The organism is Pseudomonas sp. RG1, from assembly GCF_025910115.1.
In the GTDB taxonomy this organism is placed as follows: Bacteria; Pseudomonadota; Gammaproteobacteria; order Pseudomonadales; family Pseudomonadaceae; genus Aquipseudomonas; species Aquipseudomonas atacamensis.
In genome coordinates this window covers 1-55,081 of the sequence record NZ_JAPCIK010000028.1, presented here as the reverse complement: position 1 = coordinate 55,081, position 55,081 = coordinate 1, and the positions used below count along the sequence as shown (strand labels likewise).

Genomic DNA, 55,081 nt, shown 5'->3' with positions numbered 1-55,081 from the left:
CTCTCCCGCAGGAGAGGGCGCTGCGGCTTTTTCAGTCCTTGAGAATGTCGCGATCCTTGGTTTCCGGCAGGAAGAACGTGCCGAGTATCGCCGTCGCCACTGCAATCACGATCGGGTACCAGAGCCCGTAGTAGATGTCACCGGTGGCGGCAACCATGGCGAACGCCACGGTCGGCAGGAAGCCGCCGAACCAACCGTTACCGATGTGGTAGGGCAGCGACATCGAGGTGTAGCGGATGCGCGTCGGGAACAGTTCGACCAGCCACGCGGCGATCGGGCCATAAACCATGGTCACGTAGATCACCAGCACGGTGAGCAGGAGCAGCATCATCGGGTAGTTGATTTTCGCCGGATCGGCTTTTTCCGGGTAGCCGGCGTCTTTCAACGCTGCGCCGAGGCTGGCGGTGAAGGCGTCGTTGCGGGCCTTGAAGTCGGCGGCGGTGAGGGCGCTGCCTTCGAAGCTCTCGACAACGCGGTCACCGATGCGCACCTGCGCCACCGTGTTCGGTTCGGCGGCAACGTTCTCATAAGGGATCGCGCGTTTCGCCAGTAACGTTTTCGCCAAGTCACAGGAACTGGTGAATCTGGCCTTGCCCACCGGATCGAACTGGAACGAGCACTGATCAGGATTGGCGATTACCTTGACCGGATTTTTTTCCTGGGCGACGAACACGTCCGGATTGCCGTACTGGGTCAGCGCAGTAAAAATCGGAAAGTAGGTCAGCGCCGCCAGGATGCAGCCGGCCATGATGATCGGCTTGCGCCCGATGCGATCGGACAGGCTGCCGAAAATCACGAAGAACGGTGTGCCGATCAGCAGCGATCCGGCGATCAGCAGATTGGCGGTCTGCGCGTCGATCTTCAATGTTTGCAACAGGAAGAACAGCGCATAGAACTGCCCGGTGTACCAGACCACTGCTTGCCCGGCGGTGCCGCCGAGCAGCGACATGATCACCACTTTGAGATTGTCCCAGCGCGCAAAGGATTCAGTCAGCGGCGCTTTCGAGGCCTTGCCTTCGTCCTTCATTTTCTGAAATACCGGCGACTCGCTCAGTTGCAGGCGAATGTACACCGACACGGCCAGCAGAATGATCGACAGCAGAAACGGAATCCGCCAGCCCCACGCTTCGAACGCCTCGTTACCCAGCGCCGTGCGACAGGCGAGAATCACCAGCAACGACATGAACAGACCGAGGGTGGCGGTGGTTTGAATCCACGAAGTGAAAAAGCCACGCCGGTTGCGTGGCGCGTGCTCGGCCACGTAGGTTGCCGCGCCGCCGTATTCGCCGCCCAGCGCCAGACCTTGGAGCAGACGCAGGGTGATCAGAATCACCGGGGCGGCGACGCCGATGGTCGCGTAGCCGGGCAGGAGACCGACGATTGCTGTGGACACGCCCATGATCACGATGGTGATCAGAAACGTGTGCTTGCGCCCGATCATGTCACCCAGGCGCCCGAAGACGATGGCGCCGAACGGCCGCACCGCAAACCCGGCGGCAAACGCCAGCAGGGCAAAGATGAACGCGGTGGTTTCGTTGACGCCGGCGAAGAAGTGCTTGGCGATGATCGCCGCCAGTGAGCCGTAGAGGTAAAAGTCGTACCACTCGAAAACCGTGCCCAGCGAGGAGGCGAAGATGACCTTGCGCTCCTCCTTGGTGATGCCGCCGCTGCGCGGTGGCGTGCCGGTGGATGCTGTGTCGATTGTGGCCATGGGTGTTCTCCGTCGTGCTTATTGTTGTAGGCCGGAGTCCCCCGTTACTGCCTGTCGCACTCTGGCCCGTTGGCATCTGCCGCCGTTGCTCTCGCGTGAAGCTTGCACAGTCTGACCGCCTCGCAGGGCTGCAAGGTTTCCTGAAGCATAATCAGCTTTTGCCAGATATCCACTCGGCCTACGCTTTGACCCAACGCTGCCGGCTCCAGGCGCTCAACCAATCGACCAGAAACACCAGCAACAGCATCGCCAGAATCACCGTACTGGCCTGGGCTTCCTGGAACAGGCTGAGGCTGACATACAGCATCTGGCCCAGGCCGCCGGCGCCGACGAAACCGAGCACGCTGGCCATGCGGATGTTGTTTTCCCAGCGATACAGGCAGTAGGCGAGCAGTTGCGGGGCGAGGTTCGGCAGGGTGCCGTAGCAGAACGCGAGAATCGGATTGCCACCCTGCAAGCGAATCGCTTCGGCGGGTTGCGGCGGGGTGTTTTCCAGCGCTTCGGCGAACAGCCGACCGAGTACGCCGGTGGTGTGCAGAGCGAGGGCGAGGGTGCCGGCGTTCGGTCCGAGTCCGGCGGCGAGCACCATCAGCGCCGCCCAGACCAGCTCCGGAATCGCCCGCAAGCCGTTGAGCAGCAGACGCGCCGCGCTTTGCAGCGGCCAGCCGAAACGCCCGGCAGCGGGCAGCGCGAGGACGATGCCGAACAGCGCCGCAAGCAGGGTGCCGAGGGCCGACATGGCCAGTGTTTCCAGTGAGCCGTGAGCGATGGCTTTCAGATACCCGGCGCTCAAGTCGGGACTGAGGAAACGCTGCACATAACTGCCCATCTGCTTGAGGCTATTGGTGCTGCCGAGTTCGGCGAGATCCAGTTCCAGATAAGCGAAGGAAGCGAACACCGCAAATGCGATCACGACGATCAGCAGCAGGTTGATCAGGCGCCTCATGTCAGCCTCCAGCGCAGCAAGCGGCTGAGTTGATCGGCGCACAGCACCAGCAGCAGGAACGTCAGCAACATGCTGGCGACTTCACCGCCGGCGAACATGCGGATCGACAGGTCGATCTGTTGCCCCAGGCCACCGGCTCCGACAAAGCCCATCACCACCGAGGCACGAATCGCGCACTCCCAGCGATACACCGTGTAGGAGAGCAATTCGGCGGCGACATTCGGCAGCGTGCCGTAGGCAAACGCCGCCAGTCGACCGCTGCCGGCCTGCAACAATGCGTGCGCAGGGCGTTGGTCGGTGGATTCGAAAATTTCTGCGTAGACCTTGCCGAGCATGCCGCTGTAGGTAATGGCGATGGCCAGCACGCCCGCCGCCGGCCCGAGGCCGACCGCGCGCACAAACAACAGCGCCCAGACGATCTCTGGCACGCTGCGCAAAAAGATCAGCAATCCGCGTACCGGCCAGCGCAGCAAGCGCCCGGGCAGGCTCGGCACGCCGCCTCGGGACGCCGCTGAGAGCGACAACGCGCGACTGGCGATCAGACTTGCCGGTACCGCCAGCAGCAGCGCCAGGGCCATGCCCGCTGTGGCAATCGCCAGGGTTTGCAGGGTGGCTTTGAGCAGCAGTTGCAGAAACGCCTGATCGTGCGCCGGTGGCCAGAATGCCGAAACGAAACGGCCCATTTCGTTCTGGCTGTCGGCCTGAAACAACACGCCCAGGTCCAGTTCGCTGAGCTGAATGCCCGGCCACAGCAGGGCCAGCGCCAGCAATGTCAGCAACAATCGCGGCCACGCCGCCGGGTCCCGTGAATCGGCCTTCAGCATCGCGGAATCTGCACAATCAAAGGTGCGACCGCTGGCGCTGGCGATTGCAGTTGTTCATTGGCGTACAGCGCATCGAGCTTGTCGCGGCTGACTTGATCGGATGGGCAATCAAAAAGAATCTGCCCGTCGCGCAAGCCAATGATCCGTGGGAAGTGCGCCAAGGCCAGATCTACCGCGTGCAGGCTCGCCACCAGTGTGACGTTGTGCTCGCGGGCGTGACGCGAAAGGATCGACAGCGTATGGCCGGCAAGCACCGGGTCCATGGCCGATACAGGTTCGTCGGCAATCAATATTTCCGGCGCCTGATACAGCACCCGCGCAATGCCGACGCGCTGCAATTGCCCGCCGGACAACTGCTGGCAATGGGCGAACAGTTTGTCGCCCAGATCCAGTCGCGCCAACGCCGCGCGAGCGCCCGCCACATCCAGTGGATGCAGCAGGTTCAGCAGACTTTTGCCCAGACTCCACTGACCGAGCTTGCCGGCCAGCACCGCCGTAATCACCCGCTGACGCGGCGGAATCGGCGGCGCCTGATGCACCAGGCCGATGCGCGCACGCAGGCGCTGCCGCTGGTGCGCCGACAAGTGCCAGGCGCGTTCGCCGAGCACTTCGATCTCGCCTCTGCTGGGCTTGAGCGCAGTCGCCAGCAGATTGAGCAGGCTCGACTTGCCCGCGCCGGACGGGCCGATGATCGCCACCTGTTCGCCAGCGCCAATCTGCACGTTGATGTTGCGAAGGGCATCGACGCCATTGGCATGGCGCAGGCTGCCCTGGGTGAGGCGTAGGGTCATTTCAGCAGTTCGGCGGCGCGGGCGGCTTCCTCGATACCCTTGTAGTTCTCGGGCTTGGTCTCGATGAAACGGCTGGCGGCCTGCAGATCGAGGATCTTCTTCTGCTCAGGATTGGCCGGGTCGAGGTCGAGGAAGGCTTGCTTGATCTTCGCGGCCAGCTTCGGATCAAGGGTGCCGCGCACGGTCCAGTTGTAATCGAAGTAGGTCGGCGTGGTGGCAAAGACCTTGACCTTGTTGGTGTCGACCTTGCCGGCGTCGACCAGTTTCTGCCAGACGCTGGCGTTCAACACCCCGGCGTCGACCTTGCCGGCCTGCACCCAGGCAACGGTGGCGTCATGCGCGCCGGAGTAGGCGACGCGGCTGAAATAGCCTTCAGGCTTGATGCCGTCGTTTTTCAGCATGAAGTAACGCGGCATCAGGCTGCCCGAGGTGGACGACACCGAACCGAAGGCGAAAGTCTTGCCCTTGAGGTCGGCGAGGCTTTTCACGTTCGGGTCGGCGGTGATGAATTTGCTGGTGAACTGCGCGTCCTGCTCGCGCTGCACCAGCGGGATCACTGGCGTGGTGGCGTCGGTCTTCAAACGTGCCTGCACAAAAGTGAAACCGCCGAGCCAGGCCATGTCGAGGCGATCGGTGGCCAGCGCTTCAACCACGGCCGGGTAGTCGGCGACGGGGACAAACTGCACCTTCATGCCCAACTGCTGCTCAAGATAGGCACCCAGCGGTTCGAACTTGCGCAGCAGCTCGGTCGGGGCTTCGTCGGGAATCGCGCTGACGCGCAACACATCAGCGGCTTGCGTCATCAGGGCAGAAAAGGACAGCGCCAGACCGGCAGTGAGGGCGAGGGTACGCTTGAACATAGAATTCTCCGTTTCGTAAGCGTCAACATTCGAAGGGCCACCGGTAGTCAACGGCGCGCCACGTCAGGGTAGACGAAACGGCGAGGTTATACGCATTCGCGAGGAGATTGGCCAGCCTCCGTGCCGGCGCGTTGTGTCTGTTTGTGTGCCGTTCCGGTCAAGCCGCTTCGGGCAGTCTGGCAATCACCTTGATTTCAAAATCGAAACCCGCCAGCCAGGTCACGCCGACAGCGGTGATGGTCGGAAACGGCGCTTCGCCCCAGAACTCCGGTACCACAGTCCAGATCGTTTCGAACGTCGAGTGCGGATCGACCATGAACACGGTGACATCCACCGCATCATCGAAGCTGCAACCGGCCGCAGCGAGGATCGCGTTGAGGTTGTGGAAGGCGGTGCGCACCTGATCGCGCAGATCCGCCTCGGGCGAGCCATCCTCACGGCTGCCGACTTGTCCCGAGACAAACAGGAAACCGTTTGAGCGAATCGCCGGCGAGTAGCGGTGACGCTCATACAGGGCGTGACGGGCGGGTGGGAAAACTACATCGCGCTTGGACATGGGGCTGACTCCATCAGGGGGTTGATGAGAACGACTTTAGGTATTTGCAGTGCGCGGATAAACGCGCAAGCTTGGCGTTCACTGTTTGCAAATCCCAAACAATCGAGGGGCGCGGATGGACCGGTTCGATGCGATGCAGGCCTTTGCCCGGGTGGTCGAGGCGGGGAGTTTCACCAAAGCTGCCGAAACCCTGCACATGAGCAAGACCACGGTGACGCAACTGGTGCAGCAGCTGGAGGCGCGGCTGCGGGTCAAGCTGCTCAACCGCACCACACGCAAGGTCAACGTCACCGCTGATGGCGCGGCGTATTACGAGCGGGTGATCAAGCTGTTGGCCGACATGGACGACGCCGAAACCAGCCTGCCCGGTGCCGCCGCACGGCCGCGCGGGCGTTTGCGCATCGACGTGCCCAGCCCGTTCGCGCGGCATATTCTGGTGCCAGCCTTGCCGGATTTTCACGCGCGCTACCCGGACATCCAGATCGACATGGGCGTCAGCGACCGCATCGTCGACATCATCGATGAGAACGTCGATTGCGTGGTGCGCGGCGGCGAGCTGCTCGATCAATCGTTGATGGCGCGCAAGCTAGCAGATCTGCCCTTGGGTGTTTTCGCCGCGCCGGCTTATCTGGATCGCGAAGGGACGCCTGAGCACCCACTGGAACTGCAAGACTCCCATCACCGCGTCGTCGCTTTCCTCTGGGCTCGCACTGGTAAACCTCTTCCGTACACGTTGCACAATGGCACCGAGCGCCTGCAGATCAAGGGCCGGCATGTGCTTGCGGTGGATGACGGCAATGCTTATCTGGCGGCGGGGCTGGCGGGCATGGGGGTGCTGTGGTTGCCGACGTATATGGCCGATGCGCATGTCGCGCGCGGAGAGCTCGTGCCGTTGTTTGAGGGCTGGCGCCTGGAAAGCATGCCGCTTTACGTCGCGTATCCGCCGAACCGGCATGTCAGCTTGAAATTGCGGGTGTTTATCGACTGGATTGTGGCGTTAATGGCGTAGTGCTCTGGTGCGCTTATTGCTTTACGTGAAGGCGGGTCGTCAGAAAAACAACCAACCCGGCGACCCGAACGTGCTCGTGATGAGAGGTGCACGTTCGACCCAAGGAGCTATGCGCGTAATGAATATGTACATCGATATCGTCGGCGCCTGCAATCTGAGCTGCCCGTCATGCCCGATGGGTAATTCGGAAAATGCCAATTTCAAGAAAGCCATGCAGCTCGAGATGTTCACGCAGATTGTCGATAAGGCACGGCGTGAAGGGGTCAAGGCGATCTTTTTGTACAACTGGACCGAGCCGTTGATTCACCCGCGCATCGGTGAGTTCGTCGAAATCATTAACGCTGCAGGTCTGCAAAGCGGCATCAGCTCCAACTTGAACCTGGCCAAGAACATTGAAAGCGCGATGCTCGCCAATCCCTGGTTCTTCCGTGTCTCCCTGTCCGGGTTCCACCAGGACACCTACCGCCAAGGCCATGTCGGCGGCGACATCGAAGTGGTCAAGCAGAACATGATCAAGCTGCATGACCTCAAGCAGCGTCACGGCCTGAATACCCTTATCGAGGTCTATTACCACCGCTATCTGGATAACCTCGAAGAAGAGGGGCTGATGCGCGAGTTCAGCGAGCGCCTGGGTTTCAATTTCTCCACCGGCTACTCGGTGATGATGCCGCTGGAAAAAACCTTCGCCATCGTCGAAGACGATGCCTCGGTCACCGACACGGACCGGGAAACCCTCAAGCGCCTGGCGTTGCCACCGTATGCAGACCTGGTCAATCTGGTCAAGCAATACCCTAAACAGGCGTGCACCCTGAAAGATGATTGGCTGGTACTCGATTGCAATGGCAATACTGTGCTGTGCTGCACGATTTTCAATCAGTCCGAATACAGCGTCGGCAAGTATCTGGACATGCCGGTGCAGGAATTGATGAGTCGCAAATCCACGCAAAAGAACTGCGTGGACTTGTGCAACCGCTGCGCGAAGAACGGTCTCCACATCTACTCCGCATCGCCCAACAAGGGGCCGCTGGAAAGTCATGCCGTCAATCGCATCATCGACTTTCAACGACGCACGATTCTCGAGCAGCCGATTGATAGCGAACGTCTGGGCCGTACAGGTGAAGTCAGCGCCGAGCATTTCGATGAGGCTCAATATCTGCAACTCAACGCCGACGTAAAGACTGCAATCGCCACAGGCGCTTTCTCCAGTGGCTATCAACACTACGTACTGTTTGGGCGTCTCGAAGGGCGTCTCGGGGCGGGGTTGAGCACGGTCGTTTGACAGATCCGGGGCGACGGCCATGGGTTGTTTGAAGGTGCGGCCCGATGACGTGATTGACTCTTTGCCGGTTCCGGCCAACTATCGGCGCACAACAATGTGACCGATGGATTGAAACTTGACCGAACGACGCCAATTCAGCGGAGGCATGAAGGGGAAAAACCTCCGCTATCTGAATGAGCAAAGCGATGACGCGCGGTTGACGCGCACAGGTTTTCTGCTGCTCGAACACTTTTCGCTGCCGGCCTTTACGCAGACGCTGGACGCCGTGGTGACCACTAATCTGTTGCGCCCGGGGCTGTTTACCTCGCGCACCTTCGGTCTGGGTGAGGGCGAGGTCATCAGCGACCTGGGGTTGGTGATCCGCCCCGATGCGCGCTTGGACTCAGCAGCGCTCGAGGAATTGGATCTGCTGGTGGTCTGCGGCGGTTATCGCACCGAGTTGCGAGCGAGCGATGGGTTTGTGCATTTGCTCAAACTGGCGGCGGAGCGGGGCGTCAGTCTGGCCGGGTTGTGGAACGGTTCTTGGTTTCTCGGCCGCGCCGGGTTGCTCGACGGCTACCGTTGCGCGATTCACCCGGAACATCGCCCGGCACTGACCGAAATCGCCAAGAGCACCCACGTCAGTAGCGAACCCTTTGTGATCGACCGCGACCGGCTCACCGCGTCGAGCCCGTCGGGGGCTTTCCACATGGCGCTGGACTGGATCAAAAGCCTGCACGGCAAGGCGCTGGTCGAGGGTGTCGAGGACATTCTGGCGTTCGAGGAATCGCGCTACAGGCGGATCAAACCGGATGAAAACATCTGCGTCAGCGCGCCGTTGCGGGAAGTGATCAAGCTGATGGATGCCAACCTCGAAGAGCCGCTTGAGCTGGAACAACTGGCGGTCTACGCCGGCCGCTCACGGCGCCAGCTCGAGCGCTTGTTCAAGGAACAACTGGGCACCACGCCGCAGCGCTACTATCTGGAGCTGCGCATCACCGAAGCCCGCCGCCTGCTGCAACATACCGAGCTGTCGCAGGTGGAAGTATTGGTGGCTTGCGGTTTTGTCTCACCGAGCCATTTCAGCAAGTGCTACAGCTCGTACTTCGGTTATCGGCCTTCGAAGGAAAAACGGCTGGTTAAATAGATCGACCGGTGCAATCCCCAAAAACCCTCACCCCAGCCCTCTCCCAGAGGGAGAGGGAGCCGACCGAGGTATCTTGCGCTGTACATCGACCTGAAAGATGGACGTCGACTTTGGATTCAATACAGCGCTTTCAGGTCGGCGTAAATCTCGAATATCCCCCAATCAGTTCCCTCTCCCTCCGGGAGAGGGCTAGGGTGAGGGGTATTGAGGGCGGGTCTGTCAGAGACGATCAGCATCGATTACAGCTTGCGCAAACGCCGCCGGGCTTTCCTGGGGCAAATTGTGCCCAACCCCACCCTCAATCAATCTGAATTGATATTTCCCGGTAAAACGCTTGGCATAGTCCTCAGGCTTGGGATGTGGCGCTCCATTGGCATCGCCTTCCATGGTAATCGTCGGCACGCTGATCGACGGGGCAGTCGCAAGCCTCTCTTCCAGCGCGGCATATTTCGCCTCGCCCTGCACCAGGCCCAGGCGCCAGCGGTAGTTGAACACGGTGATCTCGACGTGATCGGGGTTCTGCAACGCTTTGGCACTGCGGTCGAAGGTTGCGTCGTCGAATTTCCATTGCGGTGAAGCCAGTTGCCAGATCAGTTTGGCGAAGTCGTGGGTGTTCTTTTCATAGCCAACGCGGCCGCGTTCGGTGGCGAAGTAGAACTGGTACCACCACTGCAATTCGGCTTTCGGCGGCAGTGGATTCTGCCCGGCGGCCTGGTTGCCGATCAGATAGCCGCTGACCGCCACCAGCGCTTTCACGCGCTCTGGCCACAAGGCCGCGACGATGCCCGCTGAACGCGCGCCCCAGTCGTAGCCGCCAAGCACTGCTTGTTTGATTTTCAGCGCGTCCATGAAGTCGATGATGTCGCTGGCCAATGCCGCCGGTTGGCCGTTGCGCAGAGTGGCTTTGGACAGGAATTGCGTGTCGCCATAACCCCGTGCATATGGCATCAGCACGCGGTAACCCTTGGCCGCGAGCAGTGGTGCGACTTCGTCATAGCTGTGAATGTCGTAGGGCCAGCCGTGCAGCAGGATCACCACCGGGCCATCGGCAGGACCGGTTTCGGCGTAGGCCACATCGAGCAAGCCTGCCTTGATGTGCTTCAGCGGGCCGAAAGGAGAGGGCGCTGAATAGCTGACGGCGGCCGGTTCAGTGGTTTGCGCTTGAGCGCTGCCGACGGCGCCGAGCAGTGACAGCGCCAAGACCGACAAACCGAATGCGGCTTTGATTTTAGAGGTATGCAGAGCCTGTTTCATGCTGACGTCTCCTTTGCGAGCCTGTGGCCAAGGGGCTGGATGAACCCTTGAAACCCTGGGTGCATTGAAGCGTAGCGACGTATCCGTTCTGTGTCCCCGGACGGCAGTTTTGCAAGGGCGTGTATGGCGGCGGGGCGCTTACACAGTGTGATACATGGCGATGAAACGGTGAGTTTTCGCGCGAAAATAATAAGTCGCTGTTTTAAAACAAAAAAAAATTTATCTTGGGCTTCCCAAATGAAATGAATGTTGTTAAATTGCGCCCCGTTCTCACAGCGATCCTCACGGAGCCGCTGACCAGAGCTACAGGGGCGTCGCCAAGCGGTAAGGCAGCAGGTTTTGATCCTGCCATGCGTTGGTTCGAATCCAGCCGCCCCTGCCATCTACGAAAAAACGCCAACTTCGCAAGAAGTTGGCGTTTTTTTATGCCTGCGATTTACCGCACTTGAGCCAAGCAGGCGTGCGCGTTGCCGAAGCACCGCGCACGCCGGTCACTCAGTGCGGTGCGCGCGGGATGGTTTTCATCAGGTCTTCAGGGCTGATGTGGCCGACCACGCTGCCCGGCTGCGGCAGGTTGAGGATGTGGCCTTTCATCTTACCGATGATGTGCATCTCGCATGGCTTGCAATCGAACTTCAGCGTCAGCACTTCATCGCCGTGGATCAACTGCATCGGCGCGACCTTGGTACGCACGCCGGTCACGCCTTTGGCCTGTTTCGGGCACAGGTTGAAGGAGAAACGCAGGCAGTGCTTGGTGATCATCACCGGCACTTCGCCCGGCTCTTCGTGAGCTTCGTACGCCGCGTCGATCAGCTTGACGCCGTGACGGTGGTAGAAGTCGCGGGCCTTCTGGTTGTAGACGTTGGCGAGAAAGGTCAGGTGCGAATCGGGGTACACCGGCGGCGGCGTGGTTTCGGCCTTGCGGCTGCCACGCGGATGCGCGGCGACGCGGGCCGCCGTCAGCGCTTCGATCACTTCACGACGCAGGGACTTGAGCTGCGAGTTGGGAATGAAGAACGCTTGCGGCGCATCCAGCTTGATGTCAGTGGCGTGATACTGCGTGGTGCCGAGCTGGCCGAGCAGGTCGCGCAACTGCTCCAGCGCTTGCTCAGGCTTGTTGGCAACGCCGAACGGCCCGCTGAGGGTAACGCTGGCGCTGATGCCTTCCTCGCTGGTCGCGGTCACTTCCAGCTGTTCTTCGCGCAGACGAGCGAACCAGCTCAGGGCCACACGACGTTCCGAAGAAGTTTTCTGCAACGCCTGCTGCCAGTTGTGATCAAGGTTGCGATTCAACGGATGGCTTGGACGCAGCTTGAACAGACCTTCAGGCATTTCGTTCGGCTCGACGCGGTAGCGATAGCGCTTCTCGCCGTCTTCTTCGAACTCGCCTTTGGCCTCGGCGATGTTGGCGCGGAAACCGACCACTTCGCGTTTGACCAGTACGTTCAGACCGTCACCGTTGGACAGCGGCTCATGGGTGACAACCTGCATGTCACGCTTGCCGACTTTTTCCACCGTACCGACCGGCAGGCCGGTGAAGGTTGGCGAATCGAAGGCGCCGATGTCGATCTTGCGATCGGTCACGAAATAATCGGTGCTGCCACGGTGGAAGGTCTTTTCCGGGTCGGGCAGGAAGAAATGCACGGTGCGGCCGCTGGAAGCGCGGGCCAGGTCCGGGCGGTCTTCAAGCACGTCGTCGAGGCGCTGGCGGTAATAGGCGGTGATGTTCTTCACATAGCCCATGTCCTTGTAGCGACCCTCGATCTTGAACGAACGCACGCCGGCCTCGACCAGTGCGCGGATGTTGGCGCTCTGGTTGTTGTCTTTCATCGACAGCAGGTGTTTTTCGTAGGCGATCACGCCACCCTTTTCATCCTTGAGGGTGTAGGGCAAGCGGCAGGCCTGGGAGCAGTCGCCACGGTTGGCGCTGCGGCCGGTTTGCGCATGAGAGATGTTGCACTGGCCGGAGAAGGCCACGCACAGCGCGCCGTGGATGAAGAATTCGATGGCCGCGTCGGTTTCATCGGCGATGGCGCGGATTTCTTTCAGGTTCAGCTCGCGGGCCAACACCAACTGGGAGAAACCGGCCTGATCGAGGAACTTCGCTCGCTCGAGGGTGCGGATGTCGGTCTGGGTCGAGGCGTGCAGCTCGATCGGCGGAATGTCCAGCTCCATCACGCCCAGATCCTGGACGATCAGCGCATCGACGCCAGCGTCATACAACTGATGGATCAGCTTGCGCGCCGGCTCCAGTTCGTTGTCGTGCAGGATGGTATTGATGGTGGTGAAAATACGCGCGTGGTAACGGCGGGCGAACTCGACCAATTCGGCGATTTCGCTGACTTCGTTGCAGGCGTTGTGGCGTGCGCCGAAGCTCGGGCCGCCGATGTACACGGCGTCAGCGCCATGCAGGATGGCCTCGCGGGCGATGGCGACATCGCGGGCAGGGCTGAGCAATTCCAGGTGATGCTTGGGCAAGGACATAGTTTTTTTAGTCAGGCGGTCACGGGCAAGGGGCGCATTGTACCTGTGAAACACCCAGGCGGCACCAGCGTGCCGATATCAGGTACGAAGGACCTAGCACAATACGAGGCAATGCATAACTGTAAAGTCTGTCAGTTGTCCGTCCGCGTCCAAAGCGTGAACATCAGGTGGGAGCGGGAAAGTCGCTCTGGCCTATATCACGCAAGACATTGGAGATTAATATCATGAGCGGTAACAACGCCTTCGCGACGATTGGTATCTCGGATTTCGCCTCGTTTAAATCGCGTCCGCAGAAGAAGGCCGAGGTGTATTACAAAGCGGTCGTTTCACCCAATCATCCGGGCATTGGCAAGCCAATATTCTCCGCTACTCGGCATCTTTATTTCGGCACAAAGGAAACGTTCAGCGTTATTGGTCAATATTTTACGGACGAGGTGGGTGAGATTATTTCATTTGTGATAGACCGCTCCCTTACGGACGGTACGCATGAAGTTGGCGGGTTCGGAAGTACCGTGGCGGGAGTGATGACTATGTCGCATGAAATTTTATATGCGAAAACAGGAACGATAGAGTTTGCGCGCAAACACGAAGAAGGTACCGATTCGATTACGGCAACATTCAATTTTGAAGTCGAGCACCGCGGGCAAACATACCGGGTATCAGAAGGTAAACTGTTTGTTGTAGCTAGCGGTCCGCTTCAAGTTTTGTGAATAGACCGTTGACGCCAATTCGCTCAACGGGCGAGCCAGCGCTTGCCAAACGGCCCCGTCCTGGTGGCTGCTGTGTTTGGCGCGCGCCCTTGAGTATTTTCACTGCGTATGTCGCACCTCGGAATCGTGGAGGTAGCCTACGCAGTATTTCCGCAAATCAGCCTTTCGCCGCCATCGCCGTCACTTCCACACGCATCCCTTCAACCGCCAGCGAGGCCACGCCTACCGCCGCCCGCACCGGCCAAGGCTTGGCGAAATAGCGTTTGTACACTTCATTGAAAGCCCCGCGATCGCCCATGTCGGTCAGGTAAATGGTCAGGTGCAGCACCCGGTCCATCGAACTGCCGGCACGTTCCAGTGCGACTTTCAGTGCTTGCAGCGTGCACTCGCTCTGCTCGGTGATGCCGCCGAGTTCCAGGCTGCCATCGGCGCGGGTTGGAATCTGCGTGGAAACCATGATGCCGCCGAAGGTGGCAACGTCGGAAGAAATCGAATCGGTGTCGGGATCCGGCGTGAAGATGATGTCTTGATTGGCCATGGGCATCTCTTGTTTGAGTGAATGAAGATTGCGGCAGTTTACAGATTCCCTCCGGCCATGGCCCGCGCGCGTTCAGACAGGCAAAGTCGCTTCTTCTGCGGCAATTGCCGCAAGCACACTGGGCCGCGCGCCGATGCGTTGCGTGTACGACGCCAGAGCTGGCCATTCGCTGATGTCGATGCTGAACGTCGGTAGCCAGTTCAGGACCGTGAACAGGTAGGCATCGGCAACGCCGAAGCCGCCCATCAGATAGTCCCGATCCGTCAGGGTGCCCTCAAGGTAATCCAGCCGTTTGAACAGTTTTTGCCGAAAAATCGCTTTGACCGGTTCGGGGATTTCCGCGCTGAACAATGGCGCGCTGGCGGCATGAATCTCAGAGCTGATGAAGTTCAGGTGTTCCTGCAAACGTGCGCGCTGCCACGTACCTGCGGCAGGTGCCAAGTCGCTCCCGGGGACTTGATCGGCGAGAAACTGCAGGATCGCCGGGCCTTCAGTGAGCACTTCGCCGTTATCCAGTTGCAGCGCGGCCACGTAGCCTTTCGGATTGATCTCGCGGAAGTCACGGCCGTCAGCCGTGCGCTTGGTCTGGTTGTTGACGCGGATCATTTCGAACGGCAAGCCGAGTTCGCGCAGGACGATATGCGGGGCGAGCGAACAGGTCATCGGTGCAAAGTAAAGTTTCATGGCATGTCCCTTGAAAGTGGAGGCGCCACGATCCACTGCGGGCAAAACTTCCGCAAAGGTCATTTGCAGTGCTAGCGTATGACAAATTCTCATGCGCTCCTTAGCCTTATGACTGCCAGACTTCCCTCCCTCAACGGCCTGCGCGCGTTCGAAGCGGCGGCTCGACATATGAGCTTTACCACCGCTGCGACCGAGTTGAACGTCACGCAGACAGCAATCAGTCACCAGATCAGGCGCCTCGAAGCCGAGTTGGGCGTGGCATTGTTCCTGCGCCTCAAGGATGGCCTGGCGCTTAGCGAAGACGGGCAGGCCTACCTGCCGGGGGTGCGTTCTGCATTTCAAGCGTTGCGCCATTCGACGCAACAATTACTCGAGTCGCGCGGGTCCAGCGTATTGACCATCAGCACGCTGGTCTCGGTTGCTTCGAAATGGCTTTTGCCGCGTCTTCCGGCATTTCAGCAGGCGTTCCCGGACATCGATGTGCGCATCAGTGCGACCACCGATCTGGTGGATTTTCGCCGAGGAGGCATAGACGCCGCGATTCGCTACGGACGGGGCGACTGGAAAGGCTTGCGCGCGGACTTTCTCATGGCCGATGAGGTATTTCCCGTGTGCAGTCCAGCAGTGGCGACGACATTGCACACTCCGGAAAATCTGGCCAGTCACACCCTTGTACAAGTTAGCGGCCTCACCGCCAGCGACTGGCAGGCCTGGCTCAGCGCCGCCGACCAGCCTGCGCAGTTGGCCGACGGCGGGAAGCTGACCTTCGATCTGGCGATGATGGCGGTGCAGGCGGCAATTGACGGGCAGGGCGTGTGCATCGGTCGTTCGACTTATGTAAACGACGATCTGCGTGCGGGCCGATTGGTCGCACCGTTCGACCTGCGCCTGCAGGATGATCTCGGTTTCTATTTGGTTACACCCCATGAAACCGCTGAATCGCCAAAGATCAGCGCTTTCAGAGAATGGCTTGTGGCGGTGGCCAGCGACACGTTTGTATAAGCATGTATCAACCCCCAGCCGATACACACGGCAACACCAAACTGCGCCTTCGAGACACATCCGCCCTACATGCCGAGCCCAAAGTAGCCCTCACACCAACACTACGCTCAAGAGGGCATCACCATGTACCGTTCACTGTTTCTGGCTTCTGCCGTTGTCTTCGCCTCCCTGACCGGCTTCGCCCATGCGGCGGATGCACCGGCAACGAGCTGGCAGAAAGGTCTGAGCCGCACCGATCTGGTTCGTCAGGATCTCGGCGCTGACAATCGCGAAGTGATTCAGGCGCGTATCGATTTCGACGCTGGCGTCACCTCGCCTCGGCATGCTCATCCCGGCGTGGAAGTCGCCTATGTCATCAGCGGCACGTTCGAGTATCAGCTCGAAGGGCGGGCGCCGGTGATACTCAAGGCCGGCGATTCGTTGTTCATTCCGGCGGGCGTCGCGCATGTGGCCAAAAACGTTGGCAACGAGAAAGGCGTCGAACTGGCCACTTACGTCGTCCCGAAAGGCGAACCGCTACTGATCCTCAAGCCATGAGGCGCCAGGCCGCTATTTCGAGCGCGGCTTGCTCATCGCGCGCTTGATGCGCATCCAGTCCTGATAGGCCGCCGTTCGTTTGGCGTCGGCCATAGCCTTGGCTTCGCTGAAACGGGCCCAGGCTTCAGGATTGTCCGTGTCGTTCTCGATGATCCTGTAAGCCGCTTCTTCGAGCAGATCGGCCTCGCGGAACATCGCGGTATTTTCCGCCATCTCGTCATCCCACGAGCGGCCGAAACCGAATTTCAATGTGCGTTCTGTCATTTCACGTGATCCTCCTCCCAGACCAAAGGTACTGATTCTCGCCATTGCACCTCGGTCACGCCAAAGCGTTCCGCCATCGGCTTGGAAAAACGTTTCAACGGAGGTCGGCCGGGGCGGGGGATGGGCGCGATACCCGCGTCACAACTTGCCCACTGCCACGCTTCGGCATTGTTCATGGTTTTTGTGCGAATGACGAATGACCTGGGCTTCCCGTGAAGCAGGTAATCAATCACGTACAAATCCTCTCCGCTCATACATTTCCTCCGGCTGTTAAGAAGAGGGATATCTGGCGAAATGAATAATTCAGAGAAATTGAAACGGGCGTGATGACCGGCTGATTGGGCGATTTGTAAGTCTGTACGGCAGATTGAATCTGTACAACTTCGTCTGGAATTTTTGGCTGAATTGCCGGCTGTTAAGACAGGAACGCGCCTGCTACGACGCGTTATCAAGTGGGACGATTCAGGAGTAGATGCACGAGCAGACAAAGTCCGCGTGAACCTCGGTGTCTTCAATCGCCGTAATAAGGCCTGAATGCAGGGCTTCTTCAGGATTGATGATGCGCGGCGCTGCTGTCAGATATTTCTCTGTCTCCAGCGCATTTTTTCCGTTGCTCGTACGCTCGGCGACAATCTGGGCGTAGAGGTGCAAGTCGTAATCCAGGCTCATGGCGTATTCCGACATGCGCGAATGATCGACCGAACCTTGCAGGTGCCAATGAAATGGGTGAAACAGAAACTTGCTGTGGGTACAGGCGGTGCGGCGCTGGCCGGCCAGAAAGACAATGTTGCCCATCGATTCGACCGTTCCCAAATTGTGGGTGTGTACCGGAATAGGCAGGGCCAACAGGAAGTTGTACATCGTGAAACCGTAACTGCATTCGCCGCCCATGGTGGCGATGTTGACGATCAGTCGCGGTGCATCTTCCTTTACGGCGAGCGAGGCTTTATCGATCAATTGGCCGCACGTCGAGGCATTGATCGGGCCGGTGAAGTTGATGACATGAACAGGCATGGCGATTCCCTCGGCTGGTCAGGACTCCTAAGCAATAGCTGTAATTTCGCTTGAATGAAAGTGGGCAGGGGAGCCGCGCTCCCCTGCACCCGACGCATCAACTGTTGCGCCCGCCACCATGGCTGTTTTGACCACCTTTGTGTCCAGCTTCAGAGGCTTTTTCCCGATCGTTGGCAAAGTTGCCGCCGCTGCTCTGGCCGCCCTTGCTGCCAGCTTCGGACGCTCTGTCCCGATCGTTGGCAAAATTGCCACCGCTGTTCTGGCCACCTTTACTGCCGATTTCCTGATAGAACTCTTTATCGTGCGAAGCCGAAGTGGCATCACCACCTTTCTTGCCTGCTTCGTTAACCGACATGCTGCCTTGTTGTTTATCTTGTGCCATTTCAAACTTCCTCATTTTCTCTATATAGGCAGTCGGCGAATCAAGGATGCACACACTACGTGCCGTCGTTGTTCGCGAAATGCTTATAAAGTTTACTGATGTCGTTTGCTTTAGTTGGTCTGGCTTGTCTTGTGACTACAAGTTAGACCTATGCGCTAAGAGGAGCGCTCATAAGTCGGGGTTGTATCCGGTGTCCGGGAGTTTTCAGAGTTTACTGCAAGTTCCCGGCGTTCATAACATTCCTGCTGAACACTTTCCCGGTGCCTTGGACTGATTTGCTGTCGTTCGACACAAGGTGACACCGACGGACTGTCCGACCTGGTCACGTGCGAACTGCGCGCTGCTTCGGGATACACTTCCGCTCCCTTGTTTCGTTGCACTTCGCCTCGTGCAAAAGCCGGTACCGTTCTCATGATTACGCTCCATCAGCTGATTTCAAAGGGCAGCGAGGCTGCCCTTGTACCGCTTGCTCAGGACTTGCGACCGCCGCCGTGGCTGTTCTGCCCGCCTTTGCGGCCAGCCTCGGATGCTTTTTCACGATCATTGGCAAAGTTGCCGCCCGACGACTGACCGCCTTTCTTGCCGGCTTCAGATGCCTTTTCACGATCGTTTGCGAAGTTACCTGGATTTTTATTTCCTGTGGTCATGATAGCTCTCCGATATCAATTAACGTTTCGCTAGTTATGTCCGTTGTCGCACCGGACATCTACTCCGATTACGAGCCGGCGAAAAATGTTTTGAAAATTTTTCCTCAGGCCGATGAACGGTAACTTTGTGATGAAACTTATACAGCCTGCTGTTTTCTGCGCCGCTTCGTATAACTTTTCGAGTTGCTGGTTGATGTGCAAAAGAGGTTGGAGTTTGTTACCGCTTCGCTTCGGAATTCTGACCATTTGTCGGTGCGAAGTTGAACTGTAATCGGCTGAAACTAGAGTCTGTTAAGTGTATGTATATAACTATTCTGAGGACATTGAGATGACCAATCATCACAAGGATCAACCGTTCGCTGAAGACCCACAGAAAATCAAGGAAGCCGGCAAGAAAGGCGAGAGTCCAGTCAACGTGAAAGTTGATCGGGCCGAGAAGGCACGCGTCGGCGGGCAGCACAGCCATGGAGGCGGCCGTACCGGCAAGGGCGACTGAGTCGGTCGGAAAAGTACCAATCGGCGTCCTCTCTGCGCCGATGCAGAGAGGACTGCTACGCGGAGGCCTATCTGAACCGTGGCAACGGCCGGTCGATCGGTTTGAGCGTCGAGAGCGTATCGCGAATCAGCGGCGCATCCTTTTCAATGTCGTGCAGCCGGTCGCGAATGCGCAAAGCTGTCGGATGCCCGCCCTGATGATCGACCCAGTCGGCAATCTCTTTGCAGGCGGCTGCGAGGCGCGCCTGGCGGGCGTCGAGCAGGGTGAGGAGGGTGGTGATGGACTCTTTTTCGGACATGAAACACCTCCGTTCGCTGAAACGGCTGAGTTGCAACAAAAAGTCCGCGTGGCGCGAACCTTCAGATCAACTATAGAAGACCTGTGTGATCGTGCAAAAAATACCCAGTTCAACTCGTCGGCAAACCTTTGTAGGAGCGAGCGTTACGCTGGAGATCAAGACGCCTCGCTTACCTCACACATCCGCTCGAGAAACATCGCCAAGGCTACTTCCTCGGCGCGCAGGCCTTTGCGCACGCGCGGACGGGGCAGTTCGGCGAGGGCGCCGAGCATGAAATGTTCGACCACTGCGGGGTGGATGTAGCACTTGCGGCACACCGCCGGCGTGTTGCCCAGCTGTTTGGCGACGTTCTTCACCGCTTCTACCACATGGCGCTTGGCTTCGGTTTCCGACTCATGCTGCAACTCGCGCAGCACCGACAACGCCAGGGCGCTGCCCGCCCAGGTGCGATAGTCCTTGGCGGTGAACGCCGCGCCGGTGAGCTTTTGCAGATAGGCATTGACGTCGGAGGAGGTGACGGTGTGCCGTTCGCCATTTTCATCAAGATACTGAAACAGGTTTTGCCCGGGAATTTCCAGACAGCGCTTGATGATTCGCGCCAGGCGGCGGTCCTTAACGGTGATCTGATGCTCGATGCCGCTCTTGCCACGGAACTGGAACAGGATCGCGCTGCCGTTGACCTCGACATGCCGACTGCGCAACGTGGTCAAACCGTAAGAGCGATTGTCCCGTGCGTATTGGGTATTGCCGACGCGGATCAGCGTGGCGTCGAGCAAGGTAATCACCGTGGCCATGACCTTGTCGCGGCTGAAGCCCGGCTCATCGAGCAGCGCCTCGAGCTTGCGCCGCAGTTTGGGCAGGGCCATGCCGAAGTCGCGCAGGCGCGAGTATTTGTCGGCGTCGCGCACTTCGCGCCAGCGGGCGTGATAACGGTACTGTTTACGCCCGCGCGCATCGCGGCCGGTGGCCTGCAAATGGCCGCACGGGTCGGCGCAGATCCATACATCGGTGTAGGCCGGTGGTACCGCGAGGGCATTGATGCGTTTGATTTCGTCCGGGTCGGTGATGCGCTGGCCCGATGGTTCGAAATAGACGAACTTGCCGCGCAGTTTTTTCCGGGTGATACCAGGCTGAGTGTCATCGACGTAATGCAGATCGGCGGGCAGAGCATCTGTCAGCACGGTATCGGGCATGGCGGTTTCCTTCGGTCATACGGCAGTCTGTAACTGATTGACCGCAGGCGCTGGCCGTCGTGCCGAATGATTTACGCGAGCACCGCCACCGCCTTGATCTGCGCCCACAGCCGCTGGCCCGGATGCACGCTCAGTTGATCACGCGAGAAGCGGGTGATCCGCGCCAGCAGCGGCGTACCGCCGGCATCGAGGCGGATCAGCACATGGGCACTGTTGTCAGCGGCCTGTTCGCTGATGACGGTAACGGGCAGACGATTGAGAATGCTGCTGGCTGCATCATTGTTCAGCGCCAGGCTGATGTCGCGCGCGTGCACTTTGCAGCGCAGAGCCTGGCCCACGGCCATCGGCGCATGGGTGACGCGAATGTTCATTGCAGTGGCCGGCAGTTGCAGGCTGAGCAATTGATAGGTGGCGTCGTAGGCGCTGACCTGGCCTTCGATGATTACCCCGGCGTCATCGCCCATTGCCAAGGGCAGATCCAGGCGTGCGAGGGTCTCGCCGATCGGGCCGCTGGCGAGGGCTTTGCCATCACGGAGCAATACCAAATGATCGGCCAGACGTGCGACTTCATCCTGCGCATGGCTGACGTACAACAGCGGAATATCCAGTTCGTCGTGCAGGCGTTGCAGGTACGGCAAGATTTCGCTTTTGCGCCGGCTGTCGAGAGCCGCCAGCGGTTCGTCCATCAGCAACAGTTTCGGACTGGTCAGCAGGGCGCGGGCGATGCCGATGCGCTGCCGTTCGCCGCCGGACAGATGCTGTGGATGACGCTCGAGCAAATGGCTGATGCCGAGCAGTTCTGTGGCTTGGTCCATATCGACCCGGCGTTGCGACTTGGCGATGCGTTTGAGACCAAACTCCAGATTGGCCAGCACCGAAAGATGCGGGAACAGGCTGGCTTCCTGAAACACATAGCCAAGCGCACGCTTATGCGGCGGGACGAAAATGCCCTTGGCACTGTCCTGCCAGATCTCGTCGTTGATCTGCACAAAACCCTGCTCGGCGCGCTCCAGCCCGGCGATGCAGCGCAGGCAAGTGGTTTTGCCCGAGCCGGAATCACCAAACAGCGCGGTGACGCCGCGGCCCGGCACTTGCAGATCGACATCCAGTTCAAACCCCGGATAAGTGCGTTTCAGGCGTACATCAATCATCGATCAGCTCCAGCCTGCGCGGGTCTTGCGGCTGGAGTACAGCGCCAGCAACACCAGAAACGAAAACACCAGCATCGCCGCAGACAGCCAGTGCGCCTGGGCATACTCCAGCGCTTCGACATGGTCGTAAATCTGCACCGAAACCACGCGGGTCTTGTCGGGAATGTTGCCGCCGATCATCAGCACCACGCCGAATTCACCCACGGTGTGGGCGAAGCCGAGAATCGCTGCGGTGATGAAGCCGGGGCGCGCCAGCGGCAGGATCACGCTGAAGAACGTGTCCCAGGGATTGGCGCGCAAGGTCGCCGCGACTTCCAGCGGGCGGGTGCCAATCGCCGAGAAAGCGTTTTGCAGCGGTTGCACCACGAACGGCATGGAGTAGATCACCGAACCGATGACCAGCCCGGTGAAACTGAACGTCAGCGTGCCCAGCCCCAACCATTGAGTGAACTGGCCGAGAAAACCGTGCGGCCCCAGCGCCAGCAACAGATAAAAGCCGATCACCGTCGGCGGCAGCACCAGCGGCAGGGCGACGATGGCGCCGATCGGCCCGCGCAACCACGACGAGGTGCGCGATAGCCACAGCGCGATCGGCGTGCCGATCAGCAGCAGGATCGCAGTGGTCAGTGACGCCAGTTTCAGGGTCAGCCAGATCGCGGCGAAGTCGGCACTGGTCAGTGACATTTACAGTTCATATCCGAAGGATTTGATCACCGCAGCGGCTTTCGGACCTTTGAGGTAATCGACCAGGGCCTTGGCAGCGGCGCTGTCCTTGCCTTTGTTCAAGATCACCGCGTCTTGTTTGATCGAATCATGCAGGGTGGCCGGAACAATCCATGCTGAGCCGCTGCTCACCTTGCCGTCCTTGTAGATTTGCGACAGCGCTACAAAGCCCAGTTCGGCGTTGCCGGTGGAGACGAACTGGTAGGCCTGAGTGATGTTCTGGCCTTCGACGATTTTGCTTTTCGTGGCTTCGCTCAACTGGAGTTTTTCCAGCACCTGGGTGGCGGCGAGACCGTATGGCGCGGCTTTTGGATTGGCGATCGCAAGGTGTTGGTATTGGTTGGTTTTCAACACTTTGCCCTGCGCATCTACGTAGCCTTCTTTCGCTGACCACAGCGCTAGCGTGCCGATGGCGTAGGTGAAGCGCGAACCTTTGACGGTTTCGCCTTCCTGCTCAAGCTTTGCCGGGGTCGCGTCGTCAGCAGCGAGGAACACTTGGAAGGGCGCACCGTTTTTGATCTGGGTGTAGAACTGGCCGGTGGCGCCGTAAGCGGCGACCAATTTGTGGCCGGTGTCTTTTTCGAAGTCGGCAGCGATGGCTTGGATTGGCGCGGTGAAGTTGGCGGCGACCGCCACTTGCACTTCGTCAGCTTGCGCGGCGCCGATGCTGAAAAATGCTAGGAATGAGGCGAGGCAGACAGGGGCGAGGCGTGTGGCAGCAAGTGTCATGTAAAGGCTCCGTGATCCGCGGTAAATGCTTTGCTTTGGATAACGCCGATACACGGGCGCAATCGCTGTATACGGAAATATATAGCGATACGTCGCCAAGTGGCGAGGGAATAAATCCGCTCGCCGCGTAAATTCAATGACGGTTGAGTTTCGCCAAGGCGCCTTCGGCGAGTTGCCGGGTCAGTTCAGCGCTGCCGATATCCTTGCCGAGCGTCAGCGCCTGTCCGGCCCAGAGGTTGGCAAAGTCGGCGTCATCCTTGGCCCGCAGCGGCATCAGCGCACCGCCAGCCAACGGAAAGGCCGGCGCCTGCGCTGACATCGGGCCGAGTTCACGCATCGCCCGATTGACAATGCCCCGTGCCGGGCGTCCGGTAAAAATGTTGGTGATGGCGGTCTGACTTTCCTTGGCGGTGCGCAGGGCCTTGTGGTGTGAGGCGCTGACTTTTGCTTCCGGCGTGAACAGGTACGCCGTGCCGACTTGCACCGCCGATGCGCCGAGCATGAAAGCTGCGGCAACGCCTCGCGCATCGCTGATCGCACCCGCCGCGATCACCGGCACTTTCACCGCGTCGACCACCTGCGGCACCAGGGCGAAGGTGCCGACCTGGGTGCTCAGATCATCGCTGAGAAACATCCCGCGATGGCCACCGGCCTCATAACCCATGGCGATGATCGCATCGCAGCCGTGTTGCTCCAGCCAGATCGCTTCTTCGACTGTGGTGGCAGACGAAAGGATTTTCGCCCCGGTTGCCTTGACCCGATCAAGCAGATTTTTCTCCGGCAGCCCGAAATGAAAACTCACCACTTCGGGGCGGAATTCTTCGAGCACGACACACGCGGCCTCGTCAAACGGTGCGCGATTGGACACCGGCGTCGGCGCGTCGAAATCGGCACCCAGTTCGCGGTAGTAAGGTTCGAGCAGATTTTTCCAGTCACGGGCCCGCTGTTCATCAGGTGCCGGTGGCTGGTGGCAGAAGAAATTGACGTTGAACGGCTTGGTGGTGTGCTGGCGAATCGTCTTCAGTTCTTCGCGCAGTTGCTCGCTGCTCAGCATCGCTGCCGGCATTGAACCGAGGCCGCCGGCATTGCACACGGCAATCACCATCGAAGAGTTGGTCGCACCGGCCATCGGGCCCTGGATGATCGGCAGTTCGATACCGAGAAGATCAAGGATGCGGGTGTCTGGCCACTGGCTCATATAGCAATTCTCCGAACGATGAAACGGGCAGGGACGGCACGCGGTTTTTAACAGCAAAACCGGATGCGGGGCCAGTCTGAAATTCTGAACATTACGTGCAGTTTTTTAGCGTCGGTGCAATCCGCCGCCACCGCCAAACGAACGGTTCATCATTTGTGAAGAATGGTTGAAGTTGTGCGTGCGCTGATTGCCGAGACTGCGTGCGGCGGATTCGCGGTTGAGATTCTGCAATTGCGCATTGTTGTTCGCGGGTCTGGTCCGGTTGGCACCGCTGCCGGCCACGGACTGCCAGCCGTTGTCGGTTTTCTTGTAAACGTTGCCGTCGCGCCCGGCATAAACGTTGTCGCCGACCCGCGCAGCGCCGCCGTCGCGGCCATGAATGCCACCGTATTGCGTGGTGTTGCCGGTATTGGGGTTGTAAACGGCGCCGCGATTGGCACTGACGTGAGTGCCGCTGCGGACGTTGCCAGCGCTAACCCGTTCTCCGGCGATGGCGCCGCCGTTCGGGCCGACTGCCACGCCGCTGCGCCCGGCAGCGTAGTTGCCGGTGTAGGCGTTGTGCACCGCGCCACGTTGCCCGGCGGCGGCAATGCCGGTACGCGAGTTGTACGAGGCGCCAACTTGGCCGGCCCAGCGATTGCCGGTCCAGGCGTTGTAACCGGCGCCATAACGGCTGACCGTCGCGCGATCACCCCACTGATGATAAAGATTGCCGGTGGTTCCGGCCCAGCCACCCGGGCCCCAGGCCACCGCGCCGCCGCGATAACCGTAAGCGGCGCCACCCCAGGCCAGCGGCGCCGGGTACAGACGCGGACCCCACGCGTAGCCCCAGCCGTAATTTCCCCACCACGGATAGGCGCCCCAGCCCCAGCCCATGGCGACGGTGTTGCCGCCCCAGCTCCAGCCGAATCCGAAGCCGAAGGTCCAGCCAGTCCACGGCGTGTAACGAATCGCGACGCCGAAACCATAGGTCACCGGCGGCCCGTACCAGACGCTACCGACCCACGGCGTATACGGATAACCGGTGCCGTACACCACAACGCCAGTCGCCGGGTCCAGCGTCGAGCCTTGATAGCCCGGCGTGTAGCCGACCACCACGGTATCGCCGCTGGATTCGTAAACCTTCACGTACGTGAGGTAGTGCATCGGCGAGCTGGGCGGAATCGAATAAATCACCGCTGGCACTGAAGTGGCCACGCTCCACGGTCCGTTCAGCGAGGTGGCGCTGAACCAGATGCCGTTCTCCACCGCCCACCAACTGTCGTTGTCGACGCGAATAATCGGAGTGGCGCTGTTGACCACGTATTGCAGCGGCGTATTGCTGATCGCTTTGAGCTGCGGCTCGCCGTCAAATTGCGGCGCCGTCATCTTCACCGCGCTCTTGTTGATCGCCGAGGTCTGCGGGATGGTCGCCGCAATGGCCGCCTCCTGTGCCTGTGGCGTGCCGGCTACCGAGGCCTTGACGTTCTCTTTGGCGCTGTCGTCAGGAATATTGGCAAAGTCGGCCGGCAGCTTGTCTGCCGGGACAAAGGTCCATGGCCCGCTCATGTCGCTGGCGCGGAACCAGCGTCCGGAGATCAGTACGTAACTGTTCTGGTCGCCGATTTCCTTGAAGATGTGCCCGGTGGTGTTGCTCACGTACAACAGGCTGGTGCCCTGAATCGGTTGCCATTGCGCGGCGCCGTCGGTCACCAACAGTTCCGTTGGCGTGGTGGCGATGAAGATTTTCGGCTGCGGCGGCTTGGCCAGGCTGGGAATCTTGTCCTTCGGATCGCTTTGCCCGGTGAGCAGGTCCACCTTGCGACTCTTGATCGCCGCCTGTTTGGCTTTTTCCAGACTGGCCGGCGGCGCAGCAAGGCGCGTGTAATCGCCGGCCAATTGATCGGCAACCATCCAGCCGTCGAATACGTGCAGGTAATGTCTGCCTTGGGCATCCTTGAGCAGCAGTGGGCGCGTGTTGATCACCCGTTGCAGCTCCGTTCCTTCAACCGGCCGATAAGCCGCCTCGCCGTCGATGTATACGAGAATTGCCGGGCTGTCCGAGCTGATAATGGTCGGCGGCGTGTTTTCCAGCGGTGCACCGTCGGCTTTCTGTTCGGCGTTGAGCACGCCAACCGCCGCTTCCAGTTGATCGAGGGAGATGGTTTTCTTGCGGCTCTCGGCATCTTTTTTCAGGATGGCGAGCCACGTGTCGGCCTGTTTCGCGTCGGCGGGGAAATCCGCCTTGATGATCTGGTACTGATCGAGCGCGACCCAGCGAGTGGCCTTGTCGACGAGGGTGTGAGCGCTGAACTGGACGATGCCGTAGGTGGACTTGCCATCGGCAGCCGTGGCTTCGACCGCCGCGCGGGCATTGAGCGTATAGCCGTCCCAACTGTCGAGCTGCGGTTGATACACCGTCAGCTTGCTCTTGCCGCTGCTGATCACCTGCGGCCATGTCGGCTCGCTTGGCGCCGCGTTCGGCTTTGCCGCCGGTGCGGCTGCCCAGGCATTGCCAAGTGTCAGCAGACATAGCATCAGCAGCGAGGGTAAAGCGCTCAGGAAAGGCATCGTCAGCTCCATCGACACACCAGTTTGCAAGGCGCAACCGGGAAAACACAACCGTCGAAAAAGCATAGCCGCCTGCCGGGGATTTACCCGGCTGATCGAGCCGTTAGCGCAAAGTCGAGTGTGGCAATGTGTTGCGATGTGCTATTTCAAGGCATGCTTGTTTCAAATCATTTTCGAGAGACCGTCATGTTCAACGCCATCCTGATCGACAAAGATGACAGCGGTTATCGCGCCAATCTGCAGCAAATCGATGAGCAGCAACTGCCCGAAGGCAATGTCAGCGTGAACGTCGCGTACAGCACCCTGAATTTCAAAGACGGCCTGGCGATTACCGGCAGCAGCCCAGTGGTGCGCAAGTTTCCCATGGTGCCGGGGATCGATCTGGCGGGGACTGTCGAGTCCAGTTCGCATGGGGATTTCAAGGCGGGCGATCGGGTGCTGCTCAACGGTTGGGGCGTCGGTGAAAGCCACTGGGGCGGGCTGGCGCAAAAGGCTCGGCTCAACGGTGACTGGCTGATTCCACTGCCCGAAGCTTTCACCCCGGCGCAAGCCATGGCCATCGGCACCGCCGGCTACACGGCGATGCTGTGCATTCTGGCGCTGGAGCGCCATGGCGTGACGCCGGATCACGGCGAAGTGCTGGTCACCGGCGCCAATGGCGGGGTCGGCAGCTTTGCCATTGCCTTGCTCAGCAAGTTGGGATACCGCGTGGTGGCATCCACCGGCCGCGTGTCCGAGCATGAATACCTGGAGCAATTGGGCGCTGCCGAAATCATTGATCGCGCCACCTTGTCCGAACCGGGCAAGCCGTTGGCTAAAGAGCGTTGGGCGGCGGTGGTCGACTCTGTCGGAAGCCATACATTGGCCAACGCTTGCGCCAGCACGCGTTCGGAAGGCGTGGTTGCGGCATGCGGGTTGGCGCAAGGCATGGACTTTCCGGCCTCGGTAGCGCCGTTCATTCTGCGCGGCGTGACGCTGGCTGGAATCAACAGCGTGACCCAGCCCAAAGCACGCCGTATCGAGGCCTGGGACCGACTGGCCAAGGATCTGGATTTCTCCTTATTGCAGCTGATCAGTCACGAAATCAGTTTGAGCGAAGCCCTTGAGGCTGCGCCCAAACTGCTTGCCGGGCAACTGCGGGGCAGGGTGGTGGTCGACGTCAATCGTTGAGTTCGCGCTCAAGCAGTTGGCGTTTGCGCTCGACGCCCCAGCGGTAGCCGGAAAGGTTGCCATCGCTGCGGACCACGCGGTGGCAGGGAATCGCCACCGCCAGGCGGTTGGCCCCGCAAGCCTGGGCCACCGCACGCATCGAAGTCGGCGCGCCGATACGTTGCGCGATTTCGGCATAACTGGCGGTGCTGCCTGCGGGAATCTCCCGCAGCGCCTGCCAGACGCGCTCCTGAAACGCGGTGCCGCGTATATCCAGCGGCAAGTTCAGGCCTTTCGCCGGTGCTTCGACAAAGCCGACGACGCTGGCGATCAACTGTTCAAATTCGCTGTCGGCGCCGATCAGGTTGGCCTTGCGAAACTGATCCTGCAGGTTGCAGACCAACTGATGCGGATCGTCGCCGAGCAGAATCGCGCAGATCCCACGTTCGCTTTGCGCCACCAGAATTGCCCCAAGCGAGCATTGGCCAACGGCAAAGCGAATGTCGTTGTTCTGCCCGGCAGCGCGATAGTCGGTGGGTTTCATGCCCAGCAGTTGATCGGCTGATTCGTAGAAACGGCTGTTGGAATTGAAGCCGGCGTCGTACAGCGCGTCGGTCACCGAGCCGCCGTCGGCCAAGCGCGCACGTAGTCTGCGTGAGCGATGCGCCGTGGCGTAAGCCTTGGGCGTCAGGCCGGTCGCGGCTTTGAATACTCGATGAAAATGGAAAGGGCTAAGGCCGGCGCTGGCGGCGAGGCTGTCGAGCGCGGGCAACGTCTCGGACGCTTCGATTTGCCGGCAGGCCGCTGCGATGATCGCCGCGTGCTGCGCGTCATTCTGGTCCTTGCTGGCGCGTTTGCTTGCCCGGTATCCCGCTGCTTCGGCCATTTCGGCTGTTTCGAAAAATATGACGTTCTGCGGTTTCGGCAAACGCGCAAGGCTGCTCGGTCGGCAATAAACGCCGGTGGTTTTTACTGCGTAGACAAACTGCCCGTCCGCACGCGGATCGCGCGCCACCACGGCGGCCCAGCGTGGATCGTCTTCAGTTCTGATCGTCTTCGAAAGCGTGTCCATGAGAGGGAATCCGTTGACCTGTTTGAGTCAGGTTAACCAGCATCGTAACCCGCGACACTCCGCGCCTTGCGGTCAAACTTTTACTGATCGCCAGCAACGCGGAAGGTGATGTTGATGCGCCGTTCGCCCAAGAGCGGGTGATGGCCGGGTTTGATTGGCAGTACGCCGTGATAACGCAGGCGATCCACACCACCCCAGACCACCATGTCGCCGTGCAGCAGCGGGATGCGCTGGGTTTTATCGCTGCGTTCGAAGCCGCCGAACAGAAACATCGCCGGCAACCCCAGCGACAACGAAACGATGGGCGCGGCGTAGCCCTTTTCGTCCTTGTCCTGATGCAGCGACATCTTGGCGCCGGGGACGTATTGGTTGATCAGGCAGGAGTCGGCATGAAAATCCATGAAGCCGGCGCGTTCCGCCGCCTCGTGCGCCAGATCGGCAAACACCGCCGGCATCGACGGCCACGGCAAGCCGCTGAGTGGATCGACGCTGGAATAGCGGTAACCGCTGCGATCAGTGATCCAGCCCAACTGCCCGCAGCTGCTGGTGCCAACCGACATGCTGAAACCGCCGGGCGTGACCATGTGGCGTAGCGGGGCGGCGGCAAGAATGGCTTCGAGCTCGGTCAGCAGTTGCTCGACCTGCGGCAAGGCGAATCCGCGCAGCACCCACGATTGTTCGCCGATCTGCTCGGCGCGGGCTTGCTGTACGGGTTCGTTGTCGGCGAACAGGTCAAACGTGGTCGGTTGCATGATTCGGTTACAGCGCTTTGCTGACCTTGATGTCACTGAGTTCTTCGTCAGCGTGCATTTTCTTCAGCGCCGCTTTCGCTTCCTCGTCAGTGCCGGTTTCCAGTTCGGCGAACTCGAAACGCTGTTCACCGTCCAGTTTGTACTTGATCACGTATTTGGTTTTTTGCGCCACGGTCATGTTTCCCTTTCAGAATAGGCTGTGCGTCTCAGCTCAGTTTAGTGCTGGAGCGACGGATGATCTTGATCGAGTGGGTCAGCGTCGGCTTGCGAGTCACGCTGATTGCGCGGCGGTTGACGGTGTCGATGGTGATGTTCCAGAAGCCGGTGCTCGGTGCCGTGATGCGTGCCGGAAACGTGTCGAACGCGCCACCGTGGTAAGTGTGACGGCCGCCGTTTTTGAAGCTGCGGAAGTTGGCGTCGTTCATCAAACGGATGTTGCACATCTGCGAGCATTGGATGACGACGATGTCGTCTTCGTTGAGGTGCTCGCGCTGGTGAATGAATTTCATGGCGCCTCCAGAAGGGCTTTTTCTACTAAATCAAAACGATAGCTTGTCGATGGGCGCAGTTTATCAGCCCGCACGGGTTATTATCTGGCCGTCGGGCGTTGCTTTGACAAATTTTGAACAGAACTTCGCCATGGCAGGCGGGTTAAATGCACAAGGCCCCGGAGAAAAGCGGCATTTGTGCTGTCGGACGGTCTTTAACGGAGGATTCATATGAAGTGGGGTGTGGTGTGTGTGCCGTTGATTCTGGCGATGGCCGGTTGTGCGAATGTTTCCGAAATCAATGAAACGCTGCCAACCATGAGCGTGATTTCCGGCAAAAAGCCCCAGGAGTATGCGCAATGCCTGACCGACAAGCTCGCTGACAGTCGCGGCGCGTTGCAGGTGCAGCCGCAGAAGGACGGAGTACGAGTCATCGTCCCGGGCAAGCTTTCTTCAGGCCCGGCAGCCGTGTTTGATATCGAAGATCGCGCCGGCGGCAGCAGCATCAAGCTGCATGAGCGCATGTCCAACGTGCCGGTTCGCCCTCGCGATGTACAGAAAGCCGCGAACGCCTGTATTTCCGGCTGATAGACTAGCGAACATCAGCACCCGATGCCGTCACAGTCCTGCTGTGGCGGCATTGTCATTTATGGAGTCGCGATGAAGCGAGAGCACGTGCGGGAGCGCCACGCAGAGGGCCTTATCTCTGCCACCCATGTCATCCAGAACCCGGCGAATCCCGGTGAATGGATCGTGTTTTTCAAGAAGAGTGCAGGTCGCAGCTACTTTTTGGTGGATGACAATGACGAAGTCGAGTCCTTCAATCGGCTCGATGATCTGATCGAGGTCGTCCGTGGCCTCGGGATCAAGTTCGCCGAAATCCACATGTAAGGCTTACTTGCAGACGACCACGACGTTGCGGGTCTTGTAATTGCCAACGTCAACGCCCAGGGTTTTGTCATCTTCCTTGGGCGCCGGCGTGCCATCGGTGCCGACGATGCGATAACCGGTGCCAGCGCAGGAGGCATCGGCCTTTTCGTAGCACATGGCCCATGAGTTGGCTTCGCCGGAACAATCGATGCTCAGGCCCTGTTCGCCATTGTTCAGATAGGTGGGCTGCGAAGTGGCACAGCCGCTCAGTACCAATACCGCGAAAAGCGGCTGCAGTTTGTTCAGGTTCATGGTTGCGTGGTCTTCAAGTGGGGGGGACTGCATGCTCTGACAGCGCTGCGATGAAAAGGTTATAGCGATTGGCCACTTGTTTGCCAACAAGGCACAAAAAAGCCCTGCATGCTGGCAGGGCTTGGCGCAAGTGCGGGCAGGATCAGTCCTGATCTTTGCCACGGCGCTTGGAAGAAGCAGGTGTATCGGTGAACACCGAGGCTACATCCGTCGCCATCTGCTCGCTGTCGAAAGGTCCGGCGATGTGTTCGCCGTTGGTGGTGGTCAGCGTCCACTTGCCGTCTTTCTTGTCGATCACATACCCGTTGATGATTTTTACCGCAGCCATCTGGTCATTCTCGTTCGCTGGTTCAAAGGCGCCATGATAGCGGCAAATGCTCGCATTGGGGGCTGATAAGCGTATGGTGATCCTGTTTGCCCGGATCTTGAGCTACGCTGATTCCGCCGCTGAAATACCCGGATGGAACTATCCGCGCGAATATTTCTCTATGTTGGCATCGGTTAGCCAGCGCGGGGCATTGTAAGGCGCACGCCGCCTGATTAGACTGCCCCGAAACTCGTACACACAGCCTTTTCAAGGACTTATATGATCAAGAAATGCTTGTTTCCAGCAGCCGGTTACGGCACTCGCTTCCTCCCAGCGACCAAAGCCATGCCTAAAGAAATGCTGCCGGTGGTAAACAAGCCACTGATCCAGTACGGCGTTGAAGAAGCACTGGACGCGGGCCTGACTGAGATTTCCATCGTCACCGGCCGTGGCAAGCGTGCTCTGGAAGACCACTTCGACATCAGTTACGAGCTGGAAAACCAGATCAAGGGCACCGACAAGGAAAAGTACCTGGTCGGCATCCGCAAGCTGTTGGACGAGTGCTCGTTCTCCTACACCCGTCAGACCGAAATGAAAGGTCTGGGCCACGCGATCCTCACTGGCCGCCCGCTGATCGGTGACGAACCGTTCGCCGTGGTTCTGGCGGACGACCTGTGCGTCAACATCGACGGCGACGGCGTGCTGACCCAGATGGTCAAGCTGTACAAGCAGTTCCGTTGCTCGATCGTCGCCATTCAGGAAGTCGATCCGCAGGAAACCAACAAGTACGGCGTAATCGCTGGCGAAATGATCCGCGACGACATCTACCGCGTACACAGCATGGTAGAGAAGCCAAAGCCGGAAGACGCTCCGTCGAACCTGGCCATCATTGGTCGCTACATCCTGACCCCGGACATCTTCGACCTGATCGAACAGACCGAGCCAGGCAAGGGCGGTGAAATCCAGATCACCGACGCCCTGATGAAGCAGGCCCAGAACGGCTGCGTGATGGCCTACAAGTTCAAGGGCAAGCGTTTCGACTGCGGTGGCGCTGAAGGCTACATCGACGCGACCAACTTCTGCTTCGAAAACTTCTACAAGACTGGCAAAGCTTACTGATAGCGTTTGCCTCGTCTGCAAAAGAAAGCCACCTCCGGGTGGCTTTTTCATTTTCCGCCCTTATATGGATGGCAGTGCTTGCCCAATGGATGACTGCGGGTATGCTGATGGCCTGCCGAGGAGATAGAAATGGCCTACGATTTTGACCTTTATGTGATTGGTGCCGGTTCCGGCGGTGTGCGAGCTGCGCGGTTTGCCGCCGGCTTCGAGGCGAAAGTGGCGGTGGCCGAGAGCCGTTACCTGGGTGGCACCTGTGTCAACGTCGGTTGCGTGCCGAAAAAGCTGCTGGTCTACGGCGCGCACTTTGCCGAGGACTTCGAGCAGGCGTCCGGTTTTGGCTGGAACCTGGGCGAGGCCAACTTCGACTGGGCCACGCTGATCGCCAACAAGGATCGCGAGATCAATCGCCTCAACGGCATTTATCGCAATCTGCTGGTCAACAGCGGCGTGACCCTGCACGAGGCGCACGCGAAAATCGTTGGGCCGCACGAGGTTGAGGTCAACGGCGAACGCTACACCGCCAAGAATATCCTGATCGCGACTGGCGGCTGGCCGCAGATCCCTGAAATCCCGGGGCACGAGCACGCGATCGGTTCGAACGAGGCGTTCTTCCTCAAAGAGCTGCCCAAGCGTGTGCTGGTGGTGGGTGGCGGTTATATCGCCGTCGAGTTTGCTGGGATTTTCCATGGTCTCGGCGCCAACACCACGCTGCTGTATCGCGGTGATCTGTTCCTGCGTGGTTTCGATGGGGCGGTGCGCAAGCACCTGCAAGAAGAATTGACCAAGCGCGGCCTCGATCTGCAATTCAATGCCGACATCGCACGCATCGACAAACAGGCCGACGGTAGCTTGAAAGCGACGCTCAAGGATGGTCGTGTACTCGAAGCTGATTGCGTGTTCTACGCCACCGGTCGGCGTCCGATGCTGGACAATCTGGGCCTGGAAAATACCGATGTTCAGCTCGATGATAAGGGCTTCATCAAAGTCGACGACGAGTATCAAACCACCGAGCCGTCGATTCTGGCGCTGGGCGACGTCATTGGTCGCGTGCAGCTGACACCGGTCGCGCTAGCCGAAGGCATGGCTGTGGCGCGGCGTCTGTTCAAGCCGGAGCAATACCGCCCGGTGGACTACAAGATGATCCCGACCGCCGTGTTCAGCCTGCCGAACATCGGCACAGTCGGTTTGAGCGAAGAAGAAGCGCGCGAATGTGGCCACGAAGTGGTGATCTTCGAAAGCCGCTTCCGCCCGATGAAGCTGACCCTGACTGACTGTCAGGAGAAAACCCTGATGAAGCTGGTGGTCGACGCCAAGACCGACAAGGTGCTTGGCTGCCACATGGTCGGCCCGGACGCTGGCGAGATCGTGCAAGGTCTGGCGATCGCCTTGAAAGCCGGCGCGACCAAGCGCGACTTCGACGACACCATCGGGGTGCACCCGACGGCTGCCGAAGAGTTTGTGACCATGCGCACGCCGGTCAGCGCTTAAGCGTCCTTCGCTTTGGTCGAATCTGGCGCTGCCGCAACGGCAGCCGCCAGACGCTGGCTGTCCTCAAGGCTCGCCTGTGCTTTGAGCAATTCCTTTTCCAGTGACTGATTGAGCTGCGTCTGCTCGTCTACGCTCTGCTTGAGTGCCTGACTTTCCAGCGTCGCGACGCGCAGACGTTCCTGGAGGAGGGTGCGCTCGCTGTCCATGCGCGTCGCCTGCTCGAGCAATTGATCCTGCCGCTGATTGCTCTGCTTGAGCTGATCCTGCACCAGATTCAGCTCGCGCTGGGTGCCACGGTTTTCGGTAAGCAGGCGTTCGTTGTCGCGGTGCAACTGTGTGATCTCATCCTGACGCACCAATGCACTCTGCTGGGCTTGACGCAGTTCGGCCTGGATCTGCTGGATTTGCCCTTCGTGGCGGGCCTGTTCCTGCTCGCGCTGTTCCTTGGTGGCGTTACGGTAATGCTCCAGCGCATCGCGGGCGTGCAGGTGTTTTTCTTCCAGCGAGCGGATCTGTTCGTCCTTGTCCTGCAAGCGCAATTCAAAATCGGCCAATGCCTGGTTGAGGCCGGCATTGCGCGTCTGTTCGGTCTGCAGCATCGAGCGGGTGTTGCTCAGCGCTTCGGATTCGCGTTGCAGGGCGGCGCCCTGAATGTCGTGGTCGTGTTCGAGTTTTTCCAGCGCCTGGCGAACCTGTTTCAGCTCGGCTTCCAGTGCTTCGCGTTGCTCCTCGAACTGTTCGCGGGCTTGCTCGATGGGCTCCTGAGCCTGTTCTTTCAGGCGCTGGGCGAGGCGAGAAACCAGAGCGGTCAGTTCGTCATCGATCGGCTCTGCTGACGCTTCTATTGGTTGGGCGCCGTCATCCAGTTCTTTCAGATAGCGATGGATCGTGGTTTTCGAGCCGGTGTTGCCCATTTCGATGCGTACTGCATCGATGCTTGGGTGTTCGCCGCGAGCCAGGATCGCTGTGCGTGCGATTTGCACCAGTGCTTTGGTAATGCCGCCACGGGCCATGTGAACTCCTACGGTTACGTACTGTGGTACATGCCACTAAAGTACGCAGTGTACCATGCTAAAAATATAGGTAAACATTTGAAATAAAACAGGCGGGATATACTGGTATTACCCAATGTCAGGCGGCAAAATGCGCAACTGCATGAGTGAACCCGTACGCCATCGAGAAAACTGCCATGAGCGACATCGATCGATATCTGCAAGCCGCCACCCGGGACAACACCCGCCGCAGCTATCGCATGGCCATTGAGCACTTCGAGGTAACGTGGGGCGGATTTCTCCCGGCTACTGCCGACAGCGTTGCGCGCTATCTGGTGGAGCACGCTGGCGTGCTGTCGATCAACACTCTGAAGCTGCGTCTGTCGGCACTGGCGCAGTGGCACAACAGTCAGGGTTTTGCCGATCCGACAAAGGCGCCAGTGGTGCGCAAGGTGTTCAAGGGCATTCGTGCTCTGCATCCGGCACAGGAAAAACAGGCCGAGCCGTTGCAACTGCAGGATTTGCAACGCGTGATCGATTGGTTGGAGCAGGAAGCGCACACCGCGCGGCAAGAACAGGATCGCCCGACCTTGCTCAAGGCTTATCGGGACCGCGCGCTGATTTTGCTGGGCTTCTGGCGCGGCTTTCGCAGCGATGAGTTATGTCGTTTGCAGATCGAGCATGTGCAGGCGAGTGCTGGCAAGGGCATCACTTTGTATTTGCCGCGCAGCAAGGGCGACCGGGAAAACCTCGGGCAGACCTATCAGGCCCCGGCGCTGCTCAAGCTGTGTCCGGTGCAGGCTTACATCGACTGGATCACGGAGGCGGCGCTGGTACGCGGCGCGGTATTCCGCAGCATTGATCGTTGGGGCAATCTGAGCGAGGAGGGCTTGCACGCCAACAGCATCATTCCCTTGTTGCGCCAGGCGTTGCAGCGCGCCGGGATTGCCGCCGCGAACTACACCAGTCATTCGCTGCGGCGTGGCTTTGCCACTTGGGCGCATCAAAGCGGCTGGGATCTTAAATCGCTGATGAGTTACGTCGGCTGGAAAGACATGAAATCCGCCATGCGCTATGTTGAGGTCAGCCCATTCCAGGGAATGGCTCGGATTATGGATAAACCGGATCAACCGTAGAGATCGTTTTCTTCTATTAATACAGCCAGCTAATAGCGAAAACAAATCAGCAGTATCAGGTTTGCCAATGAGCCTTCCGTCGAGTGAGTGGGTAGGATTCACCCATCAACTTCATAACCCCTGACGGAGAGTCATCGATGCCTATCATCAACAGCCAAGTAAAACCGTTCAAAGCTACCGCGTTCAAAAACGGCGACTTCGTTCAAGTCTCGGATGCTGACTTGAAAGGCAAGTGGTCCGTTGTGTTCTTCTACCCAGCCGACTTCACCTTTGTGTGCCCAACCGAGCTGGAAGACCTGGCCGATAACTACGCTGAGTTCAAGAAGCTGGGCGTGGAAATCTACAGCGTTTCGACCGACACCCACTTTGCTCACGCTGCCTGGCACAACACTTCGCCAGCCATCGGCAAAATCGAATACACCATGATCGGCGACCCGACCCACGTCATCTCGCGCAACTTCGACGTGCTGATCGAAGAAGCTGGTCTGGCTGACCGTGGTACCTTCGTGATCAACCCTGAAGGCCAGATCAAAATCGTTGAACTGAACGATGGCGGCGTTGGCCGTGACGCTTCCGAGCTGCTGCGCAAGATCAAGGCTGCTCAGTACGTCGCTGCACACCCAGGCGAAGTTTGCCCGGCCAAGTGGAAAGAAGGCGAGGCCACTCTGGCTCCGTCGCTGGACCTGGTCGGCAAGATCTAAGTCTGTGACATGCAACGCAGGGCGGCACGCCGCACCTTCTTAAGTTAGCTGCACCGCCCAATAAAAATGCCCGGGCGAGATTCGCTCGGGCTTTTTTTCGCCTCAAATAAAGGAAATCGCCCGTATGTTGGACGCCAATCTTAAAGCCCAGTTGAAATCGTACCTGGAACGGGTCACCCAACCGATCGAGATCGTTGCATCCCTCGACGACGGTGCGAAATCCCGTGAAATGCTGGACCTGCTGAAAGACGTTGCCAGTCTTTCGAGCCTAATTACCCTGATCGACAGCGGTGACGATGCCCGCAAGCCATCGTTCTCGATCAATCGCCCTGGAGCCGACATCAGCCTGCGTTTCGCCGGCATTCCAATGGGCCACGAATTCACCTCGCTGGTGTTGGCGCTGCTGCAAGTCGGTGGCCACCCGTCGAAGGCCAGCGTTGAAGTCATCGAGCAGATTCGCTCGCTCAAAGGCGAGTTCAGCTTCGAGACTTACTTCTCGCTGTCTTGCCAGAATTGCCCGGACGTCGTCCAGGCGCTGAACCTGATGGCCGTGCTCAACCCGAACATCCGCCACGTCGCCATCGACGGCGCGCTGTTCCAGGACGAAGTCAACGATCGCAAGATCATGGCCGTGCCGAGCATCTACCTCAACGGCGAAAACTTCGGCCAGGGCCGCATGGGCCTGGAGGAAATCCTCGCCAAACTCGACACCGGCGCGATTGAGCGTCAGGCCGAGAAAATCAGCGCCAAGGAAGCCTTTGACGTGCTGGTCGTCGGCGGTGGCCCGGCCGGTGCCTCGGCGGCTATTTATGCCGCACGTAAAGGCATCCGCACCGGTGTCGCGGCTGAGCGTTTCGGCGGTCAGGTGCTCGATACCATGGCCATCGAGAACTTCATTTCCGTGCAGGAAACCGAAGGGCCGAAACTGGCCACGGCGCTGGAAGAACACGTCAAGCAGTACGACGTCGACATCATGAACCTGCAACGCGCCGACAAGCTGATCCCGGGCAAGAATGGCGAGTTGCACGAAGTCCACTTCGCCAGTGGCGCAACTCTGAAAGCCAAAAGCGTGATCCTGGCGACCGGCGCACGCTGGCGCGAAATGAACGTTCCGGGTGAGCAGGAATACCGCAATAAAGGCGTGGCGTACTGCCCGCACTGCGACGGTCCGCTGTTCAAAGGCAAGCGCGTAGCGGTGATCGGCGGCGGTAACTCCGGCGTTGAAGCGGCCATCGATCTGGCCGGTATCGTGTCGCACGTAACGCTGCTGGAATTCGACGTACAACTGCGCGCCGATGCCGTGCTGCAACGCAAGCTGCACAGCCTGCCGAACGTCACCGTGATCACCAGTGCGCAAACCACTGAAGTCACCGGCAATGGCGAGAAGGTGAACGGTCTGCGTTACAAGGATCGCACCACAGATGAGCTGCGCACGGTTGAGCTGGAAGGCATCTTCGTGCAGATCGGTCTGCTGCCGAACACCGATTGGCTGAAGGGCACCATCGAGCTGTCGCCGCGTGGCGAGATCATTGTCGATAATCGTGGCGAGACTTCGATCTCGGGGATTTTCGCAGCGGGTGACGTGACGACGGTGCCGTACAAGCAGATCGTGATCGCAGTGGGCGAGGGCGCCAAGGCTTCTCTGAGCGCGTTCGATCACTTGATCCGGACTTCGGCCCCGGCGTAACTGCCAGGTCGAATACGAAAAAACCCATGAGCGATCATGGGTTTTTTATTGCGCGTGGAAAGCCACCCCTCACCCCAACCCTCTCCCGAGGGAGAGGGAGCCGACCGAGGTGTCTGAAGTCATCCATCGACCTGAGAGAGCCGGTCGATTATGGATTCACCGCCAATCGTTCAAGTCGGCGTAATTCTCCAACATCCCGCAATCAGTCCCCTCTCCCTCTGGGAGAGGGCTAGGGTGAGGGGCTTTCAGCTTTTACAGCGGCGCAGGCTGAATGATTTCAACCCAGTAACCATCCGGATCCTTGATAAATGCCAGGCTCTTCATCCGGCCATCGGTCAGACGCTTCTGGAAATCGCAACCCAGCTCTTCAAAGCGTGCACACGCTGCGACGATGTCCGGCACCGAAATGCAAATGTGACCAAAGCCACGCGGGTCGGTGTTGCCGTTGTGATAGGCGAAGTCGGCATCGTTTTCGGTGCCGTGGTTGTGGGTCAATTCCAGAATGCCTGGAATCGATTTCATCCATTCGGTACGCGCAGCGTCGTCGGACGGGATCTGTGATTTATCGACCAGCGCGAGGAAGTACAGGCTGAACTCGGCTTCCGGGAAATCACGCTTCTCGACCAGCGAGAAACCCAGTACGCGGGTGTAGAAATCCAGCGACTTGGTGATGTCCTTCACGCGCAGCATGGTGTGGTTGAACACGAAGTTGCGGGTTGCGCTGTCTGGCGTGGCAGTCACGCCGGGGAAAGTGTTCAGTTCGTTGAGGCTCATGGGCCCTCCAATAACAATGGGCGAGTGAATGGGCGCAATGATACGCATGCCGGCCGGCATCGCCAAATGCAAGGCGGGCTTGCCCTGCGCGAAGGCGGGGCTCAGACTTTGCTTTCTATCCATGAGTGCGTCCGGCAATGATCCGACTGTTGAAATCCGTGTTTGTTTTTTTTGCTTTGTCGTCGGCTGTGGTTTTACCCGTAATGGCCGAACCAAGTATCACTTGGCCGACGGGCTGGGAGGTTGAAGCATTGCCGGAAACCGCGCCGCCAGTCTCGCGGCAACGGGCGGTGAAGCTCGATGCTGATGGCAATCAGGTGATGGTGATGGAGTTGACGATGACGCAAGTGGAGGCGGGGCATCAGGTCAATTTGCAAGGCGTGCTGCTGGAAATGCGCAAATCAATCCAGAAGGATTTCTTCCGCAGTGGTTATCAGAGCGTCTGCAACAGAATTCATCCGGCTGCGCTCGGCTCATTGTCCGGGCTGGAGACGACCTGCACGGTCACCGAGAACGGTCGACACGTATTATCACAAACGTTGGTGGCAGCTGTGGAAACAGACAAGGCTTACGTACTTTCATATGCCGGACAGGCCGAGGTTTATAAGGCGAGCGTCGACGATATAGAAGCGGCGCGCAACAGCCTGAAATTATAAACGTTCGTACTAACTCGCAGCAGTCCGCTTACCGGAAAGGATTAAGCACATAGTTTGATCAAGCGCTCGAGGTAACATCGCGCAGCAAAATGTTTAGCCTGATGATTCAGAAGCGTTACACAAATTTCCAACTTGTTCGATGAAAATCATTTCATTTGTTAGATATTGTCAATAAAAAAGCCCTGCATCAGGCAGGGCTTTTTGTTGGCGTCAGATTAACCGCGCAACCATGAATCCACAGTGGCTGCACCGTACTGCTCTTTCCAGGCTTTCAGACCGCGATGGTTGCCGCCCTTGGTTTCGATCAGCTCGCCAGTGTGCGGGTTCTGATAAACCTTGACCACCCGGGCGCGGCGGGTCTTGGGCGCTGCGGACTGCTGCAGGCCTGACTTTGCCGGGTTTGGATCAAGGATGGCGATGATGTCTTTCAGGCCTTTGCCATAGGTTTTCATCAGTCCCTGGAGCTTTTCTTCGAATTCGATTTCTTTCTTCAGCCCGGCATCGTTCTTCAGCGATTCCAGCTGTTTGAGCTGTTCCTGAAGGGCCTTTTCAGCTGCGCGAAATTCAGCGAGTCTGGACAATATCTTTACTCCAATAGTGTGTTTGGCTGATACCAACCGCAAACAAAGCTATAAGCCAAGAGCCTGGAAGCGACTCGGTGATAATTGGCTCACCTGCCAGTCTGGCTCAGGTTGAAAAAATTGTAGTAGTTAATGCGACAAGAGTAAATCCTGATGTTGTCGCCATGTAACAACAATGACTTTTTGTATCAATTTGGTGCGGTTGTTCGGCGGGCAGTGTCGGCGATTTAATGATGAGTTAATGCTTCGAGGAAATCAGCGCCAGGCATCGGTCTACCGTACAAATAGCCCTGCAAAAAGTTAACGTTATGCTCGGTCAGGTAATCAGCCTGGGCCTGAGTTTCGACACCTTCGGCAACAATGCCCAAGTCCAGTTTGGCCGACAGTTCAATGATGGAGTCGAGAATATGCCTCGATAACGCGTCTACACCGATCATGGCCACGAAGCTCTGATCGATCTTTAGAAAGTCGACGTTGAAGGTGCGCAGATAACCAAGGCTCGAGTGCCCGGTACCAAAGTCGTCGATCGCGATTTTTACTCCCAGTGCATGCAATTGCTCAAACAGCTTAAGCGTGATGTCGCTCGGCTCGATCAGTTCGCGCTCCGTCAATTCCAGCACCAGTTCGACGCTGCCGGGCGCAAACGCCGCCAAGAGGTCACGACAATCTTCGACCAGCTCCAGATCCTGGCAGTGGCTGGCGCTGATGTTGATGCCGATATGGAAAGGCTTGGCGAAGTTCACAGAGTGCGGTCCCAGCAGGGCCGCAGTCTGTTGCATCAGCGCGCGGGTCATCGGCACGATCAGACCTGAGTGCTCGGCAAATGGAATGAACAGATCCGGGCGTACCAGCCCCTCTTTCGGGTGATTCCAGCGCATCAGCACTTCGGCACCCGACCATCGCTTGCTGTCGCCGTGAACCACGGGCTGGAAGTACGGAATGAATTCCCCGGCCTCGAGTGCGCGCATCATTTCGTGGCTGGGCGAGGTCGATCGCTTCTGAACGAAGTGGCCAATGGCACCGGAAATTGCACCGAAGAAAATCAACAGACTGAACAGCGGAGGGTATTCAGCCGCCATGTAACGCCGGACTTCGCCCTTGGGGAAACCCGCCGACACTTTGAAGCCGTAACGCTCGGATTCCAGCAGGCTGTGCGCGACCGGCGGGGCAGGCAGTGATCCCTGATGAACTTTGCCGTCGGCGGACAGCCAGTTATCGCCCACTTGCAACGTCAGTAATGTCTGGCGGCCGATCAGGCGCAGGATGTTGCTCAAGTGATAGCCATCCAGAGTGGTCAATGCGCCACCGCGACCGTCGCTGAGACGGTAGATCAACAATGCCGTATCAGGCGTCACCGGATTGCCGTTCATCAACCACAGTTTGCCTTGATGATAGTCCCCGGCATTGACGGCTTCCTGGAACGCCCCGAAGAGTGAGCTGCAGTAGAGATTGTTGTCCCAGACCAGATTGGTCGAGCGTACGAAGGGGCGGCGGGTCACTTGTTCGCGCAGGGCCAGTTTCACCTCTTCGCAATTTTTCCCGGCAAGCGGCAGCAGGACCCGAGCGGCTTCTGCCGTGTTATCGAGCATCAGATCGAACTGTCGCAGCGCTTGTTCGGCCGTCTCCCCGGCACTTTGCTGCAGTGTGCGTTCTGCCTGCATATAAAGAATCCCACTGCCCAGCACGATCGGCAGCAGACCGCTGAGCACAGTCACGGCGATTCGGGTGCTGCGTTTGCGGCGGGGTCTGCGGGTCAGCGGCATGGCACATCCTGTGGAGTCGAAGTCCGGCCCGATAGACAATTGAGCCAGAGGGGAGAATAGATCGCAGATGGCTATTGCGCCGTACGAAAAAAAGCGGATTTTATACAGAGGGCAGACAGGTCACGTTACGCTGTGTAGAATCGATTTACGCATACAATAATAATCGTCTTCTGGCAGCAGAAGCCTCGCCCGCAAGAGCCTTGGGTCGACAATGAAGATATTCGGGTTCCAACTGATCTACGGAGATTTCCTCGCGCGCAGCGTGCGTGGCATCTCCTGTGCGCCTCCCTCTACATCACTTTCCTGACAAATAACCCTGGTTAATTGATAAGAAATGATGAGGCGTCACCATGGCAGATTTATACGAAAACCCAATGGGCCTGATGGGCTTTGAGTTCATCGAGTTCGCAGCGCCGACTCCCGGCACGCTGGAGCCGATCTTCGAGATCATGGGCTTCACCAAAGTCGCGACCCACCGTTCCAAGAACGTGCACCTCTATCGTCAGGGCGCGATCAATCTGATCCTCAATAACGAACCCAACAGCGTCGCCTCGTACTTCGCCGCCGAACACGGCCCGTCCGTTTGCGGCATGGCGTTTCGCGTCAAGGATTCGCAGAAAGCCTATTCCCGCGCACTCGAACTCGGCGCTCAGCCGATCCACATCGAAACCGGTCCGATGGAGCTTAACCTGCCGGCGATCAAAGGCATCGGCGGCGCGCCACTGTATCTGATCGACCGTTTCGGCGAAGGCAGCTCGATCTACGACATCGACTTCGTGTTCATCGAAGGTGTTGATCGCAACCCGGTTGGCGCCGGCTTGAAGATTATCGATCACCTGACTCACAACGTTTATCGCGGTCGCATGGCCTACTGGGCGAACTTCTACGAGAAGCTGTTCAACTTCCGTGAAATCCGTTACTTCGACATCAAAGGCGAGTATACCGGTCTGACTTCGAAAGCCATGACCGCACCGGATGGCATGATCCGCATCCCGCTCAACGAAGAGTCGTCCAAGGGCGCCGGGCAGATCGAAGAGTTCCTGATGCAGTTCAACGGCGAGGGCATCCAGCACGTTGCGTTCCTCACCGACGACCTGATCAAGACCTGGGATCAGCTGAAGAAAATCGGCATGCGCTTCATGACCGCGCCGCCGGACACCTACTACGAAATGCTTGAAGGTCGCCTGCCGAACCACGGCGAGCCGGTCGATCAGCTGCAATCACGCGGCATCCTGCTCGACGGTGCCTCGGAGCAGGGCGACAAGCGTCTGCTGCTGCAGATCTTCTCGGAAACCCTGATGGGGCCGGTGTTCTTCGAATTCATCCAGCGCAAGGGTGACGACGGTTTCGGCGAGGGCAACTTCAAGGCTCTGTTCGAATCGATCGAGCGTGACCAGGTGCGTCGTGGTGTGCTGACCACCGAGTAATCTCAAATGAAAAAATCCCGGCCTGCAGAAATGCAGGGCCGGGATTTTTTTGCTTCATAAAAAACCTGTGGGAGCGAGCCTGCTCGCGAATGCGGACTTTCATTCAACAGTCATGTTGACTGGTCTGACGACTTCGCGAGCAGGCTCGCTCCCACATTTGTCTTGTGTTGCATTCAAGAGCGGCGTTGGCGCGTCAAGTGTTTGAAGCCCTCGAACACCAGCACCACAACCGCCAGCCAGATCGGGATGTAAGTCAGCCACTCGCCCGACTTGATGCTTTCTCCCAGCAACAACGCCACCGCAAGCAACAACACCGGTTCAACATAACTCAACAAACCAAACAGACTGAACGGCAGCAAGCGGCTGGCGATGATGTACACCACCAGCGCGGAAGCGCTGATCAGGCCGAGCAGCGGAATCAGCCACATCAGTCCAGGATATTGATCGAAAACGGCCAAGCCCTGTTCGCCGCCCTGCACAAACCAGTAAGCGACCGGCAGCATCAGGGTCATGTCGACCCACAGGCCACCGAGGTTGTCGGTTTTCAGGTATTTGCGCAGTACGAAGTACAGCGGATAACCGACCACGACCACCAGCGTCGCCCAGGAAAAACCACCCACCTGATACAACTCGTTCAACACGCCGAGGCTGGCGAAAAATACGGCGATTTTCTGCAGGTAAGACAGGCTCTCGCCATAGGCAATCCGCCCGGTCAGCACCATCGCCAGTGGCAACAAGAAATAACCCAGCGATACATCCAGGCTGTAGTCATTGAGCGGTGCCCACATGAACAGCCACAGTTGAACGCCGAGGAGGGCGGAAGAAACCAGTAGCCCGGCGATCAGCTTCGGCCTGGCTGCCATCAATCGGAACAGCTCCAGCACCCGCCGCCATTCCCCGGAAACCAGCATGAACACGGTCATGCACGGCACGGTCAGGAGCATGCGCCAGCCGAAGATTTCCACGCCGCTCAGAGGTGTCAGCAGCGACGTGTAGTAATACATGACGGCAAACAGCACCGAGGCTGAAACCGATAGAGCGATACCTTTAGACAAACTGTTCTCGCGACGTGATGGTTGAACGGGGCGCGCAGGATACGTGGTTTTTGTGTTGAATATTGAGCGGATGCTCATTATTTCCCACATCCAGGAGCCACAAATCCTGTGGGAGCGAGCCTGGGCGCGAAGCGGCCGGCAGAGTCAGCATAGATGTTGCGTCGACTGGCGCTATGCATGATTGCACCGCTTAAACGCAAAAGATCGCAACCTTCGGCAGTTCCTACAGGGAACGCATTCCACAGTAGCTGCCGAAGGCTGCGATCTTTTGATCTGCGCTTCTGATTAAGCCCGCAACGTCCGCGTCATCCGCAACGCCAGCATACTCCCGCCAACGATCACCGCCGCCAGCACATACAACGCCGCATCCGTCGAGCCAGTGCTGTCCTTGACCCAACCCACCAGATACGGGCTGAGGAACCCGGCCATCTGCCCCATCGAGTTGATCAGCGCCAGACCGCCAGCCGCCGCGCCCGCGCTCAGCATGGCGGTCGGCACCGGCCAGAACATCGGCAGACCAGTCAGTGCGCCCATGGTCGCGATGGTCAGGCCGAGAATCGCAATCGCCGGATTCGCTGCGAAATTCACTGCGATCACCAGACCGACAGCGCCCATCAGCATCGGCACCACCAAGTGCCAGCGGCGCTCCTTGCGCAAGTCCGCCGAGCGGCCGACGACCAGCATGAACACCGCCGCGAGCAGGTACGGAATCGCACTTAGCCAGCCGATCACCAGGTTGTCGCTGAAGCCGAGGTTCTTGATGATCGACGGCAGCCAGAAGTTGATCGCGTACACGCCGCTCTGGATGCAGAAATAGATCAGGCCGAAGGCCCAGATCGCAGGATTCTTGAACACCGCAAGCAGCGAGTCGGTGGCGGTTTTCGGTTTGTTGGCGAGGTCTTCGGCGTGGTCGGCTTCGAGCACCGAACGTTCGGGGGCGGTCAGCCATTTGGCGTTGGCAAAGCTGTCGCTCAACAGGAAATACGCCAGTGCGCCGAGGATCACCGTCGGAATGCCTTGCAGCAGGAACATCCACTGCCAACCGGCCAGGCCGCCTTGGCCGGCGGCGAAGTGGTTGAGGATCCAGCCGGAAAACGGGCTGCCAAGCAGACCGGAGACCGGAATTGCCGACATGAACAACGCCATGATCCGGCCACGGCGGAAGGTCGGGAACCACTGCGAGAGATACAGCACGACGCCCGGGAAGAACCCGGCTTCAGCGGCACCGGTGAAAAAGCGCAGGGTGTAGAACTCGGTCGGGGTGGTGACGAACAACAGACAGGTCGACAGCGTGCCCCAGGTGATCATCATCAAGGCAATCCAGCGCCGTGGGCCGAAACGGGTCAATGCCAGGTTGCTCGGCACGCCGCACAGCACGTAACCGATGAAGAAGATGCCGGCGCCGAGGCCATATACGGTTTCGCTGAATTTCAGTGCGTCGAGCATCTGCAGTTTGGCGAAGCCGACGTTGACCCGGTCGAGGTAGTTGAACAGGTAGCAGATGAAAATGAAGGGAATCAAACGCAGGGTGATGCGTTTGTAGACGGCGTTTTTACCGTCGTCGATGGTCTGGGTAGCTGCGGCGCTCTGCGACATAGCGGCTCTCTCTTTATTATGATTTTTTGCGATGCAAAGGGTAACGTTGATCGCCCTGAGAGTCTCGGCCACCTTTGGCCGGATTGTCTTTGTGCCTGAGCACAGGGTTTGCCGCCAGACCCTGTGCGGCTGAACAACCGTCCGTGCCTGAAATGAAGGATTGCCGCCGCTATGTTCGAACTCGATCACGACCTTGCCCAGGACATCGTCGACCGGGCCATGGCCATTTTGCCGTACAACGTCAACGTGATGGACAGCCAGGGCCTGATCCTCGGCAGCGGTGAACCGGAGCGCATCAACACCCGGCATGAAGGCGCGCAACTGGTGCTGGCCAACGGGCGTGTGGTGGAAATCGATGCGCAGACGGCGGTGCACCTCAAAGGCGTGCAACCGGGCATCAACCTGCCGCTGTTGCTCGATCAGCGCTTGATCGGCGTGCTTGGCATCACTGGCGAGCCGGAGCAATTGCGCACCTACGCCGAGCTGGTGCGCATGACCGCCGAAATGCTCGTAGGCCAGCGCAATCAGCAGGCCGAGCAGCAGTGGCGACGGCAGCGTTGCGATGATCTGCTGGCTTTGCTGTTGAGCGAGGCGGGGGATTCGCCGCGCCTGATCGATGAGGCGCAGCAGCTTGGACTCAAGCCGCAATTGACCCGGGTGCCGTATCTGTTTGAACTGGGGCTTGAGCACGGCCCGGGGCAAACCGTCGAGGCACTGAGTGCGTGGCTGACCTCGCGTTATCCCGACAGCTGGTGCGTGAGTTCGGCGAAGTCTTCGCTGTTGTGGTGTCGCCCGGCGAGCCAGAACGTCGAGCACGATCGACTGCTGGAAAAACTCGACGGCCTCGGCTGGAAGATTTTGCGCATCGCCGTCGGCGGGCAGGCGGATGGCCTGGCCGGGTTGCGCCGCTGTTATCGACGGGTCGGCGACTTGCTGGCGTATGGTCGTGACGTGCTGCCGAATTCGAGACTGCTGACGCTCAATCGTTATCGCTTGCCGGTCATGCTATGGCGACATCGCAACGATGATGCGCTGGACGAACTGCTCAAGCCGCTGCGCAAGGTTATCGCCAAGGACAGCAACGGCCAGTTGCTGGCGACGCTACGCAGTTGGTGCGAGCACGACGGGCAGAGCCAGGCCTGTGCCGAGGCGTTGGGCATCCATCGCAACAGCCTGCGCTATCGCATGGAACGGATTGCCGAGTTGAGCGGGGTTGATCCGTTGAAGCTGGACGGGATGCTGGCGTTGTATCTGGGGGTGCAGCTGTTGCCGCAGACTGATCCGAATTGATCGGTGTGTTCAATGGCCCCTTCGCGAGCAGGCTCGCTCCCACATTTGGAATGCATTTCAAAATGTGGGAGCGAGCCTGCTCGCGAAGGGGCCGGAACATCCAACGCCAGCCTTTTGTGGAAATGAACAATAAACGCCGACGCCACTTGTGCAGCCGACCGGCGTCAAGGCGCAGGCGGACTGGCAGCATGAACGCCAATGCAACCGGAGAATTCCCATGAAAATCGTCATCGCCCCCGACTCGTTCAAGGACAGCCTGAGTGCCCAAGGCGTTGCCGAAGCCATTGCCCTCGGACTGGCCCAGGTCTGGCCGCAGGCGACGCTGATCAAATGCCCGATGGCCGATGGCGGCGAAGGTACGGTCGAGTCGATTCTCGCAGCCTGCGAAGGTGAATTGCGCCGCACCCGTGTGCGCGGTCCACTGGGCGCGCCGGTCGATGCTGCCTGGGGCTGGCTGCCGCACAACCACACCGCGATCATCGAAATGGCCGAGGCCAGTGGACTGCAATTGGTCCCACCGGGGCAGCGCGATGCGTGCATCAGCAGCACTTTTGGTACCGGTGAGTTGATTCGTGCAGCGCTGGACGCCGGCGCGCAGCGGGTGATTCTGGCAATTGGCGGCAGTGCGACCAATGACGGCGGTGCCGGGGCGATGCAGGCGTTGGGCGTGAAGTTACTGGATGGGCAAAATCAGCCGTTGGTGCCCGGTGGCCTGGCCTTGGCGCAACTGGCGCGGCTGGATCTGAATGGACTTGATCCGCGTCTGGCCAATGTGCGTTTCGACATCGCCGCTGATGTTAACAATCCGCTCTGCGGCCCCCACGGCGCGTCGGCCATTTTCGGCCCGCAGAAGGGCGCATCGCCCGCGCAGGTTGAGCGACTCGACCACGCGCTGGGGCACTTCGCCGAGCTTTGCGCGCAAGCATTGGGCAAGGACGTGCGCGATGAACCGGGCAGCGGTGCGGCGGGTGGTCTGGGATTTGCCGCCAAGGCTTTTCTCGGCGCGCAGTTTCAGGCTGGCGTCGAGGTGGTGGCGGAACTGGTCGGGCTCGCTGACGCGGTCAAAGGTGCGGATCTGGTGATTACCGGCGAAGGCCGCTTCGATGCGCAGACCCTGCGCGGCAAAACGCCGTTCGGTGTCGCGCGAGTTGCCAAACAATACGCCGTGCCGGTGATTGTGATTGCCGGGACCTTGGGCGAGGGCTATCAGGCGCTCTATCAACACGGCATCGACGCCGCGTTCGCCGTGACCAGCGGACCGATGACTCTGGAACAGGCCTGCGCCGAAGCCCCGCGCCTGCTGCGTGAACGCGCCACCGACATCGCCCGGGTCTGGCAACTCGCCTCAGCCTGAAAAATATTTACCGCCGACCCGAAACCTTCCTCAAGCCTGGCCGATACAACGGTCAGGCGCACACAAAACCACAACTCAGTGCTGCCGGACTGTCGCCCGCTATGGGCCAGTGCTCACGGCATGGACGCTCGCAGTTTCTTTCTTTCGAGAGTCCGACCATGTCCCTGCGTAATCTGAATATCGCGCCCCGTGCTTTCCTCGGTTTTGCCTTTATCGCCTTGCTGGTGATTGTCCTCGGCGTGTTCGCCGTCAGCCGCATGACGGTCATTCGTCAGGCGTCGGTCGACATGGACACCAACCAATTGCCAAGCGTGACCCACCTCAGTGTGGTCACGGAGAACGTCCTGCGCATGCGCATTCTTTCGTTCCGTGTGCTGGTCAATCGCGAACCGGCCAGCCTGCAAGAGGCAGAAACCCGCATCGCGGTGCTGGTCGACAAGGTGCGCAAAGCGCAAGCCAGCTACGCTGCGTTGCCGGCAGGTCCTGAAGAGCACGCCGTTTTCCAGACGTTTTCGACGACGCTCGATAATTACCTGCAAGCGCAGAATCAGATGATTGAGCTATCGCGCAAGGGCGATCTGGAAGCGATGCGCGCGTTGATCAACACGCGCATCAAGGAAGGCACCGATCAGATGGGCGAGCAGCTCAACAAGCTGATCGGCATGAATACGGCCGGGGCCAGAGCGGCGGCCACCAAGGCCGGTGAAAACTATGACAGCGCCATCACCGGGATCATCATCGTCGCCGTGATTGCGGCGCTGGCCACCGTGTTGCTCGCCTGGTTGCTGACCCGCAGCATCGTCACACCGCTCAACCGCGCCGTGCTCGCTGCGCAAACCATTGCCGACGGTGACCTCAGCAAAGCCATCGAAGTCGACGGCAAGGACGAACCGGCGCGCCTGCTCGAAGCCCTGGCGGCGATGCAGACCAACCTGCGCAAAACCATCGAGCAGATCGCCGGTTCCGCCACGCAACTGGGCGCCGCTGCCGAAGAACTCAGCGCCGTCACCGAAGAAGCGTCGCGCGGGCTGCAGCAGCAGAACAACGAAATCGAGCAGGCCGCCACCGCCGTCAACGAGATGACCGCTGCGGTGGAAGAGGTGGCGCGCAACGCCGTGTCGACTTCCGAAGCGTCAAACCAGTCGACCCACGCCGCCCGCGAAGGTCGCGATCAGGTGGTGAAAACCGTCGACGCGATCCAGACCATGACTCACGACGTGCAGAACACCGCGCAGATGATTGAAGGCCTCGCCGCGCAAGGTCGTGACATTGGCAAGGTGCTGGACGTGATTCGGGCCATCGCCGAACAGACCAACCTCTTGGCGCTCAACGCTGCAATTGAAGCGGCGCGTGCCGGCGAGGCTGGCCGTGGTTTTGCCGTGGTGGCTGACGAAGTGCGCGCCTTGGCCCATCGCACCGCGCAGTCGACTCAGGAAATCGAAAAAATGGTCGCCGGCATCCAGAACGGTACCGGAGAAGCGGTTTCGTCGATGCAGCAAAGCAATCAGCGCACCCAGTCCACATTGGAAATGGCCCGCGCGGCCGGCGTGGCGCTGGAGCAGATCACGCAATCGATTCACCAGATCAACGAGCGCAACCTGGTTATCGCCAGCGCTTCGGAAGAGCAGGCGCAAGTCTCCCGCGAAGTCGATCGCAACCTGGTCAACATTCGCGACCTCGCCACGCAATCGGCCGCCGGCGCCAACCAGACCAGCGCCGCGACCCACGAACTGTCGCGACTGGCAGTGGATTTGAACGCCATGGTGGCGCGTTTCGTGATTTGAGATACGGTGAAGGCTGGAAACCGCGCTAACAGGAGACGTACATGCGCTATTCAGCCTTGACCCAACGAATCGCCGGGGAGGGTGCCGCTGCCTGGCAGATTCACGACCGAGCGCTGGAACTGCGCGCCGACGGCGTTGATGTTTTGTTGTTGAGCGTCGGCGATCCGGATTTCGATACGCCGTTGCCGATTGTCCATGGTGCGATTGACAGCCTGTTGGCCGGCGACACCCATTACGCCGATGTGCGTGGGCGGTTCGAGCTGCGCAGGCTGATTGCCGAGCGTCATCGCCAGCGCAGTGGTCAACGGGTTGATCCTGATCAGGTGATTGTCCTGCCCGGCGCGCAATGCGCGGTGTATTCGGTGGCGCAGTGTCTGCTCGATCCGGGCGATGAAGTGATCGTCGCCGAGCCCATGTACGTTACCTACGAAGGAGTGTTTGGCGCTTGCGGTGCCAAGGTAATTGCCGTGCCGGTGCGCCCGGAGAACGGTTTTCGTGTCGACCCCGCCGATGTCGCCTCGCGCATTACCCCGCGAACTCGCGCGATGCTGCTCAACAGCCCGAACAATCCCAGCGGCGCGAGTCTGCCCTTGCTGATCTGGCAGGAACTGGCAGCGCTGTGCATTCGCCATGACCTGTGGCTGATCAGCGATGAGGTGTACAGCGAGCTTTTATACGAAGGCGAGCACGTCAGCCCGGCGAGCCTGCCGGGCATGGCCGAGCGCACCGCGACGATCAACAGTCTGTCGAAATCCCATGCGATGACCGGTTGGCGCATCGGCTGGATGATCGGCCCGAAACCCTTGGCCGAGCATCTGGTGAATCTGTCGCTGAGCATGCTCTTCGGTCTGCCGGATTTCGTACAGAAGGCCGCACAAGTGGCGCTGCAAAGCGATCTGCCGGAAGTCACGCAGATGCGCGAGGAGTATCGCTTGCGCCGCGATCTGGTCTGCGAACGTTTGTACGGTTGCCCTGGGTTGCAGCCGATTTGCCCGGATGGCGGCATGTTCGTGATGGTCGATGTGCGCCAGACTGGCCTTGGCGCTCAGGCGTTTGCCGAGCGCTTGCTGGAACGTTATGGCGTCTCTGTGCTGGCCGGCGAAGCGTTCGGGCCGAGCGCGGCGGGGCATATTCGCATCGGTCTGGTGGTGGATCGGGTCAAACTGGCGGATGCCTGCGCGCGGATTGCGTTGTGTGCGGTGCAGCTGTTGCAGGCGCGCAGTGCCTGATGGATTTGTGTTGCCTGAACCGGCGCCTTGCTGATCGTTCCCACGCTCCGCGTGGGAATGCCTCTAGGGACGCTCCGCGTTCCAGCTTTCGGAAGGGAAGCGGAGCGTCCCGGGCTGCATTCCCACGCTGAGCGTGGGAACGATCAGTATCAAGGATTAACCAGATTCGCCGGCCGCTGCCCATTCAACGCCGCCAACAGATTCTCCACCGCACACCGCGCCATCGCTTCACGCGTCTCATGGGTCGCCGAGCCCATGTGCGGCGTGGCCACAACATTGCTCAACTGCAACAATGGCGAATCATGATTCAACGGCTCGCGCTCGAACACATCCAGCCCCGCCGCGCGAATGCGCTTGCTGCGCAACGCCTCGATCATCGCCACCTCATCGACCACTTTGCCCCGCGAGATATTGATGAAAATGCTTTCCGGCCGCATCAGCGCAAATTGTTCCGCGCCGATCAAACGTTCGGTCTGCGCCGTCAGAGGCAAAGTCAGGCAAATGAAATCGGCCTGCTGGAGCAACTCTTCGAGGCTGCGATATTGCGCAGCGAACCGCTCCTCGACCGCCGGCTTGCGCGACTGACTGTGGTAGATCACCGGCATGCCGAAACCGAAATGCCCGCGCTGGGCCAGGGCCTCGCCGATGCGGCCCATGCCGATGATGCCCAGCGTCTTGCCATGCACATCGGTGCCGAAATGCGCCGGGCCGATATTGCGGCTCCACTGCCCGCCACGGACCATGTTCGCCAGTTCGACCACCCGCCGCGCGGCAGCGAGGATCAGGGCGAAACCGGTGTCGGCGGTGGTTTCGGTGAGCACGTCGGGGGTGTTGGTCAGCAGAATCTTGCGCCGATTCAGATACTCGATGTCGTAGTTGTCGACACCCACCGAGACGCTGGCAATCGCCTCCAGTTGCGGCGCCAGATCCAGCAACGCCGCATCCAGTTTCAGGCTGGCGCCGAGCAAACCGTGGGCTCGGGGCAGGGCATCGCGCAATTGCATGACGCCATCGGCGTCGAGGCTTTCGATCAGCGTTACGTCAAACTGCTCTTGCAGGCGCGCCATTAGCGCGGGCGAAAGTTTCTTGTACAGCACGACCTGTTTTTTCATGGCAAAAGTCCTTTCAGGAATGCGCCGGCACACGCGGTGTGGCGGCGGCTTTGGCGACGACGCGATCACTGGCGCCGGGCTTGAGGAAAATCGTCAGCACCACCGACAACAGCAACGCGCCGCTCATCAATAAATAGGAAGCGCCGGGCGAGCCGGTGGAGCTGTTCAGGTAGCCGACCAGATACGAACCGCCGAACGAGCCGAGCGCGCCCATGCTGTTGATCAGCGCCATGGCGCCACCGGCAACGTTGGCCGGCAGGATCTCGGGAACGATGGCGAAAAACGGCCCATACGGCGCGTACATGCAGGCGCCGGCAATCACCAGCAGCGTGTACGACCACCAGAAATGTTCGGCGCCCAAGGCATACGAGCCATAAAACGCAATCGAAGCGATCAGCAGCGGCGGCCAGACGAAGCGTTTGCGCTTCTGCAATTTGTCCGAACCCCACGACACCGCGAGCATGCCCAGCACGGCCGCCAGGTACGGCAGCGCCGACAGCCAGCCAGCCTCGATCATGTCCATTTGCGCGCCTGCCTTGAGGATCGATGGCAGCCACAAAACGAATCCGTAGACGCCGATGCTCCAGCAGAAAAACTGCAGCGCCAGGATGATCACCTTCGGCGAACGGAACGCCTCGGCGTAGTTCTTCACGGCTTTGATGCCGACCTGCTCTGCGGCGAGGGCGCTTTCCAGATCGTGTTTTTCCTGCTCATTGAGCCACTTGGCCTGGGCCGGACGATCATCGGCCAGACGCCACCAGATAAACGCCCACAACACTGCGGGCAGACCTTCGATGATGAACATCCAGCGCCAGCTGAAATGCTGTACCAGATAGCCCGACACCACCGACATCCACAGCATGGTTACCGGGTTGCCGAGGATCAGAAAAGTGTTGGCCCGCGAGCGTTCGGCACGGGTGAACCAATGGCACAGATAGACCAGCATCGCCGGCATCACCGCCGCTTCGACCACGCCGAGCATGAAGCGAATGACGATCAGCCAATAGGCGTTGGATACCACGCCAGTCAGGGTGGCGAGCCCGCCCCAGAGAATCAGGCTGACGAAAATCAGCTTCTTCACGCTGTGCTTTTGCGCGTAGATCGCGCCGGGCACCTGGAAGAAAAAGTAGCCGAGAAAGAACAGCGCGCCGAGCAGCGAGGACAGGCCCGGCGTGATCATCAGGTCTTCGGCCATGCCCGACGCGGCGGCAAAACCGTAGTTGGCGCGATCGAGATAGGCCAGGCTATATGTGATGAACACAATCGGCATGATGTACCACCAGCGGCGGGTGGCGAGGGTAGCGGTTTTCATCGGTGTGACTCCTGAGCTTGTTGTTTTTGTCGCAGCAGGTTCATTGATTTGCGGTGATCAGGCAGGCCTCTTCGCGAGCAGGCTCGCTCCCACACGGGCTTGCATTTCGAAGGTGGGAG

At 59.4% G+C, this 55,081-nt stretch carries 57 protein-coding genes and 1 tRNA gene; 22 read left to right on the top strand and 36 right to left on the bottom strand.

The annotated features are described in order from the left end of the window. Nucleotides 1-31: 31 nt before the first annotated feature. The 6 genes from OK411_RS16365 to OK411_RS16340 form a co-directional block, all read right to left on the bottom strand. Nucleotides 32-1,711 (bottom strand): MFS transporter, encoded by a 1,680-nt coding sequence (locus OK411_RS16365; RefSeq protein ID WP_130901568.1) that lies wholly within the window; start codon nucleotides 1,709-1,711, stop codon nucleotides 32-34. A 178-nt stretch (nucleotides 1,712-1,889) separates the two neighbouring features. Next, on the bottom strand, nucleotides 1,890-2,657 hold the full coding sequence (phnE, locus tag OK411_RS16360; protein WP_264365364.1) for a phosphonate ABC transporter, permease protein PhnE: 768 nt from the start codon (nucleotides 2,655-2,657) through the stop codon (nucleotides 1,890-1,892). Next, entirely contained in the window at nucleotides 2,654-3,481 is an 828-nt protein-coding gene (locus tag OK411_RS16355) for a PhnE/PtxC family ABC transporter permease (protein ID WP_024013147.1), read from the bottom strand. Before OK411_RS16355 ends, phnE begins: the two co-directional genes overlap by 4 nt. Beyond that, entirely contained in the window at nucleotides 3,475-4,272 is a 798-nt protein-coding gene (locus OK411_RS16350; RefSeq protein ID WP_264365363.1) for a phosphonate ABC transporter ATP-binding protein, read from the bottom strand. Before OK411_RS16350 ends, OK411_RS16355 begins: the two co-directional genes overlap by 7 nt. Then, nucleotides 4,269-5,132, bottom strand: coding sequence for a putative selenate ABC transporter substrate-binding protein (locus tag OK411_RS16345; protein ID WP_041480134.1), 864 nt, complete (start codon nucleotides 5,130-5,132; stop codon nucleotides 4,269-4,271). Before OK411_RS16345 ends, OK411_RS16350 begins: the two co-directional genes overlap by 4 nt. Nucleotides 5,133-5,289: 157 nt before the next feature. Further along, entirely contained in the window at nucleotides 5,290-5,688 is a 399-nt protein-coding gene (locus OK411_RS16340) for a RidA family protein (RefSeq protein ID WP_122698149.1), read from the bottom strand. 115 nt (nucleotides 5,689-5,803) lie between these two features. Between OK411_RS16340 and OK411_RS16335 the strand changes: the two genes are divergently transcribed. The 3 genes from OK411_RS16335 to OK411_RS16325 all read left to right on the top strand — a co-directional run bounded on the left by OK411_RS16335 (nucleotide 5,804) and on the right by OK411_RS16325 (nucleotide 9,102). Beyond that, nucleotides 5,804-6,697 (top strand): LysR family transcriptional regulator, encoded by an 894-nt coding sequence (locus OK411_RS16335; RefSeq protein WP_264365362.1) that lies wholly within the window; start codon nucleotides 5,804-5,806, stop codon nucleotides 6,695-6,697. A gap of 118 nt (nucleotides 6,698-6,815) precedes the next feature. Continuing rightward, nucleotides 6,816-7,976: a radical SAM protein gene (locus tag OK411_RS16330; RefSeq protein ID WP_130927759.1), complete on the top strand. Its 1,161-nt coding sequence runs from the start codon at nucleotides 6,816-6,818 to the stop codon at nucleotides 7,974-7,976. A 115-nt stretch (nucleotides 7,977-8,091) separates the two neighbouring features. Then, entirely contained in the window at nucleotides 8,092-9,102 is a 1,011-nt protein-coding gene (locus tag OK411_RS16325; RefSeq protein WP_319636915.1) for a GlxA family transcriptional regulator, read from the top strand. A gap of 219 nt (nucleotides 9,103-9,321) precedes the next feature. Here OK411_RS16325 and OK411_RS16320 read toward each other — a convergent pair whose 3' ends face one another. After that, entirely contained in the window at nucleotides 9,322-10,356 is a 1,035-nt protein-coding gene (locus OK411_RS16320) for an alpha/beta fold hydrolase (RefSeq protein WP_264365361.1), read from the bottom strand. Between the two features lie 307 nt (nucleotides 10,357-10,663). Between OK411_RS16320 and OK411_RS16315 the strand changes: the two genes are divergently transcribed. Beyond that, nucleotides 10,664-10,738, top strand: a tRNA-Gln gene (locus OK411_RS16315). Between the two features lie 113 nt (nucleotides 10,739-10,851). Here OK411_RS16315 and OK411_RS16310 read toward each other — a convergent pair. Then, a complete protein-coding gene (locus tag OK411_RS16310) occupies nucleotides 10,852-12,840 on the bottom strand; it encodes a peptidase U32 family protein (RefSeq protein WP_016774946.1) in 1,989 nt (662 codons plus the stop codon). A 224-nt stretch (nucleotides 12,841-13,064) separates the two neighbouring features. On the opposite strand from OK411_RS16310, the gene OK411_RS16305 reads away from it, so the two are divergent. After that, on the top strand, nucleotides 13,065-13,550 hold the full coding sequence (locus OK411_RS16305) for a hypothetical protein (RefSeq protein ID WP_264365360.1): 486 nt from the start codon (nucleotides 13,065-13,067) through the stop codon (nucleotides 13,548-13,550). Between the two features lie 157 nt (nucleotides 13,551-13,707). Here the strand turns inward: OK411_RS16305 and OK411_RS16300 are convergent, their stop codons facing one another. After that, nucleotides 13,708-14,088, bottom strand: a complete 381-nt coding sequence (locus OK411_RS16300) for a RidA family protein (protein ID WP_024013136.1) — start codon at nucleotides 14,086-14,088, stop codon at nucleotides 13,708-13,710. Between the two features lie 72 nt (nucleotides 14,089-14,160). Next, complete coding sequence (gstA, locus tag OK411_RS16295; protein ID WP_217878324.1) at nucleotides 14,161-14,772, bottom strand: glutathione transferase GstA; 612 nt, start codon at nucleotides 14,770-14,772, stop codon at nucleotides 14,161-14,163. Between the two features lie 108 nt (nucleotides 14,773-14,880). On the opposite strand from gstA, the gene OK411_RS16290 reads away from it, so the two are divergent. Both OK411_RS16290 and OK411_RS16285 read left to right on the top strand, forming a co-directional pair. After that, complete coding sequence (locus tag OK411_RS16290; protein ID WP_125918624.1) at nucleotides 14,881-15,774, top strand: transcriptional regulator GcvA; 894 nt, start codon at nucleotides 14,881-14,883, stop codon at nucleotides 15,772-15,774. A 123-nt stretch (nucleotides 15,775-15,897) separates the two neighbouring features. After that, nucleotides 15,898-16,311, top strand: a complete 414-nt coding sequence (locus OK411_RS16285) for a cupin domain-containing protein (RefSeq protein WP_217878322.1) — start codon at nucleotides 15,898-15,900, stop codon at nucleotides 16,309-16,311. 12 nt (nucleotides 16,312-16,323) lie between these two features. Here OK411_RS16285 and OK411_RS16280 read toward each other — a convergent pair whose 3' ends face one another. The 5 genes from OK411_RS16280 to OK411_RS16260 form a co-directional block, all read right to left on the bottom strand. Further along, nucleotides 16,324-16,575, bottom strand: coding sequence for a hypothetical protein (locus tag OK411_RS16280; protein ID WP_016774942.1), 252 nt, complete (start codon nucleotides 16,573-16,575; stop codon nucleotides 16,324-16,326). Next, on the bottom strand, nucleotides 16,572-16,829 hold the full coding sequence (locus tag OK411_RS16275; RefSeq protein WP_016774941.1) for a DUF6555 family protein: 258 nt from the start codon (nucleotides 16,827-16,829) through the stop codon (nucleotides 16,572-16,574). Before OK411_RS16275 ends, OK411_RS16280 begins: the two co-directional genes overlap by 4 nt. Before the next feature lie 208 nt (nucleotides 16,830-17,037). Next, complete coding sequence (locus OK411_RS16270) at nucleotides 17,038-17,589, bottom strand: ATP-dependent Clp protease proteolytic subunit (RefSeq protein ID WP_264365359.1); 552 nt, start codon at nucleotides 17,587-17,589, stop codon at nucleotides 17,038-17,040. Nucleotides 17,590-17,686: 97 nt separating this feature from the next. Continuing rightward, the gene (locus tag OK411_RS16265; protein ID WP_130899886.1) at nucleotides 17,687-17,971 is read right to left on the bottom strand and encodes a general stress protein; all 285 of its coding nucleotides are present in this window, start codon (nucleotides 17,969-17,971) and stop codon (nucleotides 17,687-17,689) included. 470 nt (nucleotides 17,972-18,441) lie between these two features. Then, the gene (locus OK411_RS16260; protein ID WP_016774938.1) at nucleotides 18,442-18,618 is read right to left on the bottom strand and encodes a general stress protein; all 177 of its coding nucleotides are present in this window, start codon (nucleotides 18,616-18,618) and stop codon (nucleotides 18,442-18,444) included. 328 nt (nucleotides 18,619-18,946) lie between these two features. Here OK411_RS16260 and OK411_RS16255 point away from each other — a divergent pair, with 328 nt between their 5' ends. Continuing rightward, a complete protein-coding gene (locus OK411_RS16255) occupies nucleotides 18,947-19,114 on the top strand; it encodes a general stress protein (RefSeq protein ID WP_110645428.1) in 168 nt (55 codons plus the stop codon). 67 nt (nucleotides 19,115-19,181) lie between these two features. On the opposite strand, the gene OK411_RS16250 is transcribed toward OK411_RS16255, so the two are convergent. The 7 genes from OK411_RS16250 to OK411_RS16220 all read right to left on the bottom strand — a co-directional run bounded on the left by OK411_RS16250 (nucleotide 19,182) and on the right by OK411_RS16220 (nucleotide 26,956). Next, nucleotides 19,182-19,412, bottom strand: coding sequence for a hypothetical protein (locus tag OK411_RS16250; protein WP_016774936.1), 231 nt, complete (start codon nucleotides 19,410-19,412; stop codon nucleotides 19,182-19,184). A gap of 155 nt (nucleotides 19,413-19,567) precedes the next feature. Continuing rightward, entirely contained in the window at nucleotides 19,568-20,605 is a 1,038-nt protein-coding gene (locus tag OK411_RS16245; RefSeq protein WP_073476691.1) for a DNA topoisomerase IB, read from the bottom strand. A gap of 71 nt (nucleotides 20,606-20,676) precedes the next feature. Next, nucleotides 20,677-21,756 (bottom strand): molybdenum ABC transporter ATP-binding protein, encoded by a 1,080-nt coding sequence (gene modC / locus OK411_RS16240; RefSeq protein WP_122698156.1) that lies wholly within the window; start codon nucleotides 21,754-21,756, stop codon nucleotides 20,677-20,679. A 3-nt stretch (nucleotides 21,757-21,759) separates the two neighbouring features. Continuing rightward, complete coding sequence (modB, locus tag OK411_RS16235; RefSeq protein ID WP_125927562.1) at nucleotides 21,760-22,440, bottom strand: molybdate ABC transporter permease subunit; 681 nt, start codon at nucleotides 22,438-22,440, stop codon at nucleotides 21,760-21,762. Next, nucleotides 22,441-23,208, bottom strand: coding sequence for a molybdate ABC transporter substrate-binding protein (gene modA / locus OK411_RS16230; protein WP_123442334.1), 768 nt, complete (start codon nucleotides 23,206-23,208; stop codon nucleotides 22,441-22,443). 133 nt (nucleotides 23,209-23,341) lie between these two features. After that, nucleotides 23,342-24,406 (bottom strand): NAD(P)H-dependent flavin oxidoreductase, encoded by a 1,065-nt coding sequence (locus OK411_RS16225; protein ID WP_024013130.1) that lies wholly within the window; start codon nucleotides 24,404-24,406, stop codon nucleotides 23,342-23,344. A gap of 105 nt (nucleotides 24,407-24,511) precedes the next feature. After that, the gene (locus OK411_RS16220; RefSeq protein WP_264365358.1) at nucleotides 24,512-26,956 is read right to left on the bottom strand and encodes an autotransporter; all 2,445 of its coding nucleotides are present in this window, start codon (nucleotides 26,954-26,956) and stop codon (nucleotides 24,512-24,514) included. A 186-nt stretch (nucleotides 26,957-27,142) separates the two neighbouring features. Here OK411_RS16220 and OK411_RS16215 point away from each other — a divergent pair, with 186 nt between their 5' ends. Then, entirely contained in the window at nucleotides 27,143-28,126 is a 984-nt protein-coding gene (locus OK411_RS16215; RefSeq protein ID WP_125918629.1) for an MDR family oxidoreductase, read from the top strand. Here the strand turns inward: OK411_RS16215 and ada are convergent. The 4 genes from ada to OK411_RS16195 form a co-directional block, all read right to left on the bottom strand. Then, a complete protein-coding gene (gene ada / locus OK411_RS16210) occupies nucleotides 28,116-29,177 on the bottom strand; it encodes a bifunctional DNA-binding transcriptional regulator/O6-methylguanine-DNA methyltransferase Ada (RefSeq protein WP_217878314.1) in 1,062 nt (353 codons plus the stop codon). The two genes, OK411_RS16215 and ada, sit on opposite strands and share 11 nt — an antisense overlap. Nucleotides 29,178-29,257: 80 nt before the next feature. Beyond that, complete coding sequence (gene alkB, locus OK411_RS16205) at nucleotides 29,258-29,929, bottom strand: DNA oxidative demethylase AlkB (protein WP_217878312.1); 672 nt, start codon at nucleotides 29,927-29,929, stop codon at nucleotides 29,258-29,260. Between the two features lie 7 nt (nucleotides 29,930-29,936). Further along, nucleotides 29,937-30,107 carry a hypothetical protein gene (locus tag OK411_RS16200; protein ID WP_016774926.1) on the bottom strand — a complete coding sequence of 57 codons (171 nt, stop codon included), beginning with the start codon at nucleotides 30,105-30,107 and terminating at the stop codon, nucleotides 29,937-29,939. Nucleotides 30,108-30,135: 28 nt separating this feature from the next. Then, nucleotides 30,136-30,438: a DUF1883 domain-containing protein gene (locus OK411_RS16195; RefSeq protein WP_007912251.1), complete on the bottom strand. Its 303-nt coding sequence runs from the start codon at nucleotides 30,436-30,438 to the stop codon at nucleotides 30,136-30,138. A gap of 210 nt (nucleotides 30,439-30,648) precedes the next feature. Here OK411_RS16195 and OK411_RS16190 point away from each other — a divergent pair, with 210 nt between their 5' ends. After that, entirely contained in the window at nucleotides 30,649-31,005 is a 357-nt protein-coding gene (locus tag OK411_RS16190; RefSeq protein ID WP_016774925.1) for a hypothetical protein, read from the top strand. A 72-nt stretch (nucleotides 31,006-31,077) separates the two neighbouring features. Next, entirely contained in the window at nucleotides 31,078-31,308 is a 231-nt protein-coding gene (locus OK411_RS16185) for a hypothetical protein (RefSeq protein WP_016774924.1), read from the top strand. 3 nt (nucleotides 31,309-31,311) lie between these two features. Here the strand turns inward: OK411_RS16185 and OK411_RS16180 are convergent, their stop codons facing one another. Together OK411_RS16180 and OK411_RS16175 are read right to left on the bottom strand one after the other, a co-directional pair. Next, a complete protein-coding gene (locus OK411_RS16180; RefSeq protein WP_016774923.1) occupies nucleotides 31,312-31,599 on the bottom strand; it encodes a hypothetical protein in 288 nt (95 codons plus the stop codon). Nucleotides 31,600-31,741: 142 nt separating this feature from the next. Beyond that, complete coding sequence (locus OK411_RS16175) at nucleotides 31,742-31,927, bottom strand: hypothetical protein (RefSeq protein WP_016774922.1); 186 nt, start codon at nucleotides 31,925-31,927, stop codon at nucleotides 31,742-31,744. A 258-nt stretch (nucleotides 31,928-32,185) separates the two neighbouring features. Here OK411_RS16175 and galU point away from each other — a divergent pair, with 258 nt between their 5' ends. Beyond that, nucleotides 32,186-33,025: a UTP--glucose-1-phosphate uridylyltransferase GalU gene (gene galU, locus OK411_RS16170; protein WP_024013124.1), complete on the top strand. Its 840-nt coding sequence runs from the start codon at nucleotides 32,186-32,188 to the stop codon at nucleotides 33,023-33,025. A gap of 129 nt (nucleotides 33,026-33,154) precedes the next feature. Next, nucleotides 33,155-34,513 (top strand): glutathione-disulfide reductase, encoded by a 1,359-nt coding sequence (gorA, locus tag OK411_RS16165; protein WP_217878310.1) that lies wholly within the window; start codon nucleotides 33,155-33,157, stop codon nucleotides 34,511-34,513. Here the strand turns inward: gorA and OK411_RS16160 are convergent. Beyond that, a complete protein-coding gene (locus OK411_RS16160; protein ID WP_136492570.1) occupies nucleotides 34,510-35,526 on the bottom strand; it encodes a DNA-binding protein in 1,017 nt (338 codons plus the stop codon). The two genes, gorA and OK411_RS16160, sit on opposite strands and share 4 nt — an antisense overlap. A 176-nt stretch (nucleotides 35,527-35,702) precedes the next feature. Here OK411_RS16160 and OK411_RS16155 point away from each other — a divergent pair, with 176 nt between their 5' ends. The 3 genes from OK411_RS16155 to ahpF all read left to right on the top strand — a co-directional run bounded on the left by OK411_RS16155 (nucleotide 35,703) and on the right by ahpF (nucleotide 39,029). Then, entirely contained in the window at nucleotides 35,703-36,641 is a 939-nt protein-coding gene (locus tag OK411_RS16155; protein WP_129999438.1) for a site-specific integrase, read from the top strand. A gap of 137 nt (nucleotides 36,642-36,778) precedes the next feature. Further along, entirely contained in the window at nucleotides 36,779-37,342 is a 564-nt protein-coding gene (ahpC, locus tag OK411_RS16150) for an alkyl hydroperoxide reductase subunit C (RefSeq protein ID WP_016774916.1), read from the top strand. Between the two features lie 124 nt (nucleotides 37,343-37,466). Beyond that, nucleotides 37,467-39,029 carry an alkyl hydroperoxide reductase subunit F gene (gene ahpF, locus OK411_RS16145; protein ID WP_217848962.1) on the top strand — a complete coding sequence of 521 codons (1,563 nt, stop codon included), beginning with the start codon at nucleotides 37,467-37,469 and terminating at the stop codon, nucleotides 39,027-39,029. A 252-nt stretch (nucleotides 39,030-39,281) separates the two neighbouring features. On the opposite strand, the gene gloA is transcribed toward ahpF, so the two are convergent. After that, on the bottom strand, nucleotides 39,282-39,803 hold the full coding sequence (gene gloA / locus OK411_RS16140) for a lactoylglutathione lyase (protein WP_130899875.1): 522 nt from the start codon (nucleotides 39,801-39,803) through the stop codon (nucleotides 39,282-39,284). A gap of 137 nt (nucleotides 39,804-39,940) precedes the next feature. On the opposite strand from gloA, the gene OK411_RS16135 reads away from it, so the two are divergent. Beyond that, nucleotides 39,941-40,459 carry a DUF4946 domain-containing protein gene (locus OK411_RS16135; protein ID WP_136492573.1) on the top strand — a complete coding sequence of 173 codons (519 nt, stop codon included), beginning with the start codon at nucleotides 39,941-39,943 and terminating at the stop codon, nucleotides 40,457-40,459. Nucleotides 40,460-40,674: 215 nt separating this feature from the next. Here the strand turns inward: OK411_RS16135 and OK411_RS16130 are convergent, their stop codons facing one another. Then, the gene (locus OK411_RS16130) at nucleotides 40,675-41,040 is read right to left on the bottom strand and encodes a histone-like nucleoid-structuring protein, MvaT/MvaU family (protein ID WP_016774912.1); all 366 of its coding nucleotides are present in this window, start codon (nucleotides 41,038-41,040) and stop codon (nucleotides 40,675-40,677) included. 227 nt (nucleotides 41,041-41,267) lie between these two features. Continuing rightward, the gene (locus OK411_RS16125; RefSeq protein WP_264365357.1) at nucleotides 41,268-42,803 is read right to left on the bottom strand and encodes an EAL domain-containing protein; all 1,536 of its coding nucleotides are present in this window, start codon (nucleotides 42,801-42,803) and stop codon (nucleotides 41,268-41,270) included. A 350-nt stretch (nucleotides 42,804-43,153) separates the two neighbouring features. Between OK411_RS16125 and hppD the strand changes: the two genes are divergently transcribed. Continuing rightward, nucleotides 43,154-44,230, top strand: a complete 1,077-nt coding sequence (gene hppD / locus OK411_RS16120; protein ID WP_016774910.1) for a 4-hydroxyphenylpyruvate dioxygenase — start codon at nucleotides 43,154-43,156, stop codon at nucleotides 44,228-44,230. 173 nt (nucleotides 44,231-44,403) lie between these two features. On the opposite strand, the gene rarD is transcribed toward hppD, so the two are convergent. Together rarD and OK411_RS16110 are read right to left on the bottom strand one after the other, a co-directional pair. Further along, nucleotides 44,404-45,285: an EamA family transporter RarD gene (gene rarD / locus OK411_RS16115; RefSeq protein ID WP_071172591.1), complete on the bottom strand. Its 882-nt coding sequence runs from the start codon at nucleotides 45,283-45,285 to the stop codon at nucleotides 44,404-44,406. A 285-nt stretch (nucleotides 45,286-45,570) separates the two neighbouring features. After that, nucleotides 45,571-46,881: an MFS transporter gene (locus tag OK411_RS16110; RefSeq protein ID WP_264365356.1), complete on the bottom strand. Its 1,311-nt coding sequence runs from the start codon at nucleotides 46,879-46,881 to the stop codon at nucleotides 45,571-45,573. Between the two features lie 171 nt (nucleotides 46,882-47,052). Between OK411_RS16110 and OK411_RS16105 the strand changes: the two genes are divergently transcribed. The 4 genes from OK411_RS16105 (at nucleotide 47,053) to OK411_RS16090 (ending at nucleotide 52,538) form a co-directional block, all read left to right on the top strand. After that, on the top strand, nucleotides 47,053-48,171 hold the full coding sequence (locus OK411_RS16105; protein WP_122506803.1) for a sugar diacid recognition domain-containing protein: 1,119 nt from the start codon (nucleotides 47,053-47,055) through the stop codon (nucleotides 48,169-48,171). Nucleotides 48,172-48,388: 217 nt separating this feature from the next. Continuing rightward, nucleotides 48,389-49,525, top strand: coding sequence for a glycerate kinase (locus OK411_RS16100; RefSeq protein ID WP_136492576.1), 1,137 nt, complete (start codon nucleotides 48,389-48,391; stop codon nucleotides 49,523-49,525). A 158-nt stretch (nucleotides 49,526-49,683) separates the two neighbouring features. Then, nucleotides 49,684-51,309, top strand: coding sequence for a methyl-accepting chemotaxis protein (locus OK411_RS16095; protein WP_264365355.1), 1,626 nt, complete (start codon nucleotides 49,684-49,686; stop codon nucleotides 51,307-51,309). 41 nt (nucleotides 51,310-51,350) lie between these two features. Then, nucleotides 51,351-52,538 carry a pyridoxal phosphate-dependent aminotransferase gene (locus OK411_RS16090; protein ID WP_264365354.1) on the top strand — a complete coding sequence of 396 codons (1,188 nt, stop codon included), beginning with the start codon at nucleotides 51,351-51,353 and terminating at the stop codon, nucleotides 52,536-52,538. Nucleotides 52,539-52,687: 149 nt separating this feature from the next. Here OK411_RS16090 and OK411_RS16085 read toward each other — a convergent pair whose 3' ends face one another. After that, on the bottom strand, nucleotides 52,688-53,650 hold the full coding sequence (locus OK411_RS16085) for a 2-hydroxyacid dehydrogenase (protein ID WP_264365353.1): 963 nt from the start codon (nucleotides 53,648-53,650) through the stop codon (nucleotides 52,688-52,690). Between the two features lie 13 nt (nucleotides 53,651-53,663). Next, nucleotides 53,664-54,962 (bottom strand): MFS transporter, encoded by a 1,299-nt coding sequence (locus OK411_RS16080; protein ID WP_122603692.1) that lies wholly within the window; start codon nucleotides 54,960-54,962, stop codon nucleotides 53,664-53,666. Between the last annotated feature and the right edge of the window lie 119 nt (nucleotides 54,963-55,081).

Bases quoted from the DNA above. Each gene is read 5' to 3' on its own strand.
- OK411_RS16365 (WP_130901568.1), bottom strand. From the start codon at position 1,711: ATGGCCACAATCGACACAGCATCCACCGGCACGCCACCGCGCAGCGGC.
- phnE (WP_264365364.1), bottom strand. From the start codon at position 2,657: ATGAGGCGCCTGATCAACCTGCTGCTGATCGTCGTGATCGCATTTGCG.
- OK411_RS16355 (WP_024013147.1), bottom strand. From the start codon at position 3,481: ATGCTGAAGGCCGATTCACGGGACCCGGCGGCGTGGCCGCGATTGTTG.
- OK411_RS16350 (WP_264365363.1), bottom strand. From the start codon at position 4,272: ATGACCCTACGCCTCACCCAGGGCAGCCTGCGCCATGCCAATGGCGTC.
- OK411_RS16345 (WP_041480134.1), bottom strand. From the start codon at position 5,132: ATGTTCAAGCGTACCCTCGCCCTCACTGCCGGTCTGGCGCTGTCCTTT.
- OK411_RS16340 (WP_122698149.1), bottom strand. From the start codon at position 5,688: ATGTCCAAGCGCGATGTAGTTTTCCCACCCGCCCGTCACGCCCTGTAT.
- OK411_RS16335 (WP_264365362.1), top strand. From the start codon at position 5,804: ATGGACCGGTTCGATGCGATGCAGGCCTTTGCCCGGGTGGTCGAGGCG.
- OK411_RS16330 (WP_130927759.1), top strand. From the start codon at position 6,816: ATGAATATGTACATCGATATCGTCGGCGCCTGCAATCTGAGCTGCCCG.
- OK411_RS16320 (WP_264365361.1), bottom strand. From the start codon at position 10,356: ATGAAACAGGCTCTGCATACCTCTAAAATCAAAGCCGCATTCGGTTTG.
- OK411_RS16310 (WP_016774946.1), bottom strand. From the start codon at position 12,840: ATGTCCTTGCCCAAGCATCACCTGGAATTGCTCAGCCCTGCCCGCGAT.
- OK411_RS16305 (WP_264365360.1), top strand. From the start codon at position 13,065: ATGAGCGGTAACAACGCCTTCGCGACGATTGGTATCTCGGATTTCGCC.
- OK411_RS16300 (WP_024013136.1), bottom strand. From the start codon at position 14,088: ATGGCCAATCAAGACATCATCTTCACGCCGGATCCCGACACCGATTCG.
- gstA (WP_217878324.1), bottom strand. From the start codon at position 14,772: ATGAAACTTTACTTTGCACCGATGACCTGTTCGCTCGCCCCGCATATC.
- OK411_RS16290 (WP_125918624.1), top strand. From the start codon at position 14,881: ATGACTGCCAGACTTCCCTCCCTCAACGGCCTGCGCGCGTTCGAAGCG.
- OK411_RS16285 (WP_217878322.1), top strand. From the start codon at position 15,898: ATGTACCGTTCACTGTTTCTGGCTTCTGCCGTTGTCTTCGCCTCCCTG.
- OK411_RS16280 (WP_016774942.1), bottom strand. From the start codon at position 16,575: ATGACAGAACGCACATTGAAATTCGGTTTCGGCCGCTCGTGGGATGAC.
- OK411_RS16275 (WP_016774941.1), bottom strand. From the start codon at position 16,829: ATGAGCGGAGAGGATTTGTACGTGATTGATTACCTGCTTCACGGGAAG.
- OK411_RS16270 (WP_264365359.1), bottom strand. From the start codon at position 17,589: ATGCCTGTTCATGTCATCAACTTCACCGGCCCGATCAATGCCTCGACG.
- OK411_RS16265 (WP_130899886.1), bottom strand. From the start codon at position 17,971: ATGGCACAAGATAAACAACAAGGCAGCATGTCGGTTAACGAAGCAGGC.
- OK411_RS16260 (WP_016774938.1), bottom strand. From the start codon at position 18,618: ATGACCACAGGAAATAAAAATCCAGGTAACTTCGCAAACGATCGTGAA.
- OK411_RS16255 (WP_110645428.1), top strand. From the start codon at position 18,947: ATGACCAATCATCACAAGGATCAACCGTTCGCTGAAGACCCACAGAAA.
- OK411_RS16250 (WP_016774936.1), bottom strand. From the start codon at position 19,412: ATGTCCGAAAAAGAGTCCATCACCACCCTCCTCACCCTGCTCGACGCC.
- OK411_RS16245 (WP_073476691.1), bottom strand. From the start codon at position 20,605: ATGCCCGATACCGTGCTGACAGATGCTCTGCCCGCCGATCTGCATTAC.
- modC (WP_122698156.1), bottom strand. From the start codon at position 21,756: ATGATTGATGTACGCCTGAAACGCACTTATCCGGGGTTTGAACTGGAT.
- modB (WP_125927562.1), bottom strand. From the start codon at position 22,440: ATGTCACTGACCAGTGCCGACTTCGCCGCGATCTGGCTGACCCTGAAA.
- modA (WP_123442334.1), bottom strand. From the start codon at position 23,208: ATGACACTTGCTGCCACACGCCTCGCCCCTGTCTGCCTCGCCTCATTC.
- OK411_RS16225 (WP_024013130.1), bottom strand. From the start codon at position 24,406: ATGAGCCAGTGGCCAGACACCCGCATCCTTGATCTTCTCGGTATCGAA.
- OK411_RS16220 (WP_264365358.1), bottom strand. From the start codon at position 26,956: ATGCCTTTCCTGAGCGCTTTACCCTCGCTGCTGATGCTATGTCTGCTG.
- OK411_RS16215 (WP_125918629.1), top strand. From the start codon at position 27,143: ATGTTCAACGCCATCCTGATCGACAAAGATGACAGCGGTTATCGCGCC.
- ada (WP_217878314.1), bottom strand. From the start codon at position 29,177: ATGGACACGCTTTCGAAGACGATCAGAACTGAAGACGATCCACGCTGG.
- alkB (WP_217878312.1), bottom strand. From the start codon at position 29,929: ATGCAACCGACCACGTTTGACCTGTTCGCCGACAACGAACCCGTACAG.
- OK411_RS16200 (WP_016774926.1), bottom strand. From the start codon at position 30,107: ATGACCGTGGCGCAAAAAACCAAATACGTGATCAAGTACAAACTGGAC.
- OK411_RS16195 (WP_007912251.1), bottom strand. From the start codon at position 30,438: ATGAAATTCATTCACCAGCGCGAGCACCTCAACGAAGACGACATCGTC.
- OK411_RS16190 (WP_016774925.1), top strand. From the start codon at position 30,649: ATGAAGTGGGGTGTGGTGTGTGTGCCGTTGATTCTGGCGATGGCCGGT.
- OK411_RS16185 (WP_016774924.1), top strand. From the start codon at position 31,078: ATGAAGCGAGAGCACGTGCGGGAGCGCCACGCAGAGGGCCTTATCTCT.
- OK411_RS16180 (WP_016774923.1), bottom strand. From the start codon at position 31,599: ATGAACCTGAACAAACTGCAGCCGCTTTTCGCGGTATTGGTACTGAGC.
- OK411_RS16175 (WP_016774922.1), bottom strand. From the start codon at position 31,927: ATGGCTGCGGTAAAAATCATCAACGGGTATGTGATCGACAAGAAAGAC.
- galU (WP_024013124.1), top strand. From the start codon at position 32,186: ATGATCAAGAAATGCTTGTTTCCAGCAGCCGGTTACGGCACTCGCTTC.
- gorA (WP_217878310.1), top strand. From the start codon at position 33,155: ATGGCCTACGATTTTGACCTTTATGTGATTGGTGCCGGTTCCGGCGGT.
- OK411_RS16160 (WP_136492570.1), bottom strand. From the start codon at position 35,526: ATGGCCCGTGGCGGCATTACCAAAGCACTGGTGCAAATCGCACGCACA.
- OK411_RS16155 (WP_129999438.1), top strand. From the start codon at position 35,703: ATGAGCGACATCGATCGATATCTGCAAGCCGCCACCCGGGACAACACC.
- ahpC (WP_016774916.1), top strand. From the start codon at position 36,779: ATGCCTATCATCAACAGCCAAGTAAAACCGTTCAAAGCTACCGCGTTC.
- ahpF (WP_217848962.1), top strand. From the start codon at position 37,467: ATGTTGGACGCCAATCTTAAAGCCCAGTTGAAATCGTACCTGGAACGG.
- gloA (WP_130899875.1), bottom strand. From the start codon at position 39,803: ATGAGCCTCAACGAACTGAACACTTTCCCCGGCGTGACTGCCACGCCA.
- OK411_RS16135 (WP_136492573.1), top strand. From the start codon at position 39,941: ATGATCCGACTGTTGAAATCCGTGTTTGTTTTTTTTGCTTTGTCGTCG.
- OK411_RS16125 (WP_264365357.1), bottom strand. From the start codon at position 42,803: ATGCCGCTGACCCGCAGACCCCGCCGCAAACGCAGCACCCGAATCGCC.
- hppD (WP_016774910.1), top strand. From the start codon at position 43,154: ATGGCAGATTTATACGAAAACCCAATGGGCCTGATGGGCTTTGAGTTC.
- OK411_RS16110 (WP_264365356.1), bottom strand. From the start codon at position 46,881: ATGTCGCAGAGCGCCGCAGCTACCCAGACCATCGACGACGGTAAAAAC.
- OK411_RS16105 (WP_122506803.1), top strand. From the start codon at position 47,053: ATGTTCGAACTCGATCACGACCTTGCCCAGGACATCGTCGACCGGGCC.
- OK411_RS16100 (WP_136492576.1), top strand. From the start codon at position 48,389: ATGAAAATCGTCATCGCCCCCGACTCGTTCAAGGACAGCCTGAGTGCC.
- OK411_RS16095 (WP_264365355.1), top strand. From the start codon at position 49,684: ATGTCCCTGCGTAATCTGAATATCGCGCCCCGTGCTTTCCTCGGTTTT.
- OK411_RS16090 (WP_264365354.1), top strand. From the start codon at position 51,351: ATGCGCTATTCAGCCTTGACCCAACGAATCGCCGGGGAGGGTGCCGCT.
- OK411_RS16085 (WP_264365353.1), bottom strand. From the start codon at position 53,650: ATGAAAAAACAGGTCGTGCTGTACAAGAAACTTTCGCCCGCGCTAATG.
- OK411_RS16080 (WP_122603692.1), bottom strand. From the start codon at position 54,962: ATGAAAACCGCTACCCTCGCCACCCGCCGCTGGTGGTACATCATGCCG.